Below are 48,434 nucleotides of genomic sequence, written 5' to 3'. Positions count from 1 at the left end.
TATCCAAAGAATATTTAGTCATAAAAAAAATGCACCTCCAATTGTTAGTTGTGTCTAACAATTGGGGTGCAGTTCACTTCGAGGTGCTTTTTTATTTTGCTCTTTTCTAAAAGATTGTTGCTTTCAAATGTTGTCTTCTATGTTCAATGATTGTAGTGCAAGGTGCGAGACTCCTGCGGGACAGGCGGGCAGGCGAGACACTTAAGAGTGAAACGTCCAAATGTGGCTCACCGCCTGCCCCGCGGAAAGCGAGCAGCCTGGAACGGAAATCATTTACTTCCAAAAGCAACAACGTTTGCGAAAACAGCCTTTTATTTATATATTTGGAGATGTTCGATCAAAACGTCTTTTAATGAAGTTTCAAAATATACAGGCCAATCCACATCCAGTGAATTCAGCTGCCGAGCGTGTTTAGGCTTAACGCCAATAATTTTAACGGGTTTTCCATTCATATAATGAAGCATCCGAAATAGCTCGCTTAATTTTTGTACGCCGCTTTCATCCATTTCGCCAGTGGCTGACAAGTCGAAAAAGATTTCTTCAAACTGACCTTCATAAGCAACTTTTAGGGCATTCCCTGTAACAGTGATCATTTTACTTTCTGTTATGTCTCCGAATAACGGAACAAATGCCATCTTTTCAGAAATTGGAATAAATGGACCTGATAACTCATCAAGACGTTTCATCGCATCTTCTAACGCTTCTTTTTTCTCAAAAAGTTCAAAGTCAGTGGAGGATAGCCGCATTCTAAGTTCCAGTAGCTTTTCCTCAAGTCCTTGCACATGTTTGCCTGTTGGTATAAACACAACGTGTGCAAATTCTTCCTCCCACGAAATGGAAACATCACACAGAAGGAAAGGCTGATCCTTGGCCTTAATATTGGCTTCAAATGTTTTTTCACCGCTAAAAGGCATCATAAACTTCATTAGTTTGTTATGACTCTCTTCATCAAAACAATCACGAATAGTATCTACTTGCATACCTAACAGGTCAGCAGCTCTTGAAGATTTGATAAGAATAACGCCATCTTTATTTATTTTTACGTAAGGTACTGGTAATACACAGCTCATCTTTAGGCGTTGATCCTCTCTTCTATATACTCATCCAGCCATTGTTCTGCCTGTTGGAGGTTTTTAATTATGATTCCTTGGTTGTTAACATATGGATCTAAATCATACTTTTCCGTAAGTCTTCCACCCACTAAAATGGCCGGCTTATTAGGAAGAGCTGACAGAGTTCGAACATAGTTTTTAAGCACAGGCAGATTGTATACAATGGATACCGAGAGTCCGATGACTTCTGGTTTCCATTGCAGAGCAGATTTCAGTGCATATTCTAGAGGAAGGCTTGCTCCGTAGTATTTTGTTTCCCAGCCCTTTTCTTCAAAGATACTATTTATCATTTTAATTCCAAGATAATGCTGTTCACCTTGCAAGCACAGAAACATCGCTTTTTTTTCGCGTTTTGTTTCATCCGCTGACACTTGAAAGAGCCTGGAAAGAACAAAATCACAAACTCCTGTTGCTAAATGTTCATCTGCAACAGAAATCTCATTATTTTCCCAGAGGTCTCCAATCATGTACATTGCAGGAGTAAACAGGTCTCGAAATAAAACCATGCGATTTTGATCAGGCTGCTGTTTAATGAAACGCAATGCTTCAGCATGATTGCCTTCTAAAAACAGCCGAGCCAGTTTTTCCGCTTCTGAAATAGCCATGGTTGGACCCTCTCCTTTGTCTAATGCGCTGCTGATTTTTCACTCAGAACATGATTCGCTTGATTTAAATAGTCAATATAAATACCAATACGGGTATTTTCTTGCGTATGTTTTTGCTGTTCATCTCGCAAAACATCTATAATAAAGTTGAAATTATCCATTAGTAGTTCTACACTCATCCCGAACTTTTGCAAAATACCGTTCAACCAAACAGCGTACTCTGTAAAGAAAGTACTGTTGTCCAATTCGTATGCTGTTTCTAGATGCTTGAAGTGGTGATGATTATCTTCAATGCATTTCGCTCTGCCTTTATCACCATATCGTTCAACAAGTGTAGGATCTTTTTCGTAAATTTTCTCAGTTACTCTTTCTACCATAGCATTTATGTCAAATTCCGTCATTTGGCAACCACCTTATATTGTTTTACAGTTGGTACGACAGCCGCCAATTCTTTATCTGGATATTTCTTCTCTAGATCATGAATCTTTTTGAATTCTTCACTTCTTACCCATTTCAAATAATCTTCTTTTGTAGAAAATATGAGCTGCACGGTAAGCTCACCCGCTCTTTTATCATTTTGCAATAATAAGAAGTCTACAAAGCCATCTGCTTCGTCAACAGATCTTGAGCGGTTTTTATATATATTGATTACTTCTTCTGCTTTATCATTTGGAACAGCAAATGTTGAAAAAACGGTGTACACGAAACATCACCTCTTAGATGTATTTTAACAATACCAATTATTTATCTCATAAAAGATTCAATAACGATTTCTTTTTTCCTGCTAGTAAATCTGCTAAGCAGCATCTTTTAATTGAACCACCCATACTACAGGAAGAATCATTGGAAGTCGAGCTTAAAGAAAAAAACACCGGCAGGAACACCAGTGCTTCTAATACAAGTCAAACATATTCACTTCGTGTTTTGTCTGTTTTAAATAGGTAAACAACTGTGCTCTATGATGAAAAGCATGCGTTACAATTTCCACGAGCCACTTTGCCTGTGTGGCGCCTTTTTCTGCATAAAACGCTTTTGTTTCTTTTCGCAGAAAATCCTCTTCTGAAAGTGATAAAAAGTACGATTTAACCAAATGGTACCCTTCCTCTAAAACATGCGTCAGTTCGGCTACATTTCCAGCAGATAACTTTTTTTCCAGCTGACGAACTTCATCTTCTGTTTTCTCTTGCAGAATGGCTAGATCTATATGCGGGATTTGAACTAAGTGGTTAGCAAGTTCTAAGAAAGAACGCATATTTTCAGCCGGACGAAATTCATACACAGAAGGATTCGCTTTCTTTAATAGACCATTCGTCGTTCGTACAACAACATATAGTTCTTCCAATAAAGTCTCAGTTAAGGAAACAGTCGCATTCATTTCTTCTTCCTCCTGTTATGTATAATCACTTCATCTATAATGTTCTTCAGCTTAACTGTTTTTTCCTTCGAATAATCCAGCAGATATCTCTTTTTGTACCGAAATGTCAGTTAAAGAGGCTTCTGTGTTCTCTTCACAGATCAGAAGCATATCATAATAAGCACTCATAAAGACTTTTACGATAAAAGGGTCATACATTTTCCCTGATTGATTTTCGATCTCTTTTTTTGCTTCCCATGGGGTCATCCCTCTGCGGTAGGCACGGTTGCTTGTCATTGCATCAAAAGAATCGGCAACTGCTAAAATTCGAGAGTAAATGGGTATATCTTGTCCTGCTATTTGATAAGGATAACCACGGCCATCGTACCTTTCATGATGATGAAGAATTCCCGTCAGCACTCGTTCAGAATAACCGAACGACCTAGCTAGCAGCATACCGTCAACAGGATGTTTTTTCATGATTTCGTATTCTTCTTCTGTAAGCTTACCGTTTTTCATAAGTACAGCATCAGGCGTTGAAATCTTTCCGATATCATGAATCAGCGCGGTTAATTCCAGCTCGTTCAGATCAACTTCTTTAAAAGAGCCGTGTTTAGCAAGCATCATAGAATAAAGAGCTACCCTTTTAGAATGCCCTTGCGTATATACATCCTTCGCTTCAACTGCTAAAGAAAATGCTTTTACCCCTTGCTGAATCGCCTCTTTTTCTGCTACAGACTGATAGACGACCTTCTGAGCCATAAATAGAAGAAGGCAAAAGACGATGTAAATCGATATGAAAGCAAGATAGTCACTTAGCGATTCTTTCGCTAGCAGCAGATACGTCAACAACCCGCCAATACTTGAAACATAGTATAGTCTTTTATCATTTAATAAAAGCGCAGAGACGGGTAAAAAGAAATACGCCGCTTGCACAATTGGATAAGGAACAAAGAAATACGATAGTGAAACGATATAGACACTGCACAGAACAAAGACTAATTTCGTCCATTGTTCCTGCAATTGATTAATGCCCCATGCTGGTAGATATCCGATAAGAAATAAGAAAATAAAAAGAAAAAAGTGCTCCATTCGTTCTATAAAAAAATGATGGAGAGCCTGAATGAAGGCACTCCCAATAATAAATAGTTGAGCTAGTTTAATATTACGTATCATGTATGAAACTCCGACTGTCGAATTTTGTAATTTAATGTAATTATATACTATAAATGGTCATTATCCTATAGTTTGTTGATATTTTCTAACCCTAAGGAGCAAGGGCTCACCAACTAGCTTCAGTTTCACACAAGAACGAACGATTCGCGCGCACATCCCTGCAACCCTTCAAAACACGATTCACAGGTCTAGTTTATACAAATAAAAAGCTCATTTTTAAAGGATTGTTGCTTTCAAACCTCATTTTTTATTTTCTTCTATGACAGTTGATTGGAGTGCAAGGTGGGAGATCCTCGAAAATTAAACTTCAAATTTTCTTCGTGCGATTTGTCGCTGCCGTAGCCTTCCTTGTCCTGCGGGACAGGCTGGCGGGTGAGACACTTAAGAGTGAAACGTACGAATGTGGCTCACCGCCTGCCCCGTGGAAAGCGAGTACCTGGAACGGAAATCAACCACTTTCATTACGAAAACAGTCAAATAAAAAAACCGCCTAATGACGGTTTATTTCACGTAACTGCGAGCTACATGTCTCATTTTTCTATGTTTTTGTTTTTGGCTGCGCATGCGTAAAATCACAAGAAAAGCTAGTAACAAAAGCAATCCAGAATACAAGAATATGCTTGCTTTAACAATCTTCTGCATAAATGATGAATCTACTTCCTCAACCGCTTCACTCTCTGCTGCTGCCGGCGCTTCTTTTTTCTTTTCCTTAAAAAGCGTGTGAGTCAGCAGCAAGTTTCCGCTCGAATCCTTCAGTTGCAATTCACCATCAGCAGTAACGTTCTGAATCGGTTTTTCTCCCTTAGGCAAAGTAACGGTTAAGTCGTCTTTTAGTTCATATATTTTTCCGTTTTCCGCTTCAATCTTTTCTCCAGCAGAGAGCGTTTGTCGTTCAAAGTTTGCAAATCCATAGTCGCCGATCGCCATTGTATCCCAATAAGCAGCACGGCTTGTTGGAGCTTTTAGCGTGACAATAATCACATCCATATTATCACGCGAAACAGCTGTAACAAGAGTATGTTTGGATTCATCAACATACCCATTCTTTACACCTACTGTTCCTGGATAGTCCCACAATAATTGGTGGTGGTTTCGTAAAGTCGTGTCCCATCCTTCACCTACCCAAGGCAATTCTTTTGTAGCTACGATTTCACGAAAGACATCATTTTTCATCGCATACTGAGTAATCTTCGCCATATCTTCAGCTGTCGTATAATGTTCTACATCAAACAGTCCATTTGGATTAACAAAATGAGTGTTATCTGCTCCTACTTTTTTAGCAAATTCATTCATTTCATCTGCAAACGAAGCTACATCACCAGCTACATATTCCGCAATCGCAATTGCTGCGTCGTTTCCTGAATTGATCAGCAATCCTTGCACAAGTTTCTTTAATGGCACGTGTTCTCCTTCAAGAAGATATACACGCGTTCCATCAGCTTTAACTGCCTCACTGCTAACAATAACGGAATCATCTAAGTTGCCTGATTCTATAGCCAGAATGCCTGTAACGATTTTTGTAATACTCGCTGGATACATTTGTTCTGAGCTATTTTTTTGATATAAAATATCTCCTGTTTTAGCATCAATCATTACGGCGCTTTCGCTTTTTATTTCTGGTGTGTTCTCACCCGCTGCTTGTACAAACTGAGTCTGCATCAGCATAACAAGTGAAAGAACAAGAAAAAGGCTTAGTTTTTTCATTTCTTTCCGCTCCCGTTAGTCATTTAATCTTCATAACTCTTCGTATGATTTATCTTTTCTTTTGTGGTTGAAATCAAAATGAAATACAGTTAATTGTCGCCATAAAAAAACAGGCGTTTTTATCAATTGATACCGTTCGACAAAATTCGCCTGTTTCCTCTTATTTATCGTACATTTTCACAGTTTTTTTAGTCAAAATGCTTCTTATTTTTCTTTCCTGTTAATAAATCTCCAGTCCAGCCCTTCATACGTAACCACAGATAAATAGCTAGTGTAGATGCTACAATTAGAATCATGGCATACAGATAGCCTAGTTTCCACTCAAGCTCTGGCATGTTTTTAAAGTTCATTCCCCAAATTGCCCCGATCGCCATCGCAGGGGTGAATATGACAGTAAACACCGTCAGCGTCTTCATGATCTCATTACCGCGATGTGAGGAGAGAACCTCTTCTAAGTTTAATAAAGTGTCGATATCCTGCCTGTAATGAGAGAGAAGCGTTGTTGTACGATCGATTCGTGTTTCAATCCTCTTGTAAGCCGTCGTTTCCGTGATTTCATCAAGAAATGCTTCTTTTATGGCCAACTGTGTTTCATGAACAGGAAGCGTTAAGTCACTCCAGTTAATCAGTTCGATACGGCGATCGTAAATACTGTTCAATAATGTTGTATGGTTATTTTGCTGTACATCTCTTTGAAGTTCCTTAAGTTTGAACTCTAATTCGTCTATACCGTCCAGGAAATGGTTTATCAACTCACCTAACAAAATTAAAAAACCTTCTACTGGTGTCTTTTCCTCTAAAATCAAATGATCACATGACTCCCTGTAATCGCCCTCTATTCGAGCAAGGTCCAGTCCTACCGTGATAAGAGATTTTCGTCTTATATAAAAATGAAAGATTTCAAAGTCAGATTGATTCTCAGGGTCTTGTTTGTATGTTAAAGAACCTCTAACTATCGGCTCGCCATTGTCCTCTTTTTCAATGCGTAAATAATTAACTTTTTCATTCTGGATATTCGTAAGCCAATTCTTACAGCCTTTGTTGTTCGATATTAGTTGATGAATGGTATCATTATGGCAATCATGACGGTACCATTTCCAATCATATACACTTGTCTGTTCCATCTCTTGATCCATCCTTTATTTTATCTATATTTTTTCATATATTTATACAACCGTATAATCCTTTGCGCCTTTCTGCCTCAACCATTTCAGTGAAAACTGCATCATTTCCGGATGGTTTTGCTTAGGATTCTTCGTATACAACCAAATCGATCCTGTTTTTTCCGTTGTCATTACCTTTAATAAGCCAATTGCAGCTAATTCTGTACCATCTTTTAAAATCACGACAGCCGTGTCGTCACGATCTTCTATATAGGTAGAAAGAGATTTTTGATATTCAGGTGCGTCTTTACACCAATCCAGTAAACTTTGAAGATCCTCTTTTGTAGCGAAAACTGGTTTCACTTCAATCCTCCTCCAAATAGATTTCCCTTTCGGTAACAAGGTAAACCTTAAGTTAGATTCTCAGACTGAGACAAGTAACTGCACAACAATACCCGGTCTTCTGGAAACGACAAAGTAAGGGTGTCTAACTCCTCCAAGGATACCCATCTTATATCGTAAATTAAACCATCTGGATCTTGAATTACCGGGGATCCGCTGATCATTTCAGCAGAAAAGTATTGCACCTTGTAATGGATGCCTTGTGAGATCCCCTCTTTACTATGTAGTTTCTGGATAATCTTTACCACATAACCCGTCTCTTCCCACACTTCACGAATACAGCATGCCTCAAGACTTTCGTTTCCTTCTCTTCCGCCAGACGGCACGCTCCACCTTTTTTCCTCTTGAGGTAATCCTTGCAGGACCATTAACATCTTCCCATCATGCACACAAATACAGCTTGCACCTTCCCACTTCATCTAATCTCCCCCTTTTCATGTTACTTTCTTAAGGCAATAAAAAAATCCTGTGCAGCAACACAGGATTCTTCAACAATTATATGACTTTAGACTGATCTGCTACTTTTTGGGTATTAATGATTCTACGGTTACAATGGTCCCAAATATATAGCGTTTTGCTATTTTGTTCTAAAAGTGACAGAGAATCATTTGTGCATTCAACGATCTTTGAATGAGGAATTTCATGTTCCTTCTGTTCTCCTGTCTTCATATCAATATATACAATTCGCTCGCTCTTACCCGTCGCCAGATCCAGCTCATAAACAAGCAGGTGGTCGTCTACCTGATATAGTGCACGAGGTGAGATAGATAATTTATATTCTGTAACAACTTTGTCCTTTTCATTTAACACCATGATTTTCTTAGGATCTCCGTATAGTACAGGTGCACCGGAAACGTACACGAGATTCTCATGGCATAAAATATCAGTTGGTGCCATGTTGTTTCCAAGGTTGATGCGTTTTTTCTTGCCATTGCGGATGATATAAAGAACCGCTTGATCTTCTTCTACAATATAAGAAGAAATGTACAGAACATCTTGGTTCATCTCAACTTCCCACAGGTATCCGTTCACTTTCCATTCTTTCAAGAGTTCAGGTTCATTTTTAGAAAAAATTAATACTGAGCCTTTTGAACCATCACCCTCACAAGCTACAACGACACATGATTCAAATTCATAAAAGTTAGGTTGCCCCTTAACGATTTGAGATTTTAAGCAGCCGTTCTTATAGTCAAAAATGAAGAGCTTATAATCCTTGGATTGATCTTCTACCTTTTTGGAGAACCAGTAATTTTTCTGTTTGTCCATGAATACATCGGAGTAGGTAAAAGCACCTTCCTCATTTCTTACTACACTTCCGGCCTGTTCAGGATCACGTGAGACGTACAGCGATTCATTCTTCTCTGCAGCTCGTGATGATAATTTATACATTTTAGCCATTGTACTCTCTCCCTTCATATTTGACGCCGGCCCCATGCTGACATAGGATTTATGTAAAACGTTTTTTCAAAATTATCAATTTCTAGCAAAAACTTTGTATTTTCTGTTATATTTATCTTATCAAACAATCCGTTTATTCTGTATTGGGAAAAATAGTAGGATAGATACTTGTTTATTGGGGGTCTTGCATGACAATTTTCCCAAGTTCTGAAAGGGGGATTTTATGGTCGGTCAACGAATAAGATATTATAGGAAAACCAAAGGCCTAACCCAAGAAGAGCTGGCACAGGGAATTTGCTCTGTCTCATACTTGAGTAAAATTGAGAAAGGGGACGCCAAATCAAGCGAAGAAGTCATTAACATGCTTTGTGAACGTCTAGGTATTTCGCCTGAGGAAGTGGATGAGAGTAAGATCCTCGAGATGCTAAACGAGTGGAATATGATGATGGTTAATAGGCAGTTTGAAGAGGCGATAAATTTTTTTCCTAAAGTTGAAAGTAAAATTGATCATGTTACACATCCTGAGATAATGATTACTTTTAATCTATATTTAGCAAAGTATTATATGGTAAAAGATTTACCCGAATTAGAAAAAGCAAATTTAGCTTTAGAAAAAGTGAAAAAGGTTTTTGACCAACTGACTCAAGATCAAAAATTTAATTATTTCTTACTACAAGGTATGCACTATAATTATAGCGAGAAATACAATGACGCACTTCAATTTCTAAAATTAGCTGAAGGAGAGTTGGGTAAAAGTTTAAATATTATAGAAACCGAGATAGCAATTTTATATTACTTATTAGCACTTACTTATAATTTTTTAATGAGAATAAATTCGGTTACTACTTATGCTTTTAAAGCTATTTCAATATTTGACAAGGAATATAATTACAGCAGAAGTGCCGACTGCCAGGTACTATTAGCTATTAGTTATAGACGAGCTAAAAATTACGATTTAGCAGAATACCATTTAAACAATGCTCTTAAGTACTCCAAGTCATTTAAAGATGAATTTATGAGTGGTGTTATCTACCATAATTTAGGTTATGTAACATCGTGCAAAAATGAACACCTTAAGGCGATAGATTACTTTAAAAAAAGTCTTGAATATCGAAACAGTCAAACCAAGAAAAGAAAAGCATTAACATTATTTTTGCTTGCTACTGAATACTTAAAACTTAAAGATTATAAACGTGCTGAAGAATATGTAGAAGAAGGATATAAATATTCTAATAATGATTTAGAAGTATATTATCATCTAAAGGTTCTTCAATACCAAATAAATGAAAACTACGATGCGAAGTTCGAATCTTTAATTAGTAAAGACGTTATTAGTTTTTTTGAAAACAGAAGTAACTGGGAATATGTAGCGAAGTATTCAGAATTGCTAGCTGATGTTTATTTTGACCAAGCACTCTATAAAAAAGCTAGCACATATTATCGAATTGCAAATAACGCAAGGAAAAATATAGTATAATACTAGGAGGAAAAAAAATGAAGAAACTAGTGGTTCTAACTCTTGCACTAGGTTTAGTTCTCTCATCGAACATGAGTTCATCTTTTACTTTTGACGATTCACCTAAAATTAATAAGGTACAATTATCTTTTGATGATTCACCCACTATTAGAAAATCTTCCAAACTAGCTTTTGATGATTCACCTACTATTAGAAAATTTTCTAAATTAGCTTTTGATGATTCACCTACTATTAGAAAATTTTCCAAACTAGCCTTTGATGATTCACCTACTATTAGAAGTAGTTCTAATTTAGCATTTGACGATAGTCCTACAATTAGAAGCGCTAAATATACAAATTCTTTATAAAATCACTTGTTAGAAAACCCCCAGTTCAATTTTGAACTGGGGGTTTTTCTATGCCCTTATCACTACCTTCGTTCCAATCGGCACAATTTTAGATAGTTCCAATACGTGGTTGTTTTGCATGCGCACACAACCTTTGGATACGTTTTTTCCTATGGACGATGGGTTGTCTGTGCCATGTATACCATAGTGCGGCCGTGAGAGCCCCATCCACATCACTCCAAATGGGCCACCTGGATTAGGCGCTTTATTGATAATGGTATATGTTCCAGTCGGTGTAGGTGTCAGCAATTTCCCCACTCCAATGGGATAGCGTTTAATGACTTTCCCATCTTTTACGAGGGCGAGTCTTTTTCTTGCTGTTGAAATATAGATCTCATAAGGCATCGTCATACCTCCCGCTTTAGCTTATGCAGGACAAGTAAGAAATGCCTCTTATTTGATTGTAACGAAACAATGTTCACTATGTGACGCAGGTATTCTCCCGGTTGCCTCAAGGAAGCTTTCCGCTGTTGTTAATCCTACATGCTTAAACGTCTTCTGCAGTGTTTTTTGTTTATCTTCTTTCCCATCAGGCAGTTCGTTTAAAAATACCTCAAAGCTTCCAAACTTCTTAACTATGTCGTTTACCCTTTTAGCGTTCTCAATCGTCGCTTCAATCTTTTTTCTATGCCTAACGATTCCTGCGTCTGCTAGTAATTGCTTAATATCCTCTTCTTCAAACAGCATTACCTTTTTTATTTCAAACTCTAAGAATGCTTTTCTGAAATTCTCCCGTTTGTGAAGAATTGTTTTCCAGCTTAAACCGGACTGGAACAACTCTAACGTTAAGCATTCGAAAAGCTTATTGTCCCCGACAACCCATTTTCCCCATTCGTTATCATGGTACTGCTGCAGCATCTCACTCTCTTCACTCCACTTGCATCGGTTCATTGAACATACTCCTTTATAAAATAATAAAAAGCGCAGCGGGGCTGCACTTTTTTATTGAGTCGCCCGCATTTCAGAAAACGGGTAAATGACTACTTCTGAACGTCCTTCAATTGAATTTAATTCAATCAAACCTAGACCGTTTCGCGAATCCATACTGTTTAGGCGATTATCACCCATTACGAACGCTTTGCCTTTTGGCACTTTTATCGGACCAAAATCTTCCGTTAAGTACACTCCCAGGTTTTTCGCTTCCGACTTATTTTCCTGCAGGTACGATTCTTGTACTTTTTTATCGTTTACGTAGAGATCGTCACTCTTCATTTGAATGATATCTCCTTCTACTCCGATTATCCGTTTCACATAACGTTTATCATCACCTTTTATTATGACGATCTCACCCTTTTTCGGTTCAGAGAAGGCGTAAACGATTTTATTAACGTATAACTTTTCCTGATCGTGCAATGTAGGTGACATGGAAGCTCCTTCTACCATGTACGGGGCAAAGAAATAGGCTTTTGTAACAAAAACAAAGACTAATGCAAACCCGATGGCTTTGAACCAACTAATCCATTCACTTTTCTGCTTTGTTTCTTTTTCCTGTTCAATCATATCTTTATTCACCTCGGCGACACGATTTCAATTTTTATTCGATCTGGATCTTCAAAGAATAATGCGTAATGACTTTCTCCCCCTGCAAAAGGGAACTTATCTTCATATAAAAAGGAAATATTTCTCTTCTTCAATTGTACACGAAGTTGCTCTATTTGGGCACGTGATTTAGCCCAAAAGGCCAGGTGATTAAGTCCTGAACGCTTCCGATGGAAAGGTATTTCTTTATAATGGTCCTCTGTTTGTGTAAATACGAGATAGGCAGTTCCGTTTTTGTAACTAAAGCCTTTCTCCCATTGCTGAAAAAGAGAATAATTTAATTCTGGCATCAGCCAATCATAAAAGGCTCTTGTCTCTGTCAAATTATGAACATTTATTTCTATATGATGAAATCCTTCTGGGGTTGTCATTTTTCTTTTCTCCTGCTACTTATTAAATCTATCAAACGCTAAACACTTTGCTATGGTTAAAATGTTTATAAGAATTCTTTTACGCTCTCTATTAATCATTTCCTGCAAGAAGTATTATTTATTTTTATGATTATTTATTTTTAATAAAATCCATCCTTTATATCTGTTGTTACTCTAATTGCACTGCTGATTGCAACAATTAAAAAAGTCCAAAATTGAATGCTCAGCCATTCATTTCTATAGAAAACACAATACACCAGACCTAAGAAGGCTGCCAGGAAAAGCAGTATGTCAAAAATAAACACTACCTTTCTTTTCATCGTTTACCTCACCTCAAAACTGTTGTTCAAAAGTTAACCCTCTTTTATAATAATTCATAAGAATACAAAGGTGGGAATATCTTGAAGCTTCTTTTTGCATACTTTACCGATATTCACGGAAATATAGATGCCTTACAAGCGGTGGTTGATGATGCTATCAAAATGGGTGCAAGGCGCTTTATTTGTGGAGGCGATATGATAGGAATTGGACCTTTTACGAACGAAGTGTTAGAGCTTTTGTTTAACCTTCCCTCTGTTGATATGGTTATAGGTAATCATGACGAGGCGGTTCTTTCATTAAAGTTTGGTCTTCCTTATCCAGAAAGCCATTTCCATGCTAAGAAACATCATCAGTGGATTGCAAATCATCTTGAAGATAGATATGCTAACAAACTGCACAAACTTCCTCGTGAACTGAAGTTTGTGCAGGAGAATATTCGGTTTCTTATTACCCATTATCCTTTTAAAAGAGGAAAAAAGGAATCTCCCATTTCCGAAGATCCCTTTATGCCAATTATTAGCCAACCCGATACTAAATCTATGCATGCTCTTTTTGGGCACTCGCTTCCCTATGACTTTATAGGATTTGGGCACCATCATATCGTTCATGATTTTAAAATTGATCAAACACATTTTGTGAATCCTGGGGCTTTAGGATGTAATGCGCAGGCTGAAGCTCGTTATGCACTTGTTTATGAAGAAGATCAAAAGATTCTTGTTGAATATAATTCTGTACCTTATGACCGGACAAATCTATTTAAAGCTTATAGAGAGCTTCAAGTTCCGGATGGGGCATTTTTAATGAAAGCTTTTCATAGTTAGAGATCTTTTACCGGCTTATATCCTTCTGAACCTGAAGGGAGAAGTTCGATTAGCGGCCACACTGAACAAAAATCGTCTCCTGGACCAAAAATACTTTTTGCAACATGATAGATGTTATTCTGACTATCTTTTCTAAATGTTGAAACGCCAGGGTACTTTACTCCATCTTTCTCAAATCCTAAATCTTTTTTGAACGTATTCTCTTTTGTTGAAATCATAGGGAATGTCCATCCTCGTTCCATAGCAACACGGGTTTGCACTTCCGGAACGTCTGGAGAAGAGAGATAGAATGGGGCTTTTCGCTTAATGTGATGGTATACACCGCTAAAACCATCTGCCCACATCGTACAATAAGAACAGCTCTGTCCCATGTTATGAATAATCATTAATTCGTCACTTTCCCCAAACAAGTCCAGCAGCGTTACGGTTGAGTTGTTTGAATTCAAGAAATGATAATTTTCCACCTGCTGTTGAGGTACGGTTTTCTTTAGCTCTATCAGTTTAGCCTTTTTCTCAAAAATTTCTTTTTCTAGTAACTCAATCTCTTTTTCCGTTTCGTAAACAATCATTTTTCACCCTCCCCAAATAATTCTTCTACCTTCCAATTCTATATTTCTATCCAGAACCCTTTTCATAAGAAAAACCCTCATTTTAGCTAATCGAGGGTTTAGTAGTACATATAAATTCTATTTCTTCATCATCCGGACCTTCATAAAAAACCGTACTCCATCCGTTTGGAAGTTCATAAGGTCCTTCTATTGGTGTTACTCCTGCTTGTTTCAGCTCATTGATTTTTTCTGTTACAGAGGTAACGCTAAATGCGATATGCGTTGCAGCATGATTAACCGCTGCTGCATGTATGAGTTCAATCTGAAATCCTTCTCCTTTTAAAAAGAGCAGCTCCGTATCATTCCAGGTCAGCTTTTCTTTTGCTGTAACGGGTAAGATCAACTCATAAAATCCACTAGACCGCTTCATGTCACTTACGTATATTCCCACATGATGCAACATAACAAGTTCCTACAAAATGAGATTCATATCGCCAAACTCGTGCCAGAGATAGCGTTGATGAATGGCATCGGTATAAGCGCTATACAGTTTTTCACGATCCACAAATGCCGACAGCAGCTGAAGATGACTCGCTTCTGGTTCATGCATGCCAGTAATTAAGCCATCACACACTTGTAGTTTCGTGTTTTCAGTAATGTATAGGTTGGTCCAACCGCTTGCTGCCTGCAGCATTCCTTTTTCAATAGCGACGGTTTCTAAAGTCCTTACGACCGTTGTGCCTACTGCGATGATCCTGCCACCTGCATTCTTCGTTTCTAGAATAAGCTCAGCTGTTTCTTTTGGCACTTCATAGTTTTCAAAGTTCTTATCAGGTTCTTTATGCCACTTGTCATCTAGCAGGTAACTAAGTCCCGTGTGAAGCGTAATGTATGCAATCTTCACTCCCTTTTTCTGCAGACGGAACAGAAGCTCCCAGCTAAATGCGCGACCAGCAGAAGGCATCTCCACTGAACCTGGTATTGTGGCAAAAACCGTTTGATAGTAATCTAGATTCCAAGGTTCCTGAATGTACTCGTATCTTACCGGCTCTCCTAAATCATATATCTGGTCAAAAAGTGAGGAGCAGCATAGATTAAAAGCTAGTGAAACAAAAGGTGTATCATCGGACTGCTCAATAATAGTCGCTGTTAGAGTGGGCGAAAAGCGAATCACGTCATCCTTCTTTACGTTTCCGCTTACCGGGAGCGCTTCCCATATGGATTCATTTTTCCTGTGAGCAAGTCTGATCTCCACCTCAGATCCGTCCAGTTCTTTCTTACTTTTTAAAACCGCTGGAACGGTGCGGCTTGCATTAAGGACAAGCAGGTCCCCTTTCTTCAAAAAACGATCCAACTGATAAAACTGCGTGTGATTGGTTTGCCCTGTTGTTTTGTTGAGCACCATCATTTTCACATAATCTCTGCGTAACCCACGTCTTTCTGGCGGCTGCTTTGCATTTAGTTCATCAGGAAGTTCAAACTTCATGGCAGATTGCATTAGAATTCACTCCCCTCTAATTGAAAGGACTGTGCCTCAAAACGCTTCCCTGTAATATGAGATGATGCGTCTGATGCTAAGTAGCCAAATACTGCTGTAATCTCTTCTGGCTTTGCAAGCTCGTAATCGCAGTCTGGTACAGCAAGCCTATGCATATCAGTATCAATTTCTCCAGGATCGACCATATTGACACGTACGCCTGACTCACCCACTTCGTCTGCCCACGTTTCTGTTAGTCCTTCAAGTGCAAATTTTGAGATGCCGTAAGCACCCCACCCCGCATATCCTGTAGCCCCAGCTTCTGAGGTGATATTGATGATGCTGCCTTTCTGTTTTTGAAGCATGATTGGAAGCACTCTTCTTGTCACGAGAAACGGTCCGATCGTGTTTACGCGGAGAACTTCTTCAAAGTCCTGCTCTGGATAATCAAGTAAGTAAGGCATAGGGCTAGGTCCTAGAATTGAAGCATTATTGATCAAAACATCTATTTTGCCAAAATACTCTTCTGTCAGTGCAACAAACCGCTCTACATCTTTTGCTTTAGACATATCTGCTCGTATTGCTAAAACATCCGCCCCCAGCTTCTCCGCTTCTTTTTTTATTTTACCTATGACCTCTTCATTTCTTGAACAAATCGCTAAGTTATATCCTTCACGTGCAAAATAGTGTGTAAGGGCTTTCCCTAAACCTTTTGATGCTCCTGTAATCATTGCTACTTTTTTCATGTTTGTTCCTCCTCGAAATCATCCATTATTCTTTATCATATACTTTTTATACATTTTTGTTTACTAAGTATCTTAATTATAGTTTTAAGAAATTTGTTTCGTCAATCTCTTTGTTTCACAAATTTTTCGACAAATTTCCCGGAAAATAAAAAAACCTTTGCCTCAGCAAAGGTTTACTTAAGTCGAAACGACGCTCCATCTATTATTTCGACATCTGATCTTTTCTTTATTTCTCTCATGAGTTGAAAAAGAGCTAAATCCTTTTTCTTTGATTCGATCATGCAGTGCATCTCGTCAACACTGCCTTTTACTTCTTTTAAAAAGTCAAAGAACATTTCCACATCCACAAAGTCTGCGTGATTTCTAAATTGTTTCTCACTCTTTGGACTGGATATATGCATCTTTAACGGAAGTGGTGAACGTTTCCATGTATCCACTACACGAGGCCAGTGCTGTACCCAGTTTTCATCCTGATGAAAAGCCAAATGATGATGGTAATCAAATACAAGTGGAATTTGGAGCTTTTCACAAAGATATAGAGCGTCAGCCATTGAAAAAGACGTATCATCATTCTCAAGCATGATCATTTTTTGAATGGATAAAGGGACACTTCCCCAATTCTGTACAAACCTTTCAAGGGCTACATCTGTTTCCTTATAATTTCCGCCGACGTGCATCACGCATCGATGTTCTGTGTCGATGTCCATATTTTTTAATAGTTTATAGTGAAGCTGCAAAGTTTTGAGAGAGTTTTTTAAAACCTCTTTTTTCGGAGAATTGATCAGTACGAAATGGTCGGGATGAAAATCCAGTCTCATGTTATGCTGTTTTGCGTACTGTCCCATTTCATGAAGTGCATCCGTTAAAGGACTAATATAATCCCAATCCAGCAGTTCACTATGATTCGCCAGTGGAATGATGCGGGATGTCATGCGGTAAAAGGTAACATCATTTGCCACTGCATGCTTTAAAACCCTGAGTGTATTGGTTATATTGGCAAGCGATATGCGCTCTAGTTTCCTTAAACCCGCCTCTCTATTTTGAAGCTGGCTGAATTGTTTATACGTCATCGTTTTTGATGGAGAAGCATTTTGCAGTTCCATACTCATCGCTACAAATCCAAGTTTAATAATGGTCATCTGTTACACCTCTTTTTCATCGTTAACAGTATGACCCTTTTGAGGCGGAATCTAACCAAACCAGACCAATAAAAAACCACCCAAATGCAATGTTTCAGCACTTTAGGTGGTCTCATTATAAAACGATTAAGCCGCTTTCTCAGCCTGCTTTCTCTTTTTACGTCTAAATAGATTTCCAATGTTAGCTAGCATTTCATAGATTACAGGCACAACAACGAGTGTCAGAAGGGTCGATACCGACAAACCGCCGATAACCACGATTGCCAAGCTCTTTGATACAAGACTGCCGCTTTCTTCGCCAAACATCAATGGAAGCATCGCACAAATCGTTGCAACTGCAGTCATCAATATAGGACGCAAACGGGTTGATCCCGCTTCTAGAATGGATTCTCTCACACTTAATCCTTTTTCACGCTGCTGCTGAACGCGGTCAATGAACACGATCGCATTCGTTACAACGATACCGATCAGCATAAGAGCACCAATCAGGGAGGAAATATCAACTGGTATGCGAGTAATAACGAGTGCTAAAACGGCACCAACTGCCGCGAATGGGAGCGAGAAAAGGATCGCAAACGGTGCGCGTGCCTGGCCGAATGTGATAACCATGATTAAGTAAACGATCAGAATAGCAGCACCCATCGTTAAGAATAGGTCCATAAACTGTTCATTCATCTCTTCACCCACTCCGCCTAATGCAACTGAAACACCCGCTGGTTTTTCAAGCTCCTTTAGAATAGCGGCAACATCCGCATTTACTTTCTTAACGTTTTTATCTGTGATGGTTCCTGTAACTTGCAAATATTCTTTACCGTCTTTACGGAAAATTTGTGATTTTGCAGGTCGAAGCTCTAAATCTGCTACATCTTTTAATAGCAAAGGTCCTTTTACAGGTGATAGAATTGTCGTTTTCAATAAATCGTCCCGATTCGTCACGCTGCTTAGATCGTAACTCATCATTACGGGAAGTTTGATTTCATCGATTGTGATCTGTCCAACTGGACTCTTTCCTGTTAATCCTCTAACTTGCTGTGCAACTTCAGCTGGTGTTAAGCCTGCTGCCTGTGCTTTACTTTGATCAACATTTAAAATCCACTCATTCTTCAGATCTTCATTGTTAGATTGAACATTTTCAAGACCTTTTACGTTCTTAAGCTCTGCCGTAAGCTTTTCAGCCATTGGAGCAAGATCTGCTTGTTTTTCAGCTGTAATGTTCAAGCTAATGGCATCTGAGCTTCCACCCATCATGCTTGCCATACCTGCTGAAATGGTAGCTGGCGCATACTCTTTCTCTAAGGCTTTAATTTCTTCTACAAACTTTTCGGTGTCTGCCCCTTTTTTCATCTTGGCAACAAGTCTCGCAATATTGTTCCCTTGAGCCGCTCCCCATTGTGCCATTTCACTTGAAACCCCAACTTGAGAGTAGCTTGCTGTCACATCATCAGAGTTATTGATATATTCTTCCAGTTTATATGCGCCCGATTTTACAGTATCGAGCGACGTGTCTTCAGGATATTCAATGCTTACGTTCACCATACTCTCATCAGCAGATGCCATTGATCCTGCAGGCATTACCACATAAAGTGCAATAGATCCTGCGAAAAGCAAAACACAAATCCCGCTTACGATCCATTTATGGTTCAATGACCAATTCAAGATATTAAGGTAGCGTCTTGGCGGTTTTGGCGTATGCTCTTTTACATTTTTAAGCATTTTGTAGCTCATTAAAGGAACAACTGTCAGGGCTACGAGTAACGATGCTAGAAGAGAATATACCATCGTTAGTGCAAAAGGCAGGAAGAATACGCCAAGTGCTCCTTCAACAAGTCCAACTGGTAAAAATACAGCGATCGTTGTAATTGTCGAGGAAGTGATTGCTTTTGCCACTTCTCTCACCGAATCTACTATTAGTTCTTTCGATCGCTCACCCGTTTGTAAGCGCCGGAAAATATTCTCGATTACTACGATACTATCATCTACTAATCTTCCAACTGCAACCGCTAGACCACCAAGCGTTAATATGTTCAGAGTGATGCCTGATTGGTGCAGCAAAAAGAGTGTTAAACAAATAGAAAGCGGAATACTAATAACGGCAATGACCGTTGATTTAAAGTGTCGAAGGAAAAGCAAGATAACTATGGATGCAAACAGTGCTCCTAATGCTACTTCTTTCGCCATGCTCATTACAGAATCATATACGGAATCTGATGTTGCGTAGAAAACATTCAGTTTGAACGAATCACCGTACTGCTTATTGATTTCTTCCATCTTATCCCGTACATCATCGCCGATTTGAACAGCGTTTGCGCTTGCTTCTTTCGTAACAGACATATACATAGCGTCTTTTCCATCAACATGTGTAAAGGACTCTAAGCGTTGTTCATCCTTTAATTCTGCTACATCTTTCAATAAAACACCTGGAGCAACAGCGATGTTTTTCCATGCTTCCAAGTCTTTCATCTCACCCACTACTCTGAGCGTATTCGTTTTGTCTTCAAGCGTCACATCTCCTGCTGGAAGTGAAACATCTTTTCCTTGAAGTGCAGCCATGATCTGCGGTGCTGCTACTTTTTTCTCAAGAAGCTTAGTGCTGTCGAGTTGCAAGGTTATTTCACGAGTAGCTTTTCCGTATAACGCTACATCGGAAACACCTTCAACACTTTCAAGCTGTGGAATGACTTCTTCTTCAATCAGCTTATAATCTTCGGTTGTAAATGCTCCATCTTTATTAAGTGTTAAATCCATAATCGGAATCATGGATGTATTTAACTGAATAACATAAGGTTTGTTAACGCCTTCTGGAAGTGGGAAGTTGTTTGTCTTTCGTTCTACCTCTCTAGCTGCTTCTTTCATATCCGAATTCATATCAAACGTTAGATCGATTTTTGAAATTCCTTGCCCAGAAACAGATGTAACCGTATCAACACCTTTTATGTTACGAAGGTCTTGTTCCATCGGTTCTGTAATGGTGTCAGTCATCGTTTCTGAATCCATTCCATCTGCTAAGGTTGTGACCGTAACCATCGGATTATCAATGCTCGGCAAAAACTCCATCGGTAAGCGCTGTCCTGCATAAACCCCTAATGCAGAAATCAACAAACACATAATCACGATGGCCGAGCGATTTTTTAAAGAAAACCAGGTCAGTTTCAACATTTCCCTTCCTCCATCCCCTGCTGCCTTTATTAGTAAATAAGGCCTGCCTTTAATACAATACTTGGATATTGTAGTATGCTTCATAAGGAAAAACAAGTAACATTTTTAAAAAATTACCAATTATACAAAATTAGAAGATTTCCTACAAAAAACTGCCCCCAAATGATGAGGGCACTGAATAAGTCCTTAAAAAAATGTTGAAAGCGTGGATCTCCGCTCCAGGGTACATGCTTTCCGCGGGGCGGGCGGTGAGCCCCCTGCCACTACGCGCCTTTAGTGGTCTCACCTGTCCCACTCGTCCCGCAGGAGTCAGTACCCTTCCGCTACAATCCCTACATGTTAATATTCAAACCAGCTGTTTTCGAGTTGGACTGGTCTTTTTTTATAATAAAGAAATCAAATACGTGTGGGTGATTACGGATGATTCAAAAACAAAAGTCGATGGTCATCAGTCCTTATATGGCGCTTTATAAAGTTAATAAAATAAAAAAGGTAAGGCAGGGTCAAAAACAAGGGCTTCGCAAGTGTTTTTCATGCGAAGCCCTTGTTTTTTATTGATTTAAAAGAAAAAGAGGTAAATTCAACCGGTTTTTCAGTTGCCTCCAAATGATGAGGAATATTTTTTATAATCTATTAAATTCATGAGAGTACTTACGTTGAATTTTTTATTTTCACCATTGACAAGTTGATTGGAGTGTAAGATGCGTGACTCCTGCGGGACAGGCGGGCAGTCCGAAAAGTGGAAGTGGCTCGTTCAGCCCCGACAAGCAAAAGGTGAATGAGCTAGGAAGGCGCACTTTGCCTTCTGGATCATTTAGCTTTTGACCTCGAGGGGCTAGCCACTGCAACTAGACAGGTGAGACACTTAAGAGTGAAACGTACGAATGTGGCTCACCGCCTGCCCCGCGGAAAGCGAGCATCTGAAACGGAAATCAACTACTTTCAAAACTACAAGGAATTACAGCTACGGCAGATATCTCTTAGCTCCCACGTAAGTATCTTTCCAATATTTCGTGTTAAGAGACTGAACCCGGACACCTTTAGAAGTGGCCGCAATAAACTCTTTATTCCCCATATAGATTCCTACAAATGAAACACTTTTTCCATTCGTTTTAAAGAAAACGAGATCACCTAGTTTTTCTTTTCCTTTTGCAACGGCTTTTCCGCCTTTGTATTGTTCAGCTGACGTTCGCGGCAAGTTCTTGTTAACCACGGTTGTTTTGTATATATATTTTGTAAAACCTGAGGCATCAAACCCTTTAGGTGTGGTTCCTCCCCATTTAAATGGAGTGCCTATATAAAGTTTGGCTGTCTCTGTTACTTCTTGGTCATAGGATGGAGATGCTTTAGCTGCTGATACACCGCCTAAGATCAACATGGCTGCGAGCCCTAATGAAACAAATGCTACTAGAATACGTTTCATGTTTAACATCCTCTCTTTAATTAGCTCTTACACTTCATTAGTCGATGGGCTGAGAGGCAAAGTTACTATCTTTCCAAAAGAAAAAGACTGCAAATTGCAGCCTTTTTCGACAATCTATTGATAATGATAAAAGTTGGTTCCTGTCACTTCTTCAATCGGTTTATTTAGGTGATAGGGACCTATTGTATCTAGTTTTGCATTTGTAAACTTCACAGACTCATAACCGTAACTTTCAGCCGTTAAGAGGATGGCATCAATCATCATGAGATCCTCGGTATTATCAGCAGAGAGCTTCATCGTATCTGGGAAAGTAATCTCAACATAATCCTTGTTGATTTCTTTTACTGCAAGTGCAATGTCCTTAGGAAGAAGCGGTTTAAGTCCGCGCTCTTGTTCATCATCCATCATTTCAAGAGCGTCCTCAAACTCCTTTGGCATTGTTTCCGCGTCTTGACCTGTTGAGAACAGACTAACGATAAAAGCATCACTTGACGGTGCATCGTAACGGTAGTGAGGAGCTCCAGGAACGGCGAGATCCCACTCTTTAACTGAACCAAAACGCGGGAATTCATAACCTGGCTGCCCATCTGTTGTTAATTCCACCTTTGCTTTCTCCCCGTTGTTTGCAAAAGTCATTGAAATTAATGCCTTCATCAATGGCTCTTCTGCTTCATTAACCGATCCTGACTGGAAATCAACAATTACTGTTTCTTCCTCTTCAGTTATTTTAGCTTTTATTAAAGGACTACTCTCTAAACCAGCATCGCTTGGGTTAAACTTTTGAAGCTGATCATTGACCTTATTTAAGTAATAATCTTTATCTGTTAAAAAACTCACCGGTATCACAAGCTGCGCCTGCTCATCCAGATAACCTACCGTTACCCAGTCTTTGTTTGATGATTCAATGTCTTTTTTCAATAGAGGAGCGTGATAAGCAACAGGTGTTTCTGATTTCATGATACCTGCATTACTTTGATCATTACCTCCAGCAGAATCATAAGCGGATTTCCCTTCCATATCTCCATCGTGTTGCGCCATTTTGGAATTCTCCATCTTTTGTCCGCCGTTCTTCATTATATCTGGAACAAAGATACCAAATAATACGAGCGCACATGCTGTGGCAAGTGCAGGAAGGCTCCACGCAGGTAGCTTTTTTCCTTTATGCTGTTTATATTCGACCTTTGCCTGAACCTTAAGAAAGAGCTCTCGCTTGGATTGGCGATCTTTGATAGGGGGCATAGATTTAAGATGCTGTTCAATATTTTCATCGTTCCACTTAATTTGTTCCATCTTTCAATTCCTCCTCCAGGCCCGGTTGCTGATCCAGCCATTTGCGCAATTCTTTTATAGCCCGGTGCTGGGTGGTCTTCACTTTACTTTCGGTCCAACTTAAAATTTGCGCAGTTTCTGAGATCGATAATGACTGAATGTACCGAAGTACAAGCACTTGCTGCTGATCAAGTGAACAGCATTTCATCATCTTGTATAAATCACGATAAGACTCTTTCTTGGCAATTAACTCTTCTGGAAGGGGATCCTGGTCTCGCAGCACATTTTCACTCTCTTTAATATCAAAAAATAGAAATCGTTTATTGCGTCTTGATTGTTTTCTCAGCCAGTCAATGGCCACGTGCCTGGCGATGGAATACAACCATGTTTTTTCTGAACTCTTGCCTTCAAAACTTTCGTATGAGTTTAATACCCGGATATAAACTTCTTGTACAAGGTCTTCTGCCGATTCACGGTTTCGTACCATATAAAAAAGAAATTGAAATAGAGCTGCATGATACTCGTCATACAACCGGTCGAACGTTTCTTTCACTTCGGATGGCCCCCTGTCTCTATGTAATTATGTAGTCGTATTTACTCATAAAAAGTTACATTACAAACATGTTACTTCTAAGTCTACTCTTATTTTGCGTGTCTCGATAGGGCCAATTTGTCGATAATTACCAACAAAAGAGGTTCTGCTTAGACAAAACCAGCTAACAATCAAAAAAGACACCAGGTAAAGGTGTCTTTTTATAAGGCTGTTTTCGTAATATTATTGTTATTTGGCTCATTCTCTTCATTGAAAAGTTGATTGAAGTGTAAGGTGGGAGACTCCTGCGGGACAGGCGGGCAGGTGAGACACTTAAAAGTGAAACGTAACAAATGTGGCTCACCGCCTACCCCGCGGAAAGCGAGCACCTGAAACGGAAATCAACACCTTTCAAGAGCAACAAATAAACAGTCTTTATTATTTATTTTTCACATAGCTTAAAAACATTTCTTCAATGGTATCCCAGGCGTTGCGATATTGTTCTTCTTCACCTAAAAATGAATAGTGAAGAACATTTCCATCACGAACAGCCCAAAAGATGCGTGAAATATTTTGCGGATCTAATTTTGCATTGATCTCTCCAGCTTCCTGGCCCTCAATGATAATGTTGACGATGTAATCAATGAATCTATTGTATCTTTCCGCAAGAATGGACTTTAAATCATCTTGCCTTGAACCATAGAGCCAGAATTCGATATATACTCTCATAGTCTGCTGATCATCTTCTTTTAACTCTTGCTTTTTAAAGCGTTTGAACAAATTCGCAAGTTTTGCGTTAGCACTTGTAAGAGAAGCGTTCTCTTGTTCCATATCTTCAAAAAAACGATCTGTACGCTGCTTTAATAGCTGCAGGTAGATCTCCTCTTTGCTGGCAAAATAATTATAGATTGCACCTTTGCTAATGTTTGAGTCTTTTACAATATCATCAATAATCGTAGCTTGATACCCTTTTTCACCGAAGCATTTCAAGGCGCTCTCAAGAATCTGATTGCGTTTCTCTGCTTTATACTGAGCTGAAACTTTAGGCATGATGCTTCCTCCATTTATGACACGTCTTCCTAAATAAGTATAACAGAGTTTTCAGTCTATTTCGGAAAAAGTTTTTACTCCCTTCGCTTCACTCTTTGCTTTTATAGGACGTTCCATATGCACTTGTTCAACTAAAGCAGTGAATCCTGATTCTGTTAACATACGGTTTAATGCGTTATCTTTTTTAGGGATGTTCATGGTGATTCTTTTAACAGATGCATCTAGTGGAGCGAATGCATTTTGAACAAGAGAAGCAACGATTTCTTGTTCGTTTGGATGCTGCAAGTCGGTCTCACACTGATAAAGTACGATGCCTCCAAGCTCTCCAGTCTCTTTGTATCCCTTTTTATAAACTGCATAACCTAACGGAGTATCACCTTTAATCGCCAGCAAGCCTGTAAAATCTTTTAGACTAGGAAACTGCGTCTGCCATGCTGTAACAGGTTTATAAAATGATAACGATTGGATTTCCTGCATGCTTGCCTCTCTTACGTGTATATCCGTATTTCTCTCTTTTAAGCTTAAAACCGAACCTTCATGCTGCAGAAAAATTAATTCTTCAAAAGTTTGATAACCCATTTTCTTATATAGCTTAATTGCTGCTTCATTTTGTTTAATTGCTTCAAGCCTCGCTATATCTACATTTTCTTCTTCATATATATTTAGACAAACGGTGATTAACTTTTTGCCAATTCCCATTCCTCTAAAATCAGGAGCGATCGCTGTGCCGCCGTTCCACACATAACGTTTTCCATTAATCGTTCGGAAACTGTTTAGCACGAAACCTGCAAGTTTACCATCATAAACCGCTACAACCGATTTTTCTAAGGAAATGCCTTCTCCCGCTATCTTCTGCAAAAAACGATTAAGATCCATCGTCATATCAGAGTAATAATGTTTCCATGATTCATTCCATAACGAGATTGCTTCATTGAAAGATAACTCACTAAACCGTTTGATGACTAACACTGCGATCACTCCTCAACTATTAACTTTTAAAAACGACTGGTCGTTTTATTAAATTTTATTAAAAGAATCCAAGATTGACCATCATATTCGTTCGACAAAACTTTGCTATACTTTTACGGTCTTACTCTCAGCTCGTAATAACATGGAAAATACATTATTCCATATAAAAAAAACTGATTCAAAAGGACTCAACGTACCTTATGAATCAGTTTTTTTCTGCTCATTATGATGGATTTTCTTCAAACAGCATCTTAAAATGCTCGTAATACTCTTCTATTTTTTGTTCTTCTTGTTGATAATAGTCATTCAGTTGTTGGTCAGATGATAATTGCAAAGCTTTCTCTCCAAATTGAGTCAGATCATCTAATACTCCCGATGTCTTTTTGCCTATTTCTACATCTTCTTTTAATAGTTGGGCTACCTCTGTTAACTTATTAATCTGTTCTTCACTTATAGTCTTGTTTCGTTGAATTTCTTCCAACATGGAGTAAATAATCTGCGCTCTCTCTTTTGTCTGTGTTTTCATAAGATCACCTCTCCTTTATCCGATTCCCCTCCAATCATTTTATAAACTGTTTTATTTATACAAGTATTGGGTAAATCAAGGATAGTACCCTAAAGAAAGGAAGAGGGCTGTGGCGAAAAGAACAGAGCTTCGTCAGAAAAAGAAACGCTCGCTTTGGATTCGACGAACCGCTATCATTACTTTAATTTTTTTCTTATCCAGCGTAACATTCGGCGGCGCCATGATTTACGCTTACGTAAACGGCACTCCGAAACTGACAGAAGAAGACTTGCAAGATCCGAAATCATCCATGATCTATGACATGAATGATGAATTTATTACGTATGTAACCGGCGCTGAACGAAGGGAATATGCAAAGATCAATGATATTCCAGAACTGGTCCAACAAGCTTTCATTTCAACAGAAGATGTCCGGTTTAAAGAACACATGGGAATCGATGTAAAGCGAATTGTAGGAGCTGCCGTAGCCAATGTTCAAGATGGCTTTGGTGCAGAAGGTGCCAGCACGATTACTCAACAAGTCGTTAAGAACAGTGTATTATCCTCAGACAAAACGATCGAACGAAAAGTACAAGAAGCTTACCTTGCTATTCAACTCGAACGCAAGTACACAAAAGATGAAATTCTAGAAATGTATTTAAACAAGATTTACTTTGGCAGCGGAGCTTATGGTGTTGCGACTGCTTCTAAGACGTACTTCAACAAACCTTTAAAAGATCTAACACCAGCCGAAGCAGCTCTACTCGCAGGATTGCCTCAACGACCGAGCAGCTATGATCCCTTTCTCCACCCTGAAGTTGCGGAAGAAAGGCGCAATACCGTCTTACAGCTTATGTACAAAAATGGCGCAATAACAAAACAGCAAAAAGAAGAAGCCGTAAGCACTTCTGTAACCGATTCACTTGCGAAAGAAAAAGTGCAGCGATTAAAGTATGACGCTTTTATTCAGCAAGTTATAAAAGAATTGAAGGAAAAAGGGATTTCTGAACGTGCCATTTATGAAGGCGGGTTAAAGATCTATACAACCCTTGATCCAAAAGCACAAGCTCATACCGAGAAAGTATTATCAACAGAAGAATTTGTAAAATACCCGAGCGATAAGTTCAAAGCTGGGGTTGCTCTCTTAGACACAAAGACTGGTGTAATCCGTGCGTTAGGTGGAAATCGAACAAGCGGTGAACAGAATGTTGAAAAAGGATTCAATTATGCAACTGATACTAAACGCCAGCCGGGTTCTACCATAAAACCGATATTGGATTATGGCCCTGCGATAGAAAAGTTTAAGTGGTCTACGTATAAACAGATAAAAGACGAGGAATTAGAAATTGATGGTTGGGAAGCAGGAAACTGGGATGACGAGTTTCATGGTGATGTTTCCATGCGTGAAGCACTCGTAAAGTCTTACAACATCCCTGCGATAAAAACCTTTATGGAGGTCGGTTCAGAGGATGCCGTGAAATTTGCTCAGCAGTTAGGCATTCCGATTAAACAAGCTTATCCAGCATATGCAATCGGCGGGTTTGGAAATGGTCCTTCCCCTCTGGAACTAGCTGGGGCTTATACAGCATTCGGTAATCAAGGTGTTTACCATAAGCCTACGACTCTGCGCAAAGTAAAATATCCTGACGGCTATGAAGCTAAGTACGAATCTAAGCCTGTCGCAGCTATGCACGATTACACTGCATATATGATTACCGATATGTTAAAAGATGCGGTTACGCGCGGGACTGGAACACTGGCTGCCATCCCTGGTTTAGAAGTAGCAGGAAAAACAGGAACGACAAACTTGCCTGAAGAAATTAATAATGAAAAAGGTTCAAGTGATTCTTGGTTTGCGGGCTATACAACAAATTACACAGCAGCCGTTTGGACTGGCTATGACAAAACCACTGCAGAAACCTATTTAACGCCAGAAGACCAAAAGATTGCAAAGTATATCTTTAAATCCATTGTTTCAGAAGTTTCAAAAGATAAAAAGACAGCTGGGTTTACAAAACCAAAGTCTGTTGAAGAAGTTTATATCAATAAAGACACGGGGTATATCACCAAAAGCGGAAATGGTTCTAACACCGTAAAAGAGCTTATCGTTAAAGGTACATCACTAAAAGAAATGACAGCTCCACCTAAACCGAAAAAAGCACCAAAGAAACAAGATTCTAAGTCAAATGATAATGACAAAGATAAAGATAAGAAGAAAAATGAGGAAAAGAAAAAAGAGAAAAAGCAAGAAGAAGAGAAAAAGAAGGAGGAAGAAAAAAAACCAGAACCTCCTCCGGCGAAGCCAAAAGATGATAAGGCAGATCCACCTCCGCCACAAGATGAGCCTGGAACAGGAACAGATCCTGAACCAAAGGATCCTCCAACGGAGCCGCCACCGCCAACGGAGCCACCTCCTGCTGATCCGCCGCCAACTGAACCTCCACCTACTGAACCGCCTGCAACGGATCCCCCGCCTGAGGGTGATACGACTGGGACAGAGGCTGGAACATCAGGAGCAACAAGTACACAGACAACAGAGTAAACGAAAAAGTAACCCGCCTCTTATAGCGGGTTACTTTTCTATGAACTCATATAAAAAAGATTCTCCATTACGATAAAATCTAGGATCGTAAATTCCTAGTTTCTCGTCTTCTTCAACTACGACTACAAACGGCGACCATTCGTAAAGTGTCTTGGCCCGAGGATTTTCTTCAAAAAGCGGTTCTAAGTCCGCTTCATCACTTGAAACTAAGCGATGTTCCAACTGCGGTTTAATAAAAATACTATCTTTTACAATTTCAACTTCATTGCCTTTTTTTCCGATCACTTGAAATTGTGTAGGAACAAAGCCAGCTGCTAAAGCGACATCTTCGTACTTATCTTTTGCCTCATTATAAATGACATAACCTTGAAGTGATTGAACAGCAACGTGAGCAATCATTAGAAGCCATACCACTCTAAACACTTTATAGCGACTGTCAGCTTCTTTTTTTCGAGACACGATAAATCCAGCAAGCATAAGAAACCAGAATACAAAATCAACGATCGAGATTGTACCAAACGTTACACGGTAACTCGAGAAAGGCTCAACATATCCCGTTCCCCATGTGTTGAACAGATCACTCGTGTCATGAATAAACACTGCGAGTATAGCCCAGTAAAAAATCCTTCGATCCTTTACTTTGAATAACAGCCTGCTTAGCAGATAGATAATCATGCCCCAAACAGGAATAAGGAAAAAAGAGTGCGTTAATCCTCTATGCCACATCTGCTGCATGATGCGTCCCGTTTCAGTAAGGTTAACGACAACATCAATATCCGGAATCTGACTCCCGACAACCGTTGTAAATAACAAAGCCCGTTTATGAGACTTATCCATATTCATTTTATTAGCTGCACCATACAACGTTAAACCAAATAATGTGTGAGTAACTGTATCCATATGTCCTCTTTTATTCGTTATTATTAGAATGTTTTCTAACAGATTGTTGCTTTTAGGTTATGTTAAGCTTCTTCATTGACGAGTTGATTGGAGTGGAAGGTGCGAGACTCCTGCGGGACAAGCTGGCAGGTGAGACACTTAAGAGTGTAACGTACGAATGTGGCTCACCGCCTGCCCCGCGGAAAGCGAGCAGCCTGGAGCGGAAATCAACCCTTTCAAGAACATCAAAGATTGAGAAAACAACCTTCCTTTATGTTAACGAAAAAAAGAGCTTCTGTCTTGGCAGAAGCTCTTAGTAAACTTACCATTATTTCCTAAGATAATTTCCGGGGAAATTCGACGTTATTTCCTAAGTGTCTACACGATCTGTCCATCGAGCTCAAACCCTTTAAATATAAGGAAATTATCTATTTGAATCTTGTGATGCTGATCATGCTCCACCATACCCTTGATATATTCGCATAGTGTAATTGTGCTATTTTCCATTTGGATTTTCTCTTCCCAAATCTCATTTGGCATCTCTTCAAGCTTTTTAGAGAGTACAAGGCGGCATTCAATCACTTCATCAATAAGCTGATTCTTAGAGATGCCTGACCTAGCTTCGTTTGCAGCACTTCTGTTAATCTCTTCTACATCAACTTTTTTGGGAGGCAAGTTCGATCGACCTACAAAACACGCAAATCTTTCATCCCATACAAAGATATCCCATGCTTTGATATGAGCTATAATTTCACCTGTCGACCACTTTTCTTCCTTTATTGGTTGAAGCCAAAATTCTTCCGGCAAGCCTTTTAGCTGTTCCAGCCAATTTACAAAACTTCTATATTCACTTAACACTTCACACATTAGTTTGACCTCCTTTATATAAAAAACTTTTTCGTTATTATTAGGATTTTGTCCATGTCACTCCTCCCCCTGGGACATACACTATGTTGAAAGCATAAGGCACAAGAAAGAAGGAGGAATTACAGCATGTTTGGAAAGAGACAACAACAGCGTAACTGGGGTTACCCTGGATACGGATACGGTTGCTACACCCCATGTGGCTACGGCTATAAGGGATACGGTGGCGGCGGAGTGTTCGCTTTAATTGTAGTGCTTTTTATCCTTCTCATCATCATCGGTGCGACGTTGAGATAGTATTTGTTAAGAGACAAGAGTTGCTGCTCTTGTCTTTTTATTTAACTTGTTTTTCGTTCATCCAGAAAAACAAAGGAGAAATTTTCTGATCCATGTTGGACATGTCTTTCTTCGTTCTTCATCATCTTTTTGCCACCAGGCAATTGATCTCCCGCTCGCTTAATACCTTCAGCCATAAAATTAAATGCCATGATCACAGCAGCAAAACTCATTACAGGAAAAAACACAAGCCATGGTGCAAGTCTAAGCTGATAATAATAGCCACCTAAAAGGCCTGACCATTCGTTAGAAACCGATACGGGTATCTCAAACTCTTGTGAGAATTCCCGATAAATCGTACCTCCAAAAAACAAACCTAATATGCCAAGATGTGCAAGCAAAAGCAATACGGCAATAACCTGCTGCACGTACATAAGAACGAGTTTTGGCCATAAGTGTGGCATAACGTGTTTAAACAAAATTCGAAGCTTACTTCCACCCATCAATTTTGCACTCGTTATAAATTCTTCGCGCTGAATCAGGCTAATTTCTTCTTTTATTAAGATCGCGGTGTTCGGTACGGCAATCAATACGATTAAAAGCATCTCAAAATATACTTTCTCCCAGAATGTGAACTGATCTGCGGCAATGATTGGCGCGACGATTACAAAGATGAGGAGGGCTGAAGGGATATAATAAAACGATTGTCCTAAGCCCTTAATGAACGGAAGGGCTTTTCCCGCACTCAATAATAGTATTCCGCCAAAATACGAAAGGATGATTCGCAGTAAACTAGCAACAAAAGCAATACCCAATGTGTATTTTGCACCTGATATGATTTGATAGAACAGGTCCGCCCCCATCCGATCGCTGCCAAACCAATACTCACGTGATGGCTCAAAGGGTGCTTTATCAACAGGATTAATACCCTCATAGACAATCTGATTTTCATAGATTTCATTTCCCATCACAAAATGGTGATACAAGCTAAAGGCGAGCAATGAAAAGACAAATAGAAAACCCGCTAGAAAGAAAGGCTGCTTCCATAGTGTTTTCATCATTTTTCACCCACCCATTTATATGTAATCATCCTGAGAACCGTAAAGAATAGAAACATGGGTACAAACAATAAAAGCATGGAGATCGTAAAGATTGCCGGATTTCCCATTTCTCTTACTAGAGTTGTAATTCCGTATATATTAAACAGATATTCAACCATTAATAGATTGGACAGCATAAACCAAAGGATATTACGAGATTGATGAAACACACTAAGCAGCGTGTTTGGTAAAACATGACGCCATAGAATGCGGAAACCCCCGATCCCCTTACTTTTTGCTGTATCAATATATTGTTTTTTGAGTTCTTCTTCCATATTAAACAGCAGTATTCTTAAGATTAGAAGAGTCGGCAATACCGTTAAACAAAAAATGGGAATAGCATAAGTTTTTTGATCATAAAGTGAGACAATTTGAAACAAAAGAATATTTGTCTTTTTGAAAAACCAGATAATAAAAAACTGAATACCGATCGCAATTAACACATCAGGTATTGATTCAAAAACAAAGGAAAAAACACGTATTTTATCTTTTAAACGTGATGGCAGCATAAAAATGATGAGCGCAAATACAAGTGCTACAAGGAGGGCTATGAAAAATGCAGAAAACAGAATGGTCAATGAGTAGCCGTATATTCCCCACATGTTAGGAAAAAGCGGGTATGGACCACTCTGCGTAAAATACATAATCTCTCCTGGACTTATCATGGTCTTAAACAATTCTGCTATTCCATTCATATAACCGCTCGTATTAAAGGTCATCCCAGTGAACATGAATGGAACCGCGCCAAGCAGTATGATTCCAATTACAGATAGAATCAAAGAAAGCATGCTATCTCTTAAAATGTATGGCATAACATCCCCCTATTTGTTGCTTATCTTTTTGTACTCTACTTTTGCTAGATTGTATTCTCTTGAACCAAATGGAATAACTAAAACGTTACTATATTCCCCGTTGCATCCATCTACTGCTAAATTTCTGTTGGAGTCCATAATATTCATACATTCAATCTCACCAATGGGCATCGCAAAGGTTTTATTATTATTTGTAAAAATGGTTTTATCTTTGCTAATGAAATGCAATTCGCTTGTTGTAGGCTCACCGCTCTTCGGAAAAACCGTTATCTGCAGTGTACTCTCTTTATTTGCTTTCACATCGTCTAAAAAAGCGAACATGGGAACAAGGTGTTCTGCTTTCGTCGCCCCTGTCATAAGTTCATGTTCTTTCTCAGACAAGTTCTGAATCACCACATGATTTTTATTAATGGCATCTTTCACTGTAAATTTAGGTTTTTGATCAATATCTTTTCAGAGCAGCCGATTAAAAGTGCTAGAAGACCAATCGCACCCCATATCTTTTTCATTTAAACTCCCCCTCGTTTGAATAATTTAGAATATTCAGTCTGTTTAAAGTATAATCAACCTGCTTTTTTTACAATAATAGGAAAATTATATGATGTATGGCTAAGGTAGGGAAAGTCCTTATTAAATCAGACGAATAAAGGCCTCTCTTTTATTCAAAGAGAGGCCTACTTTTTATAACTCTAAAGTTTGTGGTTCATGTTCTCCTGCATTCATCAATCGTATGAGACTTGGTTTAATTTCAAGCAGAATATAGTTTGGATCATTGGGTCCTTCAAAATAATGTTTCATCTGATCGTTCCAAAATTTTTCTTTCAAACCTTGATCGTCTCTTATAGTAGCGGTGCCTTCTATCTCTAGATAAGGATCATTATACCCTTCGCCTTCATAACCGACTAGTACGTGAACATTCGGGTTATCTTGAATTTCTTCAGCTTTATGGGTATCAATACTCGTAGGCGTGTAGAATGTCAGGTCATCATGAAAAAAAGTCATATATCTGGAATGCGGCTTATTGTTCTTAACTGTCGCCAGCACTCCTGTTTGCTTTTTTTCCAGCACCTCAAATAATTTATTTTTAATCTGCTCTTTATCCATGTCATCCACTCCTTAAAGTTAGGCTCTATTATATCTACCTTTTAGGATGGAATATAAAACATCAGGTTATGCATTACAATTCAATTTAAGAAGTAGCATTCACTAGGCTTTCTTTTTCTACGGTATCCATAAAATCTTGCACGACTTTGTTATTGTTTTTGTCACCTGCGATTTTAAGCATCACTTTGCCTAAAAAGTTGATGCCCTTGTTAGATCCTTCATAGATAAAACGAGTTTTAGATTCGTCTATTTTAATGAGAGTAAACGCAGTTTGGATTTCAAACGCTTTTGCCAAGTTAAACCCAATGGCCAAGTGCTTTTCATTCTCCTTATCTTCGTACCCTAACGTTTCAACGGTGTACGTTTCTATTCTACGACCTTCTTTATAAGACTGTCTGTACGTAGATCCCACCACACCTTCTTTCTTTTCGATCGGTGTATGCTCCACAACGTTCGGCATGATTCTTTGCAGATTCTCATCTGAAAATAGTTCCCAAACTTTTTCAATGTTTGCTGGTATCGTCTTCTCTTCTTTCCATGTCAGCATTGTCATCGCCCTCTTTTCCCCATTTTAGAAATTGATCAATTTCATCTATTGTGCTGTATAGATTCTCGATTTTCTTTTGAATGTCTTTCTTTTTTTGATTCAGGATGTGCTCTAAGTTTTCAAAGGATTCATCTTCAATGACGGTTAGCATCTCTTGAATAGTGAAATTGAATTTTCTTAGACTGACTAGTATCATCGCAATTAAGTAGGAACCATTATCGTAATAGCGATACTTATTATTAGGATCGATATATACTGGTTCAAGCAGCTTCACTTCTGCATAATACCTAAGCGTTTCTTTACTCAATCCCGTCATTTCTGAAAACTCACTTACTCGATACATCATCATCCACCACCTGCCATTCCATCATAAACCGTGTTGTGCACCACATGGTCAATCTTTTTTTCGTCTAACTATATTCTTCCTCAAGATAATGTTTATCCCTTTTTGAATAAAGGGTTTTTCATTCGGTCAGAAGAATATTAACGAACAAGGGAGGTTTTAATATGGGGTTTAACAGTTATGAGGAGTTCTGGCCGTTTTATCTATCACAGCACAGCAAAGCTTCCACGAGAGCATGGCACTTTGTCGGCACTTCATTTGTATTTATTTTCATCATACTCGCCGTTTGGAAGAGTGCATGGTTTCTGCTGGCAGCACCAGTTGTTGCATACGGAATCGCATGGTTCAGTCATTTTTTTATTGAAGGAAACAAACCCGCTACCTTTGGGCATCCTTTCTGGTCATTGCGTGCTGATTTTCGTATGTATCGGCTCATTTTATTCGGACAGCTTAACAATGAGTTAACAAAATATAAAAAAACGACTTCTCTATAAATAAAAACCCCATTCTCGTGCTGAAATGGGGTTTTTTGATGCTTGATATTCAAACATTACTCTTTTATTCACACGAATCATTTCACATTACTCGGACTGCAATTACATTTTGCTCTCAAAATTGTTTGTAGACTATATCGTCAATCAAGATATCCTATCCTAAGTCGTTTTACATAACTCATGTTTCTTCCCCCATCTTTCTAGTTTTCTTTTTTAACAAGTTGCGGCTTCGTTCCGTTTTCAGCAGCAAGCTCACTTTTTAAGAAAAAAGATAAAATCAGCGCACCTGCTGCAATTATTGACGCAAACCAAAAAGCATTGTTGTAGCCATGTAACATGGCCATTTCTCTAAAAGTATCATCCATTTGAAGTGAATTTGACGAATATCCTTTAGCTGTTATCGTCAGGACTGTAAACAATAAGGCTGTTCCAATGGAACCTGATACTTGTTGAAAGGTATTCGCCATGGCAGATCCATGTGCACTCCACTTAATTGGAATCTGATTCAATCCTTTTGTCATTACAGGCATCATGGCAAGCGATAGGCCAAACATCCTTAAGCTATAAATAACCGACAAATAAACAATAGAGGTGTCCATAGACAAATTTGTAAACAAAAAGGATGTTATAGTCACTATAAATAGCCCAGGTACTGCAAGCTTTTTTGCACCCCATCTATCGAATAGCATCCCGGTAATAGGAGACATAATCCCCATCACAACAGCACCCGGTAATAGCATCAATCCTGATTGAAGGGGACTGAATCCTCTGAGATTTTGCATGTAAAGAGGTAACAGTGCCTCAGCTCCGATCATTGAAACAATAACAACCATCGTAATGACAAGGGACAATGTAAACGCCTTGAATTGAAATACTCTGAATTGGAGTAAGGGCTGTTCTAATCGGAGCTGCCTCCTGATAAATATTCCTAAAATAAAGAATCCTCCTATGATAAAAAAGAGTACACTTAGGCTCGACCACCCGTTTTCTCCTGCAGTACTAAATCCGTAAAGCAATCCTCCAAATCCCAATGATGAAAGAAGGATAGACAGAATATCAATTTTAGGTTGAGTCTGCCTTGTAACATTCTTTACATAGACACTCCCTAGCCCAATTACCAACACCACGATAGGAAGAACAACAAAGAAGAGTGCTTTCCATGTGAAGAATTCAAGCAGGAATCCTGACAGAGTGGGACCAATCGCAGGCCCAAATGAGATGACAATCCCAGCCCAGCCCATCATTCGCCCCCTCTTATCTTTAGGGATGACGGTTAAGATCACAGTCATCATCAGAGGCAGCATAATTCCAGAACCAGCGGCTTGAATCACCCTACCTATTAAGAGCAGAGTAAAACGATCAGCAAGAGCTCCTATCAAAGTACCTATCCCAAAAAGCCCTATTGCCGTAAGAAAGAGTCTTCGTGTCGAGAAACGTTCAATCAGATAGGCAGAAATAGGTATCATAACTCCGTTTGTAAGCAAGAATGCAGTAGTTAACCACTGGACCTTATTTTCATTCAGGCCAAAGTCCTTCATAATGGAAGGTAAGGCTGTTGATAATAATGTTTCATTTAAAATTCCCATGAAAGCTCCAATTAACATTACAGTGAACATGGGACCAAAACGGAATTCTTGACGATTATTCACGATTTCCCCCCTCTAGCGATTTAAGAAAGTATGAATATAACGTGCCGTTTCTTGAGCACCATTTTCTTTTTGCAATTTCCTTCCTAACTTATGTGCATTTTCCACAATAGGCTTTTGTAGCATTTGATGGATGCCTTCCGTTAATCTTTCGACAGTTAGCTTCTTCCGAGGAATTGGGGATGAGCCGACACCTAATTCTTCAGTTCGTTTTCCCCAGGCAAACTGATCGTTTCCATGAGGAATGACAACACTTGGAACCCCAGACTGAAATGCAGCTGCTGTGGTACCAGCTCCTCCGTGATGAACTACCCCTGCTGTTTTCGGGAAAAGCCACGTATGTGGAATATTGTCAATAAAGTACATGTCCTCGTAATCCTCCATGCCATGAACTCGATTCCACCCCATGCCGATAATCCCTCTTTGTCCGTTATTTCGTAAGGCTTCAACCACTAACTGGATGGTTTCATTTGCGTGATCGTCATAAATACTTCCAAATCCTACGTAAATCGGAGGCTTTCCATCTTCAATAAAGCGTGAAAGATCCTGAGGAGGCTCCCAATCAGTGAGATCTTCCTCCAGGAGCCAATAGCCGAGACATTTTGTTTTTTCATTTGATTGTGGAAATACATTGTGGCTCATTGACATCACGGAAGTATGAAGATTTGTTGCCTCTTTTAAATAAGGGTTTTTAAAACGCACTGGCTTTTTTCCGAATCTCTCTTCCCAAAACTCGCCAATGGGTGACTTTACTGTTAGCCAAAATCCTCTTTCGAACAATTTATGTGTAAGGAGATTTGCTGTTTTTCCCCATTTCATTTGATAAAAGATGAGCGCTGGATAATCCTTTGTAGGGGCCATGGGGAATGGGGTCGCAAGTATTGTCGGCACTTTGAAATACTCTCCCGCGAATTGCCCAATGGCTGCTCCTGGATGATAGATAATCGCTTCTGCTCCTTCACAGGCTTCAAACAAATCTCTTTGCATGCTAATCTGCTTATCCTTAATATACGGCTTCATTTTTCGGAAACTTGTAAAGAACTTGAGTGGATTATCTGACTCTATGGAGCTCTTTGACATCTCACTTATTATCTTTGCAATGTCACCTTTAATTGGATGAAAGTTTAAACCGTGGTGTTCTACTAGGTCCCGGTAATTTTCAAATGCAGCTAATTTTATTTCATGTCCTAACTTCTTTAATTCTTTGCCAAGTGCTATATAGGGCTGAGTATCTCCTCTTGTACCTGTAGTCAATATGGTAATGTTCATTGGAACGATACCTCCATTTATTAATTTAGTTAGACTAACTTACTTTTTTGTATAACAGGGTTTTTACCTGTTATTTTATTAAGAGTTTTTTTGATAGAAACCCTTAATTAACTTTTCCAAAGTTTTTTTGAACTGCTCTACTTCTTCTGGTGTAAGCAGATGACTAATAAACGCTACATACTCTTCAAGTGCCTGTTGGTTCAACCGGATAAAAGTTTCGCTGGACTTTGTTAACGTTACGTGGAAAATCCTTTTATCTTGGGTTGATTGACTTTTCTTCGCATATCCTAAGCTCACTAATTTATTTATTCCCGTTGTTGCTGAAGCCTTCGTTATTTTCAACTCTTCAGCAATCTCACTAATCGTTGGATTTTTAAGCTTACCTATGGCTTGAATGTATTGAATCTGATTTACACTTAAATTAGAAACCCCGCTGTTTCAATCGTATCTTTTACTAATTTCTTAAAAGAAGTATCGAGAGTGATAATGAACTCCCTTAAAATTTGATCCAACAAAGATCTCACCTCTGACAATAATATTAGTTTGACAAACTAACTATATGACACGGATAAATAATTGTCAAGTAACCATTTCAGATCCTTTTTACCACCTTCTCATTACAAACAAAAAAACCTGTAGCGCTACAGGTTTTTCCGTCTAGAACTAACTTTATTCAACTGTTACTGACTTAGCTAGGTTACGCGGCTTATCTACGTCACAGTCGCGGTGAAGCGCTGCGTAGTAAGAGATCAGCTGCATAGGAAGAACAGATACAAGCGGCGTCAAGTATGGGTGGATCTTAGGAAGAACGACGCGGTCGCCTTCTTCTTGCAGCCCATCCATAGAGATCACGCATGTGTACGCTCCACGTGCCGCTACTTCTTTCACGTTACCACGGATGCTTAAGTTAACATGCTCTTGAGTTGCAAGAGCGATAACTGGTGTACCGTCTTCGATCAATGCGATCGTACCGTGCTTCAATTCTCCTCCAGCAAAACCTTCTGCTTGGATGTAAGAGATTTCTTTTAGTTTTAATGCAGCTTCTAAACATACGTAGAAGTCAGCAGCACGCCCGATGAAGAATGCGTTACGTGTTACAGCTAAGAACTCACGTGCGATCTTCTCCATCTCTTCTTTTTGGTCGCAAAGTACTTCCATCGCGTTTGCAACGATCGCAAGCTCTTGAAGCGGGTTGAAGTCTAACTCGATTCCTTTTGCACGAGCAGAGTCAACAGCTAGGATCGCAAGCACTGCGATTTGTGCCGTGTAAGCTTTCGTTGATGCTACTGCGATCTCTGGACCAGCATACAAGTTAAGCGTGTAGTTTGCTTCACGAGAAAGTGTTGATCCCGGAACGTTTGTGATTGTTAATGCTTTGTGGCCAAGCTTTTTAATCTCAACAAGAACAGCACGGCTATCTGCAGTCTCACCAGATTGTGAGATGAAGATGAACAACGGCTTTTCAGATAAAAGCGGCATGTTGTAAACAAACTCACTCGCGATGTGTGCTTCAACAGGAATGTTTGCGATGTTTTCAATCAGCTGTTTACCAACAAGCCCAGCATGGTAGCTCGTTCCACAAGCGATGATATAAACGCGGTCTGCGTCTTTCATCGCAGCACGAATATCGTCATCAAGCTTAAGATTTCCATTTTCGTTTTGGTATTGATTAATGATGTTACGCATTACGAAAGGCTGCTCGTCGATTTCTTTTAACATGAAATGAGGATACGTGCCTTTTTCGATGTCGCTTGCATCAAGTTCTGCTGTGTAAGGTGCACGTTCCACCACTTCGCCATCAAGAGTCTTGATCGTATAGCTGTCACGTGTCACGATTACGATTTCTTTATCCATTAATTCAACGTATTGATCTGTTTGAGAAAGCATTGCCATCGCGTCACTTGCAATAACGTTGAAGCCTTCACCTTTACCTACCAATAACGGGCTTTTGTTTTTACCAACATAGATGGTTTCAGGGTTTTGGTTGTCGATTAATCCAATCGCATAAGAACCTTTTAACTCAGACAATGTGCGGCGGAATGCTTCTTCCACTTCCATGCCTTGATTTACAAAGTACTCTACTAACTGAACGATAACTTCTGTATCTGTTTCAGACAATAGTTCAACACCTGAAATGTATTGTTTCTTCACCTGTTCATAGTTTTCGATTACACCGTTGTGTACAAGTGTAAAACGCTCTGTTGAACTTTGGTGTGGATGTGAATTCACTTTGCTTGGAACTCCGTGTGTTGCCCAGCGTGTATGTCCGATTCCAACGGATGCTTCTACACCTAGATCAACATTTTCACGCAGATTTGCAATACGGCCTTTTTCTTTGAATACATGAACGCCGCTTTCGTTTAGTACTGCAATTCCTGCTGAGTCATATCCGCGGTATTCTAATTTTTCCAATCCGCGCAATAGAATTTCTTTTGCATCATTATTTCCAATATATCCAACGATTCCACACATAAATAAACGTCCTCCTTAAAGCCATCACACTCTGCTGACGGCTTTCATAAGGGGGGCCGTGAGCGGGGCTCACAACCCCACCTATGTTCTCTATTTTTATTTTTTTCACTTGCTTTCGTCTTTGTACAGGAAGTCACCTTACCTGGTTTGAACAAAAGCTTACGGAAGTGATGTTCCGAGAGGCATCCGCCGAAATATCGATGAACCTCTTCCTCGTCAACTGCTTTTTTCCGGTCAGCAGTTCAGGCGCTTTGGATGAATGATTAGCTGTAAACTCCTTCCTTTTATTTGAAGTAAACAAAAATAATCATACACGGGTTTTTCAAAACCGTCAATTCTTATTCTTTCCCGTTTTTAGAAAAACTTGAAACATAAAGTTCCATAATAAAAAAATATGCATAGACAGCCCGTTGTGTGAGCCGCATATGCATATGTTTCGTGCCCTTTTTTATTTTATGAGGGACTTTTTAGCCCTTTTTTAGACAAGCTCTGTTTTTACAACGTTCACGATCTCATCTGCATGCTTTTGGCAAAGTTCTTCTGTCGGAGCTTCGACCATTACACGTACAAGCGGCTCAGTTCCAGAAGGACGAACAAGCACACGGCCGTTTCCTTCAAGTTCTGTTTCTACTTTGTCGATCGCTGCTATAATCGCTTCATTGCCATTTAGCTTAGACTTATCGGCTACTTTTACATTGATTAAAAGCTGAGGGAATTTTGCCATCTCGCCAGCAAGTTCTGATAACGGTTTGCCTGTAGCTTTTAAAATGGATGCAAGCTGGATCCCAGAAAGAAGTCCATCACCTGTTGTTGTGTAATCTAGGAAGATGATATGCCCAGACTGTTCACCGCCAAGGTTAAAGTCGTTCTTACGCATTTCTTCCATTACATAACGGTCACCTACAGCCGTTTGTGCAGATTGCATGTTATTTGCTTCAACCGCTTTATAGAATCCTAAGTTACTCATAACTGTTGATACGACTGTATCCTGCTTTAAACGGCCTTGTTCTTTAAGATGCTTCGCACAGATGAACATGATCTGGTCACCATCGACGATATTTCCTTTTTCGTCGATCGCGATCAAACGGTCTCCGTCTCCATCGAAAGCAAGCCCCATGTCACAGCCTTTTTCTTTTACGAGTTCTGCCAGCTTTTCAGGGTGTGTGCTTCCGACACCTTCGTTGATATTTAAGCCATTTGGGCTTGTTCCCATCGTTGAGATGTCCGCTTCAAGATCAGCAAACAAGTGTGGTGCATGAGAAGATGTCGCACCATGAGCGCAATCAAGCGCAATATGAAGTCCTGAGAAGTCTCCAGGGATCGTTTGCTTCAAATATTGCATGTACTTCTGTCCGCCTTCGAAATAATCGCTGACAGACCCTAAGTCACCGCCTACAGGGCGAGGCAATTCATCTGTATCTTTATCTAAAAGAGCTTCGATTTCTGCTTCTTGCTGATCTAACAGTTTAAATCCGTCAGCTCCAAAGAATTTAATTCCATTATCCGCAACTGGATTATGTGACGCCGAAATCATTACTCCAGCTTGTGCGCCAAGTGCTTTCGTTAGAAAAGCAACTCCAGGAGTTGAGATCACCCCTAAACGCATAACTTCTGCACCGATAGATAAAAGGCCTGCAACTAGAGCACCTTCTAGCATTTGACCGGAAATTCGCGTATCGCGTCCGATTAAAATTTTAGGTTTATCTGTATCTTTTGTTAAAATATATCCGCCAAAGCGCCCTAATTTAAAAGCTAGTTCAGGCGTAAGCTCTGTATTTGCAACTCCTCTTACTCCGTCGGTACCAAAATATTTTCCCATTATTGCTCTCTCCTTCAACTATTGACTGCTAGTCTCTGTTTGAATTTCCACGCTGGCTTCTTGAACTGTACCTGCCAGCTCAACATCACCAGGATTTTTCCAATCTATTTTCACTTCATGTGTTCCTTGTTCAAGAGTACTCACATCTACAATTCCTTGCAGATCAGACTTTTTAAGTGAATCGAGCACACTCTTTTTGCCTTTTACCGTAACGTCTACAACACCATCTGCCGGATCTAAAATGGTTGCCTGCTTTTCGTTATTGACCCCGAGCAGTGTTAATGGCACATCATTAAATGTTCGTGTTGTCTCTTGCTCTTGATCCGCTTCTGTTTCTGCTTCTGTTTCAGTTCCTACATCTGTTTTTTCGACATTTACATTTACCGTTACTTCTTTAACAGACACAGAATCAATTCCATCTGGAACCGGAACATCAACTGTGAGTGTAGTATCTTTTTTGATTTTGCTTAAATCTATTGATATTTCTTTAAATGAATCGAATTTATCAAGTGAACTTGTTGTTCCTGTTAAAGTGATCTCACTCGGATCAGAAGTGATGGATTGAAGGGTCAGCCCTTCTTCTAAATCACCTTTTGTACCAATTGAGATCGGTACCGTTTTCTTAGGTTTTTTAATCGGTACAGAAACATCTACTACGCCCGGATTAATCTGTACATCGATTATGTCCCCTTGTTGATTGTATGCACGTAGAGGTACTTTAGTTTGAATAGGTTCATCAGCTTCGCCTACGTCAACAAATCCCGTAATAAATGAAATCTGATTGATCATTCCCTCTGGTCCTGTTACGTTCACCGTTTTTGGCGAGAACTCAATCTCACCTGCTGTATATCCGTCTGGCAGCTTTCTCGTATTCTTTAAGTCCACATTGACGTTCATTTGTTTGGTTACTTTATTATGAAGAATAACATCTACGTAATCAGGGTTAATCTTCGCTTTTACACCGTCAGGCAATCCTTGTACTTGTACTTTTACCCGCTTGTTTCCAGGCTTCATATTCGTTAGATCAATATATACTTCGAATTCCTTATCCACTTTTGTCGCTTTTGTGATCAAACGGCTCGAACCCGTTAGCGTCAGGTCAACGGATGGAGGCAGATCGGTCAAGACGTATTTATCGTCATCAAAATACGGTCTGATCTGTACGTCTTGAATGGTCTCACTTTCCGTATACATTTTTGAGAATATGGAACGGTTTGCGGCTTCTTCCTGTGTTTCCATCGTTACGATTGTATACATCATAAGAGCAAGGAGGAAAGCAATAATTTTTACAAACCATGAACTACTAAGGAGTTTGTCCATTTTTCTTTCCCCTCCAATTCCAGCGGTTTGAGGAAGTGGACTTATTGGCAATAATCAATTCTGCGTTTAACAAATTTCTTAAAGACTCTTCGTCCAGATTCCGATAGATTTCTCCGTTCTTCGTGAGAGAAATCGTACCAGTTTCCTCAGAAACGATAACGGTTACTGCATCTGTTACCTCACTAATCCCTAATGCAGCTCTATGTCTTGTTCCCAATTCTTTCGATACGAACGGACTTTCCGTTAGCGGCAAATAGCAGCCAGCTGCGTATACTTGACTTTGTTTTATAATAACAGCACCATCATGAAGCGGTGTGTTCGGAACAAATATGTTGGTTAAAAGCTCAGAAGTGAGATGGGCTTTAATTGGAATACCTGTTTCCACGTACTCACTCAATCCCGTTTCTCGCTCGATCGACATAATAGCCCCTATACGCCGTTTGGACATATAGTTAGTTGACTTCACAATGGCAGCAATTGCTTTTTCCGTTTCTTCCTCTTCAGGAAGACCTGTACGAGAGAAGAACTTTCCTCGTCCAAGCTGTTCTAACGCACGTCTTAGCTCAGGCTGGAAAATAATAATGATAGCGAGTAATCCATATGTAATCACCTTATCCATCAGCCAAGACATCGTACGAAGGTCGAACGAACTGCTTAGAAACCAAACAACGATAATCACACTGATCCCTTTTAAAAGTTGAACCGCCTTTGTTCCGCGGATCAGCATGATCAGCTTGTAGATTACGTAGGTCACTAATAAAATATCAATGATTTGTGTGATGTAATTAAATATATTAAAATCTGCGATTGGTAACATAAATTCCCTCCCAACCCGGGTTTGTCTGCCAAGTTGAAGTTTTTAAAATCTATAAGTTTTGAAAGTGGTTGATTTCAATGAAGAGTCTTCAATAAAATACACTAAAATATGCTGTTTTTGGCATTCATTGTTGTATTTGAGAGAAGTTGATTTCCTTTACAGATGCTCGCTTTCCGCGGGGCAGGAGTCTCACATCTTCCACTCCAATCAACTTGTCAAAGAAGCATCTGAACAAAAGATTAAAAAAGAAGTACCCCTTTATAAAACAGAACAGCCTTAGAGTATATGTTTTATAGAACAACTTCAAAAAAGATTTAACTTATATATTATAGCATACCTCATTGTAAAGAAAACTTAGCATGGCCTACTCATGTTTTGTTAATGATGTTTCGATGATATTCCATATTAAGCATTTTGAGCAATAAAAAAAGCCGTATGGGGACGGCTCTCATTATGATTATTCATTGTTTCATTATTTGTACTAACCAAAGACTTCAACTTATACCATACCCATTCGACCACTTGACCGATTTCCTGACTGTGGCCCGTTACTTCACCTGCAGAAGCTAGATACTGATTGCCTTTTATGACAGTCACATCACCTTCTACTTTTCCTTCTATTCGAACATCTGCATTTTCAACGACTAAATCGCCTTTTATTGTTTCTCCAGCCGGAACGACTACTACCCGCTCAGATTTCTTTATTTGAAGGTTTCCCTCACCTTTTACAACAGCCAGATCTTGCTGATTATAGCTAGTGAGCACAGATGCGGCCATGAAGAACATAAAGATGGCTGCAGCGGTCAGAGCAGGATGACGTTTCATCCAGCGCTTCCACTTCACTTGCTGTCTCTCTTTTGGCAGTTTAGCCATTACAGCCTCTGTAAAGCCTGCTGGGGCCTTTATATGGGATTGCAGCTGCAGTTCCTTCAATGATTCTGTCAGCAGCTCATATTCTTCTCTACAAGATGCACATTGCTTCAAATGAATTTGAAAGATGTGTTCTTCTTCACTCGTTGCTTCACCATCAAGTACTTTGTTCATTAATTCATCATACACGGAAGCTTCACATTGCATTTTTCTTCACCTCGTTTTTACAACCATTTGAAATACTTTCTTCAGCGCTTCCCGGCCCCGATGTATACGAGTTTTTACTGTTGGTACTGGTATGTCCATAATCTGGCTGATTTCTTCTAATGATAAGTCTTCTACATACTTTAAAAGAATAGCTGTCCGGTATTTTTCAGGAAGCTTCATAATTTCTGCTTGGAGCTCGTTCCATTGTTCATTCTCTGTAACGACTTCTTCGGGTAACGGTTCTTCCGTTGAAAGCTGACTATACATGTTTGCTCCGTCCGTTCCAGGTACTTCTGCATCCAAATAATAATCAGGTTTCTTCTTCCTCAGTCTGTCGATACAAAGATTTGTTGCAATGCGGAATATCCAAGTTGAAAATTTATATTCGTTATTGTACTTACTAATATTACGGTAAGCTCGCAAAAAAGTTTCTTGTGCCAAATCTTCTGCTTCATGTCCATTGCCGACCATCCGGAAACAATGCCGGTAGATTTTATCTTTGAATAGGTCCACAATGCCTTCAAACGCTTCCTGATCCCCTTTTTTTACTTGGGTCACCATATTCGCTATTAAGGCGTCCATTATTTTATCACCACTCGGATTTTATTTACGTACCAGCATTCCATAAGTTTCAAATGTTTTCATATTTTTTTATTTTATCATGTTGCAGAATTTGACGAAATAAAAAGGTATTTTTTTCTAAATATCGTGTTTCAAAAAAATAAGCCCTGGGAATATTAATCATATAAGATATTATGCTGAAACAGAGAGGGGTAGTTTGTATGCATAGAGAATCATTAATTGAACAGATCGAACACTCCAGACAGCAAATGAATGAACTTTCAAAACACCTACCATTAATTGCAGAAGAAGTAGTTGAACTTTCACAGGAAATTGATCAGCTGCTTAATCAATATCAACGCATAAATCAAAAAGAACAGTTGCATCCGTAAAGAGGCAACTGTTTTTATTTTTTCTATCTTATTATAGTAGTTTCTCTCCGAATAAAGAACCCATTAACGCCACAGCAACCGTCGCGGTTTTATTCTTTTCATCTAGAATCGGATTTACTTCTACAAATTCTGCTGATGCAATAATCTCCGCTTCAGCAAGCATCTCCATCGCCAAATGACTCTCTCTGTAGCTGATTCCCCCAAGAACCGGAGTCCCAACACCAGGAGCATCATGTGGATCAAGCCCATCAAGATCAAGACTCAAGTGAACGCCATCTGTATGCGATAAGTACTCAATCGTCTCTTCCATAACCTTTGTCATGCCAAGACGGTCCACTTCATGCATCGTGTATACTTTAATTCCTTTTTCTTTAATAAGTTCTCGTTCACCTTCATCTAGTGATCGAGCTCCGATAATCACGATATTTTCTGGTTTGATTTTCGGTGTATAGTCACTGATGTTCGTTAGTCTCTCATGCCCGATTCCAATGCTCACTGCAAGCGGCATTCCGTGAATGTTTCCACTTGGTGATGTATCGGCTGTATTTAAGTCTCCGTGTGCATCGTACCAAATCACACCTAGGTTCTTATAATTTTTAGAAACACCCGCTAGCGTACCGATCGCAATACTATGATCTCCACCTAAAACGAGCGGGAACTTTTTACTCGTAATAACATCAGAAACGGTTTGTGACAGCTTTTCACTCGCTTCGATTACTCCGTTTAAATTTTTAAGATTTCCTTCGTTTTCAATACTTTGTTTTTCTGGACGAGCAATTTCTATATCACCAAAATCTTCTACGCGATAATCAAGATTTTCAAGACGTTCCACGACACCTGCGTATCGAATCGCGCTTGGCCCCATATCTACACCACGGCGCATTTGTCCTAAATCCATCGGTACTCCGATTACTGTAATATCTTTTAACATTTTTTCTTCCTCCCTTATGAAAAACACAAAAACTAAAGAATCACTATCTCTATTGTAGCTGTAAGGGATTTCATGGTTCAACTGGACAAAATAATGCATAGATATACCAAAAAGAAAGCGCTTCCGACAGTTGTTTACATATTTATGAGGTTTGGGGATTCTTAAGTATTAAAAAAGACCAGAGAAGAATCTGGTCTATAGAATAAATTTGTTTGGATTCATCATCTTTTTTGAGGTAGCATTCGGGTGATGCATAGCCACTTTCATGAACTTTACTGTCCCCTCTCGATGATTTACTGTCCACTCTGTCATTTTTACTGTCCACTTTTAATTTCCCCAGAGTTTTTGCCTCTTCATATTGATTTCTATCAGCAAATAAAAAAACTTCAGGCATCGCCTGAAGTAACATTTGTTATGTAAGTATGTATGGTGGAGCTTAGCGGGATCGAACCGCTGACCTCCTGCGTGCAAGGCAGGCGCTCTCCCAGCTGAGCTAAAGCCCCGAAATTAATGGAGCGGGTGATGAGAATCGAACTCACGACCAGAGCTTGGAAGGCTCTTGTTTTACCACTAAACTACACCCGCA

At 39.3% G+C, this 48,434-nt stretch carries 53 protein-coding genes and 2 tRNA genes; 7 read left to right on the top strand and 48 right to left on the bottom strand.

The annotated features are described in order from the left end of the window. Positions 1 to 311: 311 nt before the first annotated feature. The 11 genes from P8610_RS19555 to P8610_RS19505 form a co-directional block, all read right to left on the bottom strand. Complete coding sequence (locus tag P8610_RS19555) at positions 312 to 1,070, bottom strand: Stressosome protein rsbRB (RefSeq protein ID WP_394605871.1); 759 nt, start codon at positions 1,068 to 1,070, stop codon at positions 312 to 314. A gap of 2 nt (positions 1,071 to 1,072) precedes the next feature. After that, positions 1,073 to 1,717: a cobalamin B12-binding domain-containing protein gene (locus tag P8610_RS19550; RefSeq protein WP_289497442.1), complete on the bottom strand. Its 645-nt coding sequence runs from the start codon at positions 1,715 to 1,717 to the stop codon at positions 1,073 to 1,075. Between the two features lie 20 nt (positions 1,718 to 1,737). Further along, positions 1,738 to 2,118: a hypothetical protein gene (locus P8610_RS19545; RefSeq protein WP_289497443.1), complete on the bottom strand. Its 381-nt coding sequence runs from the start codon at positions 2,116 to 2,118 to the stop codon at positions 1,738 to 1,740. Further along, positions 2,115 to 2,420 (bottom strand): antibiotic biosynthesis monooxygenase family protein, encoded by a 306-nt coding sequence (locus tag P8610_RS19540; protein WP_394605870.1) that lies wholly within the window; start codon positions 2,418 to 2,420, stop codon positions 2,115 to 2,117. Before P8610_RS19540 ends, P8610_RS19545 begins: the two co-directional genes overlap by 4 nt. A gap of 189 nt (positions 2,421 to 2,609) precedes the next feature. Next, positions 2,610 to 3,092, bottom strand: a complete 483-nt coding sequence (locus P8610_RS19535; protein WP_394605869.1) for a DinB family protein — start codon at positions 3,090 to 3,092, stop codon at positions 2,610 to 2,612. A gap of 51 nt (positions 3,093 to 3,143) precedes the next feature. After that, on the bottom strand, positions 3,144 to 4,247 hold the full coding sequence (locus P8610_RS19530) for an HD-GYP domain-containing protein (protein ID WP_394605868.1): 1,104 nt from the start codon (positions 4,245 to 4,247) through the stop codon (positions 3,144 to 3,146). Between the two features lie 501 nt (positions 4,248 to 4,748). Continuing rightward, positions 4,749 to 5,951 (bottom strand): D-alanyl-D-alanine carboxypeptidase family protein, encoded by a 1,203-nt coding sequence (locus tag P8610_RS19525; RefSeq protein ID WP_394605867.1) that lies wholly within the window; start codon positions 5,949 to 5,951, stop codon positions 4,749 to 4,751. Positions 5,952 to 6,139: 188 nt separating this feature from the next. Continuing rightward, entirely contained in the window at positions 6,140 to 7,075 is a 936-nt protein-coding gene (locus P8610_RS19520; RefSeq protein ID WP_394605866.1) for a magnesium transporter CorA family protein, read from the bottom strand. A 42-nt stretch (positions 7,076 to 7,117) separates the two neighbouring features. Beyond that, positions 7,118 to 7,417, bottom strand: coding sequence for a hypothetical protein (locus P8610_RS19515; RefSeq protein ID WP_394605865.1), 300 nt, complete (start codon positions 7,415 to 7,417; stop codon positions 7,118 to 7,120). A 47-nt stretch (positions 7,418 to 7,464) separates the two neighbouring features. Further along, positions 7,465 to 7,875 (bottom strand): NUDIX hydrolase, encoded by a 411-nt coding sequence (locus tag P8610_RS19510; RefSeq protein WP_394605864.1) that lies wholly within the window; start codon positions 7,873 to 7,875, stop codon positions 7,465 to 7,467. Between the two features lie 76 nt (positions 7,876 to 7,951). After that, the gene (locus tag P8610_RS19505) at positions 7,952 to 8,854 is read right to left on the bottom strand and encodes a hypothetical protein (protein WP_394605863.1); all 903 of its coding nucleotides are present in this window, start codon (positions 8,852 to 8,854) and stop codon (positions 7,952 to 7,954) included. A 223-nt stretch (positions 8,855 to 9,077) separates the two neighbouring features. Here P8610_RS19505 and P8610_RS19500 point away from each other — a divergent pair, with 223 nt between their 5' ends. Beyond that, complete coding sequence (locus P8610_RS19500) at positions 9,078 to 10,331, top strand: tetratricopeptide repeat protein (RefSeq protein WP_394605862.1); 1,254 nt, start codon at positions 9,078 to 9,080, stop codon at positions 10,329 to 10,331. A 17-nt stretch (positions 10,332 to 10,348) separates the two neighbouring features. Further along, positions 10,349 to 10,678 carry a hypothetical protein gene (locus tag P8610_RS19495; RefSeq protein ID WP_394605861.1) on the top strand — a complete coding sequence of 110 codons (330 nt, stop codon included), beginning with the start codon at positions 10,349 to 10,351 and terminating at the stop codon, positions 10,676 to 10,678. Between the two features lie 48 nt (positions 10,679 to 10,726). Here the strand turns inward: P8610_RS19495 and P8610_RS19490 are convergent, their stop codons facing one another. From P8610_RS19490 to P8610_RS19470, 5 genes are all read right to left on the bottom strand, one after another. Continuing rightward, positions 10,727 to 11,062: a L,D-transpeptidase gene (locus P8610_RS19490; RefSeq protein ID WP_394605860.1), complete on the bottom strand. Its 336-nt coding sequence runs from the start codon at positions 11,060 to 11,062 to the stop codon at positions 10,727 to 10,729. A gap of 48 nt (positions 11,063 to 11,110) precedes the next feature. Then, complete coding sequence (locus tag P8610_RS19485) at positions 11,111 to 11,608, bottom strand: DNA-3-methyladenine glycosylase I (RefSeq protein ID WP_394605859.1); 498 nt, start codon at positions 11,606 to 11,608, stop codon at positions 11,111 to 11,113. 51 nt (positions 11,609 to 11,659) lie between these two features. Then, on the bottom strand, positions 11,660 to 12,217 hold the full coding sequence (lepB, locus tag P8610_RS19480) for a signal peptidase I (protein WP_289497458.1): 558 nt from the start codon (positions 12,215 to 12,217) through the stop codon (positions 11,660 to 11,662). 8 nt (positions 12,218 to 12,225) lie between these two features. Continuing rightward, the gene (locus P8610_RS19475) at positions 12,226 to 12,627 is read right to left on the bottom strand and encodes a VOC family protein (RefSeq protein WP_394605858.1); all 402 of its coding nucleotides are present in this window, start codon (positions 12,625 to 12,627) and stop codon (positions 12,226 to 12,228) included. A 140-nt stretch (positions 12,628 to 12,767) separates the two neighbouring features. Further along, positions 12,768 to 12,947: a hypothetical protein gene (locus tag P8610_RS19470; RefSeq protein ID WP_394605857.1), complete on the bottom strand. Its 180-nt coding sequence runs from the start codon at positions 12,945 to 12,947 to the stop codon at positions 12,768 to 12,770. Positions 12,948 to 13,028: 81 nt separating this feature from the next. On the opposite strand from P8610_RS19470, the gene P8610_RS19465 reads away from it, so the two are divergent. Next, the gene (locus P8610_RS19465; RefSeq protein WP_394605856.1) at positions 13,029 to 13,769 is read left to right on the top strand and encodes a metallophosphoesterase family protein; all 741 of its coding nucleotides are present in this window, start codon (positions 13,029 to 13,031) and stop codon (positions 13,767 to 13,769) included. Here the strand turns inward: P8610_RS19465 and P8610_RS19460 are convergent. The 12 genes from P8610_RS19460 to P8610_RS19405 form a co-directional block, all read right to left on the bottom strand. Further along, entirely contained in the window at positions 13,766 to 14,338 is a 573-nt protein-coding gene (locus tag P8610_RS19460; RefSeq protein WP_289497463.1) for a DUF899 family protein, read from the bottom strand. The two genes, P8610_RS19465 and P8610_RS19460, sit on opposite strands and share 4 nt — an antisense overlap. Before the next feature lie 82 nt (positions 14,339 to 14,420). Further along, entirely contained in the window at positions 14,421 to 14,780 is a 360-nt protein-coding gene (locus P8610_RS19455) for a VOC family protein (RefSeq protein ID WP_394605855.1), read from the bottom strand. A gap of 9 nt (positions 14,781 to 14,789) precedes the next feature. Beyond that, entirely contained in the window at positions 14,790 to 15,815 is a 1,026-nt protein-coding gene (locus P8610_RS19450) for an S-adenosylmethionine:tRNA ribosyltransferase-isomerase (protein WP_394605854.1), read from the bottom strand. Then, on the bottom strand, positions 15,815 to 16,540 hold the full coding sequence (locus P8610_RS19445; protein ID WP_394605853.1) for an SDR family NAD(P)-dependent oxidoreductase: 726 nt from the start codon (positions 16,538 to 16,540) through the stop codon (positions 15,815 to 15,817). The genes P8610_RS19450 and P8610_RS19445 overlap by 1 nt, the downstream gene beginning before the upstream one ends. 173 nt (positions 16,541 to 16,713) lie before the next feature. Then, a complete protein-coding gene (uvsE, locus tag P8610_RS19440; RefSeq protein ID WP_394605852.1) occupies positions 16,714 to 17,679 on the bottom strand; it encodes a UV DNA damage repair endonuclease UvsE in 966 nt (321 codons plus the stop codon). A 126-nt stretch (positions 17,680 to 17,805) separates the two neighbouring features. Next, on the bottom strand, positions 17,806 to 20,835 hold the full coding sequence (locus tag P8610_RS19435; protein WP_394605851.1) for an efflux RND transporter permease subunit: 3,030 nt from the start codon (positions 20,833 to 20,835) through the stop codon (positions 17,806 to 17,808). A 964-nt stretch (positions 20,836 to 21,799) separates the two neighbouring features. After that, entirely contained in the window at positions 21,800 to 22,258 is a 459-nt protein-coding gene (locus P8610_RS19430; RefSeq protein ID WP_394605850.1) for a C40 family peptidase, read from the bottom strand. A 114-nt stretch (positions 22,259 to 22,372) separates the two neighbouring features. Next, positions 22,373 to 23,548 (bottom strand): hypothetical protein, encoded by a 1,176-nt coding sequence (locus P8610_RS19425; RefSeq protein ID WP_394605849.1) that lies wholly within the window; start codon positions 23,546 to 23,548, stop codon positions 22,373 to 22,375. Further along, positions 23,535 to 24,080: an RNA polymerase sigma factor SigX gene (gene sigX / locus P8610_RS19420; RefSeq protein WP_394605848.1), complete on the bottom strand. Its 546-nt coding sequence runs from the start codon at positions 24,078 to 24,080 to the stop codon at positions 23,535 to 23,537. The genes P8610_RS19425 and sigX overlap by 14 nt, the downstream gene beginning before the upstream one ends. A 417-nt stretch (positions 24,081 to 24,497) precedes the next feature. After that, the gene (locus tag P8610_RS19415; RefSeq protein ID WP_289497473.1) at positions 24,498 to 25,109 is read right to left on the bottom strand and encodes a TetR/AcrR family transcriptional regulator; all 612 of its coding nucleotides are present in this window, start codon (positions 25,107 to 25,109) and stop codon (positions 24,498 to 24,500) included. Positions 25,110 to 25,160: 51 nt separating this feature from the next. Continuing rightward, on the bottom strand, positions 25,161 to 26,078 hold the full coding sequence (locus P8610_RS19410) for a GNAT family N-acetyltransferase (protein ID WP_394605847.1): 918 nt from the start codon (positions 26,076 to 26,078) through the stop codon (positions 25,161 to 25,163). A 223-nt stretch (positions 26,079 to 26,301) separates the two neighbouring features. Then, on the bottom strand, positions 26,302 to 26,604 hold the full coding sequence (locus tag P8610_RS19405) for a hypothetical protein (protein ID WP_394605846.1): 303 nt from the start codon (positions 26,602 to 26,604) through the stop codon (positions 26,302 to 26,304). Between the two features lie 109 nt (positions 26,605 to 26,713). On the opposite strand from P8610_RS19405, the gene P8610_RS19400 reads away from it, so the two are divergent. Then, positions 26,714 to 29,125 carry a transglycosylase domain-containing protein gene (locus P8610_RS19400; RefSeq protein WP_394605845.1) on the top strand — a complete coding sequence of 804 codons (2,412 nt, stop codon included), beginning with the start codon at positions 26,714 to 26,716 and terminating at the stop codon, positions 29,123 to 29,125. 30 nt (positions 29,126 to 29,155) lie between these two features. Here the strand turns inward: P8610_RS19400 and P8610_RS19395 are convergent, their stop codons facing one another. Together P8610_RS19395 and P8610_RS19390 are read right to left on the bottom strand one after the other, a co-directional pair. Then, positions 29,156 to 30,025: a metal-dependent hydrolase gene (locus P8610_RS19395; protein ID WP_394605844.1), complete on the bottom strand. Its 870-nt coding sequence runs from the start codon at positions 30,023 to 30,025 to the stop codon at positions 29,156 to 29,158. Positions 30,026 to 30,382: 357 nt separating this feature from the next. After that, a complete protein-coding gene (locus P8610_RS19390) occupies positions 30,383 to 30,871 on the bottom strand; it encodes a DinB family protein (RefSeq protein WP_394605843.1) in 489 nt (162 codons plus the stop codon). 126 nt (positions 30,872 to 30,997) lie between these two features. Here P8610_RS19390 and P8610_RS19385 point away from each other — a divergent pair, with 126 nt between their 5' ends. Beyond that, positions 30,998 to 31,165: a YjcZ family sporulation protein gene (locus P8610_RS19385; RefSeq protein WP_289497480.1), complete on the top strand. Its 168-nt coding sequence runs from the start codon at positions 30,998 to 31,000 to the stop codon at positions 31,163 to 31,165. A 41-nt stretch (positions 31,166 to 31,206) separates the two neighbouring features. Here the strand turns inward: P8610_RS19385 and P8610_RS19380 are convergent, their stop codons facing one another. The 6 genes from P8610_RS19380 to P8610_RS19355 all read right to left on the bottom strand — a co-directional run bounded on the left by P8610_RS19380 (position 31,207) and on the right by P8610_RS19355 (position 35,050). Then, complete coding sequence (locus P8610_RS19380; protein WP_289497481.1) at positions 31,207 to 32,205, bottom strand: ABC transporter permease; 999 nt, start codon at positions 32,203 to 32,205, stop codon at positions 31,207 to 31,209. Next, positions 32,202 to 33,056, bottom strand: a complete 855-nt coding sequence (locus P8610_RS19375; protein ID WP_394605842.1) for an ABC transporter permease subunit — start codon at positions 33,054 to 33,056, stop codon at positions 32,202 to 32,204. Before P8610_RS19375 ends, P8610_RS19380 begins: the two co-directional genes overlap by 4 nt. A gap of 9 nt (positions 33,057 to 33,065) precedes the next feature. Further along, positions 33,066 to 33,437 (bottom strand): hypothetical protein, encoded by a 372-nt coding sequence (locus P8610_RS19370; RefSeq protein ID WP_394605841.1) that lies wholly within the window; start codon positions 33,435 to 33,437, stop codon positions 33,066 to 33,068. A gap of 300 nt (positions 33,438 to 33,737) precedes the next feature. Next, positions 33,738 to 34,160: a pyridoxamine 5'-phosphate oxidase family protein gene (locus tag P8610_RS19365; RefSeq protein ID WP_394605840.1), complete on the bottom strand. Its 423-nt coding sequence runs from the start codon at positions 34,158 to 34,160 to the stop codon at positions 33,738 to 33,740. An 85-nt stretch (positions 34,161 to 34,245) separates the two neighbouring features. After that, entirely contained in the window at positions 34,246 to 34,707 is a 462-nt protein-coding gene (locus tag P8610_RS19360) for an SRPBCC family protein (protein WP_394605839.1), read from the bottom strand. Further along, entirely contained in the window at positions 34,664 to 35,050 is a 387-nt protein-coding gene (locus P8610_RS19355; protein WP_394605838.1) for a MerR family transcriptional regulator, read from the bottom strand. The genes P8610_RS19360 and P8610_RS19355 overlap by 44 nt, the downstream gene beginning before the upstream one ends. A gap of 164 nt (positions 35,051 to 35,214) precedes the next feature. Between P8610_RS19355 and P8610_RS19350 the strand changes: the two genes are divergently transcribed. Further along, the gene (locus P8610_RS19350) at positions 35,215 to 35,544 is read left to right on the top strand and encodes an Mpo1-like protein (protein WP_394605837.1); all 330 of its coding nucleotides are present in this window, start codon (positions 35,215 to 35,217) and stop codon (positions 35,542 to 35,544) included. A gap of 200 nt (positions 35,545 to 35,744) precedes the next feature. Here the strand turns inward: P8610_RS19350 and P8610_RS19345 are convergent, their stop codons facing one another. The 9 genes from P8610_RS19345 to sigW all read right to left on the bottom strand — a co-directional run bounded on the left by P8610_RS19345 (position 35,745) and on the right by sigW (position 46,546). Then, complete coding sequence (locus tag P8610_RS19345; RefSeq protein ID WP_394605836.1) at positions 35,745 to 37,193, bottom strand: MDR family MFS transporter; 1,449 nt, start codon at positions 37,191 to 37,193, stop codon at positions 35,745 to 35,747. 12 nt (positions 37,194 to 37,205) lie between these two features. Continuing rightward, a complete protein-coding gene (locus P8610_RS19340; protein WP_394605835.1) occupies positions 37,206 to 38,459 on the bottom strand; it encodes a glycosyltransferase in 1,254 nt (417 codons plus the stop codon). Positions 38,460 to 38,537: 78 nt separating this feature from the next. Next, positions 38,538 to 38,822 carry a MarR family winged helix-turn-helix transcriptional regulator gene (locus P8610_RS19335; protein ID WP_394605872.1) on the bottom strand — a complete coding sequence of 95 codons (285 nt, stop codon included), beginning with the start codon at positions 38,820 to 38,822 and terminating at the stop codon, positions 38,538 to 38,540. A gap of 306 nt (positions 38,823 to 39,128) precedes the next feature. Next, positions 39,129 to 40,931, bottom strand: coding sequence for a glutamine--fructose-6-phosphate transaminase (isomerizing) (gene glmS / locus P8610_RS19330; protein ID WP_394605834.1), 1,803 nt, complete (start codon positions 40,929 to 40,931; stop codon positions 39,129 to 39,131). Positions 40,932 to 41,409: 478 nt separating this feature from the next. Further along, positions 41,410 to 42,750 (bottom strand): phosphoglucosamine mutase, encoded by a 1,341-nt coding sequence (glmM, locus tag P8610_RS19325; RefSeq protein ID WP_394605833.1) that lies wholly within the window; start codon positions 42,748 to 42,750, stop codon positions 41,410 to 41,412. Between the two features lie 18 nt (positions 42,751 to 42,768). After that, positions 42,769 to 44,070: a CdaR family protein gene (locus tag P8610_RS19320; protein ID WP_394605832.1), complete on the bottom strand. Its 1,302-nt coding sequence runs from the start codon at positions 44,068 to 44,070 to the stop codon at positions 42,769 to 42,771. Beyond that, on the bottom strand, positions 44,054 to 44,887 hold the full coding sequence (gene cdaA, locus P8610_RS19315; protein ID WP_289497492.1) for a diadenylate cyclase CdaA: 834 nt from the start codon (positions 44,885 to 44,887) through the stop codon (positions 44,054 to 44,056). Before cdaA ends, P8610_RS19320 begins: the two co-directional genes overlap by 17 nt. 405 nt (positions 44,888 to 45,292) lie before the next feature. Next, positions 45,293 to 45,964 (bottom strand): anti-sigma factor family protein, encoded by a 672-nt coding sequence (locus P8610_RS19310; RefSeq protein ID WP_394605831.1) that lies wholly within the window; start codon positions 45,962 to 45,964, stop codon positions 45,293 to 45,295. A 6-nt stretch (positions 45,965 to 45,970) separates the two neighbouring features. After that, positions 45,971 to 46,546 carry an RNA polymerase sigma factor SigW gene (gene sigW / locus P8610_RS19305; RefSeq protein WP_289497494.1) on the bottom strand — a complete coding sequence of 192 codons (576 nt, stop codon included), beginning with the start codon at positions 46,544 to 46,546 and terminating at the stop codon, positions 45,971 to 45,973. A gap of 200 nt (positions 46,547 to 46,746) precedes the next feature. Between sigW and P8610_RS19300 the strand changes: the two genes are divergently transcribed. Next, positions 46,747 to 46,917, top strand: a complete 171-nt coding sequence (locus tag P8610_RS19300) for an aspartyl-phosphate phosphatase Spo0E family protein (protein WP_197468143.1) — start codon at positions 46,747 to 46,749, stop codon at positions 46,915 to 46,917. A gap of 31 nt (positions 46,918 to 46,948) precedes the next feature. Here the strand turns inward: P8610_RS19300 and rocF are convergent, their stop codons facing one another. The 3 genes from rocF to P8610_RS19285 all read right to left on the bottom strand — a co-directional run bounded on the left by rocF (position 46,949) and on the right by P8610_RS19285 (position 48,433). Continuing rightward, entirely contained in the window at positions 46,949 to 47,848 is a 900-nt protein-coding gene (gene rocF / locus P8610_RS19295) for an arginase (protein WP_394605830.1), read from the bottom strand. A gap of 427 nt (positions 47,849 to 48,275) precedes the next feature. Further along, a tRNA-Ala gene (locus tag P8610_RS19290) sits at positions 48,276 to 48,351 on the bottom strand. 8 nt (positions 48,352 to 48,359) lie between these two features. Continuing rightward, positions 48,360 to 48,433, bottom strand: a tRNA-Gly gene (locus P8610_RS19285). Position 48,434: the final 1 nt, after the last annotated feature.

The organism is Fictibacillus sp. UD (assembly GCF_043558025.1).
In the GTDB taxonomy this organism is placed as follows: domain Bacteria; phylum Bacillota; class Bacilli; order Bacillales; family Fictibacillaceae; genus Fictibacillus.
Note: the sequence above shows the minus strand (reverse complement) of the source record. Positions and strands in the feature narration are given on the sequence as shown.

Excerpts from the sequence above, each read along its gene's own strand:
- P8610_RS19415 (WP_289497473.1), bottom strand. The coding sequence starts at position 25,109 with ATGCCTAAAGTTTCAGCTCAGTATAAAGCAGAGAAACGCAATCAGATT.
- rocF (WP_394605830.1), bottom strand. The coding sequence starts at position 47,848 with ATGTTAAAAGATATTACAGTAATCGGAGTACCGATGGATTTAGGACAA.
- P8610_RS19405 (WP_394605846.1), bottom strand. The coding sequence starts at position 26,604 with ATGAAAACACAGACAAAAGAGAGAGCGCAGATTATTTACTCCATGTTG.
- P8610_RS19390 (WP_394605843.1), bottom strand. The coding sequence starts at position 30,871 with ATGTGTGAAGTGTTAAGTGAATATAGAAGTTTTGTAAATTGGCTGGAA.
- P8610_RS19350 (WP_394605837.1), top strand. The coding sequence starts at position 35,215 with ATGGGGTTTAACAGTTATGAGGAGTTCTGGCCGTTTTATCTATCACAG.
- uvsE (WP_394605852.1), bottom strand. The coding sequence starts at position 17,679 with ATGACCATTATTAAACTTGGATTTGTAGCGATGAGTATGGAACTGCAA.
- P8610_RS19365 (WP_394605840.1), bottom strand. The coding sequence starts at position 34,160 with ATGGATAAAGAGCAGATTAAAAATAAATTATTTGAGGTGCTGGAAAAA.
- P8610_RS19450 (WP_394605854.1), bottom strand. The coding sequence starts at position 15,815 with ATGCAATCTGCCATGAAGTTTGAACTTCCTGATGAACTAAATGCAAAG.
- P8610_RS19395 (WP_394605844.1), bottom strand. The coding sequence starts at position 30,025 with ATGGATACAGTTACTCACACATTATTTGGTTTAACGTTGTATGGTGCA.
- P8610_RS19455 (WP_394605855.1), bottom strand. The coding sequence starts at position 14,780 with ATGTTGCATCATGTGGGAATATACGTAAGTGACATGAAGCGGTCTAGT.
- P8610_RS19510 (WP_394605864.1), bottom strand. The coding sequence starts at position 7,875 with ATGAAGTGGGAAGGTGCAAGCTGTATTTGTGTGCATGATGGGAAGATG.
- P8610_RS19430 (WP_394605850.1), bottom strand. The coding sequence starts at position 22,258 with ATGAAACGTATTCTAGTAGCATTTGTTTCATTAGGGCTCGCAGCCATG.
- glmM (WP_394605833.1), bottom strand. The coding sequence starts at position 42,750 with ATGGGAAAATATTTTGGTACCGACGGAGTAAGAGGAGTTGCAAATACA.
- P8610_RS19490 (WP_394605860.1), bottom strand. The coding sequence starts at position 11,062 with ATGCCTTATGAGATCTATATTTCAACAGCAAGAAAAAGACTCGCCCTC.
- P8610_RS19545 (WP_289497443.1), bottom strand. The coding sequence starts at position 2,118 with ATGACGGAATTTGACATAAATGCTATGGTAGAAAGAGTAACTGAGAAA.
- P8610_RS19385 (WP_289497480.1), top strand. The coding sequence starts at position 30,998 with ATGTTTGGAAAGAGACAACAACAGCGTAACTGGGGTTACCCTGGATAC.
- P8610_RS19555 (WP_394605871.1), bottom strand. The coding sequence starts at position 1,070 with ATGAGCTGTGTATTACCAGTACCTTACGTAAAAATAAATAAAGATGGC.
- lepB (WP_289497458.1), bottom strand. The coding sequence starts at position 12,217 with ATGATTGAACAGGAAAAAGAAACAAAGCAGAAAAGTGAATGGATTAGT.
- P8610_RS19500 (WP_394605862.1), top strand. The coding sequence starts at position 9,078 with ATGGTCGGTCAACGAATAAGATATTATAGGAAAACCAAAGGCCTAACC.
- P8610_RS19520 (WP_394605866.1), bottom strand. The coding sequence starts at position 7,075 with ATGGAACAGACAAGTGTATATGATTGGAAATGGTACCGTCATGATTGC.
- P8610_RS19320 (WP_394605832.1), bottom strand. The coding sequence starts at position 44,070 with ATGGACAAACTCCTTAGTAGTTCATGGTTTGTAAAAATTATTGCTTTC.
- P8610_RS19460 (WP_289497463.1), bottom strand. The coding sequence starts at position 14,338 with ATGATTGTTTACGAAACGGAAAAAGAGATTGAGTTACTAGAAAAAGAA.
- P8610_RS19525 (WP_394605867.1), bottom strand. The coding sequence starts at position 5,951 with ATGAAAAAACTAAGCCTTTTTCTTGTTCTTTCACTTGTTATGCTGATG.
- P8610_RS19445 (WP_394605853.1), bottom strand. The coding sequence starts at position 16,540 with ATGAAAAAAGTAGCAATGATTACAGGAGCATCAAAAGGTTTAGGGAAA.
- P8610_RS19495 (WP_394605861.1), top strand. The coding sequence starts at position 10,349 with ATGAAGAAACTAGTGGTTCTAACTCTTGCACTAGGTTTAGTTCTCTCA.
- P8610_RS19550 (WP_289497442.1), bottom strand. The coding sequence starts at position 1,717 with ATGGCTATTTCAGAAGCGGAAAAACTGGCTCGGCTGTTTTTAGAAGGC.
- P8610_RS19340 (WP_394605835.1), bottom strand. The coding sequence starts at position 38,459 with ATGAACATTACCATATTGACTACAGGTACAAGAGGAGATACTCAGCCC.
- P8610_RS19505 (WP_394605863.1), bottom strand. The coding sequence starts at position 8,854 with ATGGCTAAAATGTATAAATTATCATCACGAGCTGCAGAGAAGAATGAA.
- P8610_RS19470 (WP_394605857.1), bottom strand. The coding sequence starts at position 12,947 with ATGAAAAGAAAGGTAGTGTTTATTTTTGACATACTGCTTTTCCTGGCA.
- P8610_RS19360 (WP_394605839.1), bottom strand. The coding sequence starts at position 34,707 with ATGCTGACATGGAAAGAAGAGAAGACGATACCAGCAAACATTGAAAAA.
- P8610_RS19300 (WP_197468143.1), top strand. The coding sequence starts at position 46,747 with ATGCATAGAGAATCATTAATTGAACAGATCGAACACTCCAGACAGCAA.
- cdaA (WP_289497492.1), bottom strand. The coding sequence starts at position 44,887 with ATGTTACCAATCGCAGATTTTAATATATTTAATTACATCACACAAATC.
- P8610_RS19355 (WP_394605838.1), bottom strand. The coding sequence starts at position 35,050 with ATGTATCGAGTAAGTGAGTTTTCAGAAATGACGGGATTGAGTAAAGAA.
- P8610_RS19485 (WP_394605859.1), bottom strand. The coding sequence starts at position 11,608 with ATGAACCGATGCAAGTGGAGTGAAGAGAGTGAGATGCTGCAGCAGTAC.
- P8610_RS19425 (WP_394605849.1), bottom strand. The coding sequence starts at position 23,548 with ATGGAACAAATTAAGTGGAACGATGAAAATATTGAACAGCATCTTAAA.
- P8610_RS19475 (WP_394605858.1), bottom strand. The coding sequence starts at position 12,627 with ATGACAACCCCAGAAGGATTTCATCATATAGAAATAAATGTTCATAAT.
- P8610_RS19535 (WP_394605869.1), bottom strand. The coding sequence starts at position 3,092 with ATGAATGCGACTGTTTCCTTAACTGAGACTTTATTGGAAGAACTATAT.
- P8610_RS19310 (WP_394605831.1), bottom strand. The coding sequence starts at position 45,964 with ATGCAATGTGAAGCTTCCGTGTATGATGAATTAATGAACAAAGTACTT.
- P8610_RS19530 (WP_394605868.1), bottom strand. The coding sequence starts at position 4,247 with ATGATACGTAATATTAAACTAGCTCAACTATTTATTATTGGGAGTGCC.
- P8610_RS19435 (WP_394605851.1), bottom strand. The coding sequence starts at position 20,835 with ATGTTGAAACTGACCTGGTTTTCTTTAAAAAATCGCTCGGCCATCGTG.
- P8610_RS19375 (WP_394605842.1), bottom strand. The coding sequence starts at position 33,056 with ATGCCATACATTTTAAGAGATAGCATGCTTTCTTTGATTCTATCTGTA.
- sigW (WP_289497494.1), bottom strand. The coding sequence starts at position 46,546 with ATGGACGCCTTAATAGCGAATATGGTGACCCAAGTAAAAAAAGGGGAT.
- glmS (WP_394605834.1), bottom strand. The coding sequence starts at position 40,931 with ATGTGTGGAATCGTTGGATATATTGGAAATAATGATGCAAAAGAAATT.
- P8610_RS19380 (WP_289497481.1), bottom strand. The coding sequence starts at position 32,205 with ATGATGAAAACACTATGGAAGCAGCCTTTCTTTCTAGCGGGTTTTCTA.